Source organism: Mucilaginibacter jinjuensis, assembly GCF_028596025.1.
Lineage (GTDB): Bacteria > Bacteroidota > Bacteroidia > Sphingobacteriales > Sphingobacteriaceae > Mucilaginibacter > Mucilaginibacter jinjuensis.
The window spans coordinates 5,936,651-5,994,321 of sequence record NZ_CP117167.1 but is presented as its reverse complement, the minus strand read 5'-3'; the positions used below and the strand labels follow the sequence as shown (position 1 = coordinate 5,994,321).

Genomic DNA, 57,671 nt, shown 5'->3' with positions numbered 1-57,671 from the left:
AGCACTCATTGGCCTCGAAGCACGTTCGGGCTGATCATTAAACTTACGTGATAATACCCGCATGGAATCGAATGCACCAAAGACGTAAGTATCTACATGCTCTGTGCTACCAACTAACATACGTTTGGCATAGCCGTGTTTAATGTATTCGTAACCCATTAAAATGGCCTGCGTGCCTGTTGCGCATGCTGCCGAATTAGTGATTACCTTATTACCCAAAGCCAAACGGCCTGATATGTATGAAGTTACGCCGCTGTTCATGGCTTGTTCAACCACGCGCGAACCTAACTTTTTTACTTCTTTATTATCAACCCGGCTGATCACGTTTTTCATGGCCTCGGTATCGGCAATACTATTACCGAAAATGCAGCCCGTATCCCAGTCGGTTTCGTCGCTTTCTATCTGGTTTCCGGCATCTGTCCAGGCATCAAGCGCTGCTTGAAGGCCGTAGCCAATTCCACGGGCTTTTAAACCATAAAAACTAACTTCAGAAATGTAATTTCTTAAACCCTCCCAGTCAAAAAGCGGCGTACCGGCTACCTGGCAGCTAAATTTAAGCTCTTCGTAAAGCGGGTTAAAGCGGATGCCCGAAACACCATTTTGAATAGCATTCAGAAAGTCGGGAATACCAACTCCATTAGGAGAAACAACACCTAAGCCGGTAACAACAACGCGCCTGCTCATTTCTTGAAGCCCGTATTTTTAATTATGCCCGAAAACATGCCTTTGGCAATCAGTTCATTATTGGTATCCAACATTTCTACGTAGCACTTGAGCTTACCGAAACGGAAGTATTGCTTTTGCGATTTCACAATAACCCTTTGCCCCGGCAGCACCATTTTATAAAAAGATACATCTGTTGAGGTAAGCAGGGGGAACATTAACTCATCGTCTGTAAAATTAACATCACTTTCGTGTAATATCAAGAAAATTCCTAATACTACTAATCCAATCTGCGCCATAATCTCGGTTACAATTACACCTGGTGTAACCGGGTTACCGGCAAAATGGTCTTCGTAAAAAAAAGCATCCTCTTTTAAGGTGTATTCGCCTACAACGCCGTCCATATCCAACGACGAAATATGATCTACAAACCTAAAAGATGATTTATAAGGTAAAAGGTTTAATATATTTTTATACATAGGTTTAATTAACAGGGAATTAGCGACAATGTTCGCCGCCGTCGACATGAATTATTGTGCCGTTTATCCAGGCAGCTTCATCGGTACAAAGCAGGTAAACAACCCCGGCAACATCGCCCGGCTGGGTAATGCGACCATAAGGGTTACGGGCTGTAGCCATTTCAATCAGTTGATCATGCCCCGGAATTTTCCGCAATGAAAAAGTATCGGTAATCCCCGCCTGTATTACATTAGTGTTGATACCGTATTTGCTGTACTCAACCGCCATATAAGTGCAAAGGCTTTCCAGAGACGCTTTGGCCATTGATACAGCCGCATAACCATCCCAATATTTGTGCGAACCCTCGCTGGTTAAACCAATAATGCGCGCGCCTTTACAAAAAAGATTATTGCTGATAAGCAAGTTTGCCCAATCCAGCAAGCTGTTAGACATGGCGTAAGTGGTGAGCTGAATATCTTCGGCGGTTAAGGTGCCATAAGTTTCGGCTTCGGGGGTATCTGCCGTTAATGGCTTTAAATTGCCGCGGGCAATAGCATGGAGCAGCACTTTTACACACTGTGTTTTGCCAACAGATGCTGTGAATTGTTGTAGAAAATTTTCGCGACCGGCTTCGTTTAAGGCATTGATATTGTAAGCCAATACTTCTACATCATTAGCAGATGCTATCGCACTAAATTTCTCACGAACAAGTTTATCAGCAGTAGCCATTTCGCGGTAAATTACCGCTATGTTCATGCCTTGAGAAGCTAGTTTTTCGGCAGCCGCCAGCCCAAAGCCTCCGGATCCGCCTAAAATTACTGCCCATAAACCTTTAAATTGTAAAGTTTTATTCACCCTGAATGTTTTATACCATGTAGCGAGCTAACCCCTTAATTTTAGTCTGCCGTTGGTTAACAAGTAATTATAAAAAATAATAACCTTCAAAGTAAGTGAAAGTTATTGGATTTCCCTAAGAATAGAATCAAGAATCGAGAGTCAGGAATCAAGATATGCCATAAATTTTGTCATTGCGAGGAGGAACGACGTGGCAATCTCGTCGAAACCCCCTCTAAATCTCCCCCGGTTGGGGAGACTTCTTTTTAGCCCTCCCTTCCAGGGAGGGTTGGGAGGGGTTGCTACTTCAACTTCTCATTATTCTTATGCCTATCCGCATCCCGGATACTTTTCTTAACCAAATTCTTCTCCAATGCTTCAGTTAAATCAATGCCGGTTTGGTTAGCAAGGCAAATTAATACGAATAGTACATCGGCCATTTCATCGGCCAAATTAACTTCAGTATCAGATTTTTTGAAAGATTGCTCGCCGTATTGCCGCGCCATAATGCGGGCAACTTCGCCAACTTCTTCCATTAAAATGGCGGTATTGGTAAGTTCGTTAAAGTAACGGATACCCATGGTGTTGATCCATTTATCGACTAATTCTTGAGCTTCTTTGATTTGCATAGGGCAAAAGTAATAGTAAAAAGCAATTTGTCATTCAGAGCGGTAGCGAAGAATCTTCTTCAATATACTTGTCTACAGCAGAAGATTCCTCGTACCTCGGAATGACAAAAGGGTATGTGGCAGGGATTTAAAAATTCTCTTTATCCTTCGTGTCCATCACAATAGTAACCGGGCCATCATTAATCAGGGCAACCTTCATATCTGCTCCAAAAATTCCGGTAGCTATCTTTTTACCTAACAGCGATTCCAACATTACAATCATTTCTTCATATAAAGGAATGGCAATAGGAGGTTTTGCTGCGCGAATAAATGATGGGCGATTGCCTTTTTTAGTTTGGGCATAGAGCGTGAATTGGGAGATCAAAAGGATGTTACCGTTAACATCAGCAAGCGATTTATTCATCAACCCGTTTTCATCACCAAACACCCGCATGTTTACAATTTTGGTGGCCAGCCATTGCAGGTCGTCGGTATTATCACTTTCTTCAATGCCTAATAATATCATGAATCCAGTTTGTATTTCGCCGGTTATCTGGCCTTCAACCGTGCATGATGCCTGGGTTACTCTTTGTATTACTGCGCGCATGTTCAAAAATAGAATCATGAATCGAGAATCAAGAATCGGGATGGGAATTTGTTCGGTTTGCCTTCACGTAGAGGCACAATATTTTGTGTCTCTTAATTAATGAGAACCTTGTTTGTTGATCTGCATGGCGAGAGACACAACACCTTGTGTCTCTACAAAGGAAAATTGTACGTAGAGACACAATACTTTGTGTCTCTTATAAAAGCGATGAGTGTCTTATCTCTTGCCTCTGAGCTACGCGCGTGTATCATTACCATGATAAATGCTCAAATAACTCTCATACCGCGACGGCTCAATCTCGCCATTTTCAAGCGCAGCCAATACAGCGCAGCCCGGCTCATTAATATGTCGGCAATTGTTAAAACGGCAATCATGCATACGCTCGCGCATTTCGGGGAAGAAATGGCCGAGCTCTTGTTTTTCAATATCGATAATGCCTAACTCACGGATACCTGGCGTATCTATAATAAAACCACCTTCGGGTAGTTCAAACATTTCGGCAAAAGTGGTGGTATGTGTTCCTTTATCGCTCCAATCAGAAACCTGACTGGTACGCAGGCTCAACTCGGGCAATATAGCGTTCATCAGGCTCGATTTACCTACACCCGAGTGACCGGTAAATAATGTAATGCGATCCTTCAATTGAGCTTTTAAATCAAGGATGTTAGTGCCTTCAATGGCAGAAACCTGGAAACAAGGATAGCCTATGCTTTCGTAAACCTGTTTGTATTCGTCTAATATTTCCAGTCCTTCATCACTAAATAAATCCAGTTTATTAAACACTAAACGGGCAGGTATGTCATAAGCTTCGGCAGTAACCAGAAAGCGGTCAATAAAACCTAATGAGGTACGTGGCGAAGCGAGCGTTACCACCAGTATAGCCTGATCTAAATTGGCCGCGATGATTTGCGCTTGTTTAGAGAGGTTGATGGATTTGCGGATGATGTAGTTTTTACGATCATGCAGTTTGGTAATTACACCGGTGGCCTGGTCGGGCTCGGCTTCAAACTCCACACGGTCGCCAACGGCAATAGGGTTGGTGGTGGTAATCCCTTTAATACGGAACTTGCCCTTAATGCGGCAATCAACCACATCACCTTCTGGTGTTTGTACCTGGTACCAGCTTCCGGTTGATTTTGTTACAAGTCCCTGCATCCGGCCAAAATTACAAAACAATGTTGCGCTAAAAAATAAAAACGCTTTGTTCTTGGATATTTAAATATTATACCCTTAATTTACACCCGTCAAACAACGACATAACAACGTGATTACTAACAGCACCATTATTACTTCGATTATTATTACCACATGCAGAAAGCATGGAGGAAGATAACCGTATGGTGTAAATAAATAAAAACCAACAAGGCGCCTTCCTCCAGAAAATGGGGAAGGCGTTTTTGTTTTAAAAGCTTATGAAAGTATTAAAATTCGGAGGTACCTCAGTAGGATCGGCAACAAGTATCAAAACGCTGATCGAGATTTTAAAGCAGGAAAGCAAGGCTGATGATAAGCCGGTTATCGTGCTATCAGCCATGAGTGGCGTAACCAACCTGCTGGCTTCAATGGCAGAGAAAGCGGCTTCGGGCGAAAGTTTTACACCTCAGCTGGCCGAACTGCAAACGCGCCATTTTGATGCAGCTAAAAACCTGGTTGATATCCATAACCAAAACCCGCTACTTACCCGCCTTAAAATTTATTTTAATGAGCTGGAAGATTTGTTGCAAGGTGTTTTAACCCTGCGCGAACTGACCCCGAAAACACGCGACCTTATTTTAAGCTATGGCGAACGTTGCGCCGCTTTAATGGTGAGCCGTATTGCATTGCAATATATCCCCGAAGTTATTTTTGTTGACAGCACCGACCTTATAAAAACCGACAGCACTTTTGGACAGGCCAAGGTAAATACTGAATTAAGTGAAATGCTGATCAGCGGTTTTTATGCTGAGAATAAAGGTAAAGTGCTAGTAGTAACCGGCTTTATAGCCAGTAATGATGCCGGACAGGTAACAACACTTGGTCGCGGTGGCAGCGATTATACAGCTGCTATCTTCGGTTCGGCACTTAATGCATCCGCTATAGAGATATGGACAGATGTTAATGGGATGATGACTGCCGACCCACGCATTGTGAAAAAGGCTTTCTCATTAACAGATCTTACTTATACTGAAGCCATGGAGCTATCATACTTCGGTGCAAAAGTGATTTACCCGCCAACCATGATCCCGGCGTTTTTGAAGAAAATTCCGATTGTGATTAAAAATACTTTCGAGCCTGAGTTTGAAGGTACAGTGATCAGCCATACTTCTAAAGAATCTCATTTGCCAATTAAAGGTATTTCATCTGTAAATGAGATCAGCGTTATTAACCTTACCGGTAGCGGGATGGTGGGTAAAGCGGGCTTTAGCGGCAGGCTGTTCTCTTTATTATCGCGGGAGCAGATCAATGTGATATTGATCACCCAATCATCATCAGAGCATACCATCACTTTTGCTGTTAACCCGGCAGATGCACACCGTGCAAAAGCTTTAATTGAGCAGGAATTTGAACTGGAACTTCTGGCTAAAAAACTGGAAGACCCGATTATCGAAGATAAACTGGCTGTGCTTGCCGTGGTTGGCGAAAACATGAAACAAACACCCGGCATGAGTGGCAAGCTGTTCCATGCACTGGGCCGTAACGGTGTAAATGTAAGGGCAATTGCACAAGGCTCGTCAGAATACAATATCTCGGTAATTATTTCAGCTGTTGATCTGGCTAAAGCGCTAAATGCAGTACATGATGCTTTCTTTACCCAACTTAATAAAACGTTGAATGCATTTTGCTTAGGAACAGGAAACATCGGCCGCACATTGTTTAAACAATTGAACCAACATAACCAGTTTCTGCGCGACAAAAATAAGATCCAGGTTAAAATTGCAGGGATCAGCAATAGCCGTAAAATGCTTTTCAGCAGCGATGGTTTATCTTTAGAAAATTGGGCCGAAGATTTAGAGCGCAATGGCGAGCAGGCCGACCTGGAAGGGTTTGTAGAACGGATGAAAAGCATGAACCTGCCTAATTGTGTGTTTGTAGACAATACCGCAAGCCCGTTGCCAATTGCTTTTTATGAGCAATGCTTTAAAGCTAATATATCAGTAGTTACCTGTAATAAGATCGGTAATTCATCATCTTATGCGCAGTACCGTACTTTTAAAGAAACTGCATTGCAGCATGGAGTTGATTTCTTTTACGAAACCAACGTTGGAGCCGGTTTGCCAATTATCCGTACCCTGCGTGATTTAATGGTGAGCGGCGACCGTGTGCAACGCATGGAAGCTATCCTATCGGGAACTATCTCGTTCATCTTTAATAACTTTAAAGGCGATGCGAGTTTCCACGATGTGGTTAAAATGGCGCAGGAAGCTGGCTATACCGAACCAGACCCACGCGATGATTTACGTGGCACCGACTTTATGCGCAAAGTATTGATCCTTGCCCGCGATGCGGGTTACGCGATGGAGGCATCGGACATTGTGATTGATAATATTTTGCCGCAATCGTGCCTTGACGCGCAAACGGTTGAAGATTTTTACACCGCACTTAAAAACGAAGACGCTTTCTTTAACGACCTGAAAAATAAAGCCGAAGCCGAGAAAAAAGTACTGCGTTACGTAGGTAAACTGGATAATGGTAAAGCTACAATCAGCCTGCAAATGGTTGATGAAAACCATCCGTTCTACATGATGTCGGGCGCTGATAATATCATTGCCTTTACAACAGATCGTTATTACGAGCGCCCTATGGTAGTAAAAGGCCCGGGTGCCGGTGCCGAAGTTACTGCCGCAGGTGTGTTTGCCGATTTAATAAACGTAGGCGCTAACTAGAAACAAGAGATAAGAAACAAGAGTCAAGATATCAATAAGCTGAAAATTACTATCTCAACTATAGAGTAAGTAAAATATAATTCGATGGAAAACGATATACTAATGCCAGAAGATATAAAGAAGGATACCCAATTTAAGCCTTTGGGTACCGATACTATCCGCGTTTTTGCACCGGCGACTGTAGCCAACGTGGTTTGCGGTTTCGATGTGCTCGGCTTCGCTGTAGAGGCACCGGGCGACGAGGTAATTATGCGCCTTACCAATAAACCAGGAATTACCATCAGCAAAATTACCGGTGATGATGGCCGCCTGCCGCTTAACCCGGCAAAAAATACGGTGAGTGTAAGCGTGCAGCATTATTTGAATAGTATCGGCCGTTCAGATATTGGGTTCGATATTGAGTTACATAAAAAAATGCCGATCGGTAGTGGTCTGGGCTCAAGCTCGGCTAGTACGGTAGCTGGTTTATTTGCCGCTAAAACTTTACTAGGCGACGAAAGCCCTGCTAACAAACTATTACCTTTTGCCATGAAAGGCGAAGAAATGGCCTGCGGCCATGGCCATGCTGATAACGTTGCACCGGCATTGATGGGTGGCTTCGTATTGATCCGCAGTTACGAGCCATTGGATGTGATCCGTTTGCCGCACCCTAAAGAGTTGTATTGCGCTATTGTATTCCCTGATGTGGATGTGCCAACTCGTGAAGCCCGCCAGATTATACGTAACAGTGTGTTGCTGAAAGATGCAGTAACCCAATGGGGTAATATTGCCGGTTTGGTAAGCGGCCTTTATACAGGTGACATCGATTTGATTGGCCGTAGCATGAAGGACGTTTTAATTGAACCCGTACGCGCCATGCTGATCCCTGATTTTTACCTAATGCGCGAAATGGCAATGGAAGCCGGAGCAGTTAGCTTTGGCATTTCTGGCTCCGGCCCGTCTGTTTTTGCGTTTACGCGCGATGAACAAACGGCGCATGCTATCACCCAAAAACTGCAGGATCATTTAACTAAAATTAAGATAGGCTCACAGGCCTACGTATCGCCAATTAATGATGCAGGGCCGAGAGTTTTAGATTAGGCAATTACAAATGGAACTCAATATATTTAACATCAATAATATACCCGTTGCAGAGGTGATGGATAGCAAAGTGGTAGTTAACACGGTTCAGGATGCTGTGGAGCTATTAGCCAATTGCAGATATCAGGGTGCCGATAGAATCATCATCAGCAAAGATCAAATCATTCCTGAGTTTTTTGATTTGAAGACCAGAATTGCCGGTGAAATATTGCAGAAGTTTTCTAACTATCAGGTACAGGTTGCTATAGTTGGCGATTATAGCGGCTTTACCAGCAAAAGCTTGAAAGACTTTATTTTCGAAAGTAATAAGGGTAACCTGGTTGGCTTTGTTGGCTCGATAGATGAAGCTAAGAACCGACTTGCTAAAATAAATTAATATAAATCCGAAATCGAACATCCGAATTCCGAAATCAAAATGAATTTTTACAGTACTAACGATACCAACCACCAGGTACAATTTAAAGAGGCAGTTTTTAACAGCATGCCGCAGGATAAAGGTTTATACATGCCAGAGTTTATCCCGCAACTGGATGATAAATTTTTGAAGCATCTGGACGAATATACTCTGCCGGAAATTGCCTTACATGTAGCTACTGCCATGCTGGATGGTGCTATCCCGGCTGATGACCTGAAAGCTATTATCCACGATGCCATTAACTTTTTAGCACCGGTTGTAAAACTGGAAGAAGAAGTATACGTATTGGAATTATTCCACGGGCCGTCGCTTGCATTCAAAGATTTTGGCGCCCGTTTTATGAGCCGGGTAATGAGCTGGTTTTTGGAGAAAGGAGAGAAGCAACTGGATGTACTGGTAGCCACCTCGGGCGATACTGGCGGTGCTGTGGCCTTGGGCTTTTTAGGTGTACCTAATACCCGTGTTACGATCCTGTATCCTAAAGGAAAGGTAAGCGAAATACAAGAGCAGCAATTAACCACCAACGGCCAAAACATCCGCGCCCTGGAAATTGATGGTACTTTTGATGATTGCCAGGCCTTAGTTAAACAAGCCTTTACAGATAAAGAACTGAATGAGAAATTCCGTCTTACTTCGGCCAACTCAATTAATATTGCACGTTTAATTCCGCAGACATTTTATTATTTTAATGCTTATGCACAACTGCTGCGTCAGGGTAAAAGTAAGGTAGTATTCTCGGTACCGAGCGGTAACTTCGGTAATATCGGAGCTGGTTTACTGGCCTGGAAAATGGGTTTGCCGGTAGAGCAATTCATCGCAGCAACCAATGCTAACGATACCGTGCCGGCTTATTTGAAAACAGGCGTATACGAGCCGAAACCATCGGTATCAACCTTGTCAAATGCGATGGATGTTGGTAACCCAAGCAATTGGGCGCGTATCGCCGATCTGTTTAAAGAAGATGCATCAGAGCTGAAAGGCTTAATCACTGGTTTTAGTTATAATGATGAGCAAACTAAAGAAGCCATTCAACAAGTTTTTGACGAATATAAATATGTGGTTTGCCCGCACACTGCTATTGCCTGGAAAGCCTTAAAAGAATGGCAGGCTGAAAACCCTGCTGAAGATGTTACCGGCGTGTTTTTATCAACCGCTCATCCATGCAAATTCCCGGATGCTTTCCCTGCTGATATTGCAGCTGCTATTAAAGTGCCTGAGTCTGTAAAGGAGTTGGAAGGTAAAGCGAAGCAGGCTGTGGAGTTGGGTAAGGATTTTGAAGGATTTAAGGCGTATTTGTTAGAAAATAACTAAATTTTTTTTGTCATCCAGAGCGACAGCGAAGGATCTTCTTCACCTTGCAATTGCAGCTTAAAGGGTGAAGAAGATTCCTCACTACGTTCGGAATGACAAAGGGAAATAAATCCGAAATAAAAATGATCACCACCATTATCTTCGACCTTGGCGCTGTACTGATTGACTGGAACCCTCGTCATCTGTACAAACAATTGTTTACGGATGAAGCTGAGATGGAACACTTTCTCACCAACATCACCACCTCCGATTGGAACGAAGAACAGGATGCCGGGCGAAGTTTACAGGAAGGTACAGAATGGCTGGTACAAAAGCACCCTGAACATGAGGATAATATCCGGGCGTTTTATGGCCGATGGGATGAAATGTTGGGTGATGCGTTCCATGATACAGTTGAGATATTCAGAAAACTAAAAGCAAGCGGGAAATACAAGATTTATGCGCTAACCAATTGGTCGGCCGAAACATTTGGGATTGCTAAAGAACGTTTTGAGTTTCTGAGTTGGTTTGATGGCATTGTGGTTTCGGGCGATGAGAAGATGCGCAAACCACAACCTGAGTTTTATAACATCTTGTTAAGGCGCTACAATGTTAAGGCAGAAGAAAGCCTGTTTATTGACGATAATTATCGCAATATTTTAGCTGCGCGGCAGCTGGGTATAAATAGTATTCACTTTACTTCGGCAGCAGAACTGCAAGAAGAATTACCTCAATACGGAGTAATATTATAAAAAAGCGAGATCTTAAAAGATCTCGCTTGCTATACGTTTAGTGGGCTCGGGGTTGCCCATGGTATAAAAGTGTAGTACCGGGGCTCCAAATTCAACCAGTTCTTTACACTGGTTAATCATCCATTCAATACCCACTTCTTTTACTTCTTTATCGTTTTTACAAGCTTGTACCGCATCGCTCAAATCTTCCGGTATATCAATGTGGAATATCTTCGGCAGATTGATCAATTGCTTAGCTGTGGTTAATGGTTTTAAGCCTGGTATAATCGGCACGTTAATGCCGTTTTCGCGACACTGGGTTACAAACTGTTTGTATTTGCTGTTATCGTAAAACATTTGAGTAACCAGGAAATCGGCCCCGCCATCAACCTTTTGTTTCAGGTATTTAAAGTCGGTTTTAAGGTTGGGCGCTTCAAAATGTTTTTCGGGATAGGCGGCAACACCAATACAGAAGTTAGTTTTAAATGAAGTATCCTGATACTCGTGCAGGTAAATGCCGTTGTTCATATTGGTTACCTGCTCCAGTAAATCTGTTGCATAACAGTGCCCGCCGGGGGTTGGTACAAAACCAGAGTCGCCTTTGCGAGCGTCGCCACGTAAAACCAGTACGTTGTCAATGCCTAAAAATTGCAGATCTATCAGCGCATATTCTGTTTCTTCCTTCGTAAAGCCACCGCAAATTAAATGCGGAACGGTATCAACCTTATACTTATGCATAATAGCCGCACAAACAGCTACCGTACCCGGGCGTTTACGATAAGTTACTTTTTCGAGCAATCCATTAGGTTTTTCTTTGTAAACATGGTCTTCGCGCGAAGATGTTACATCGATAAACGGAGGGTTAAACTCCATCAAAGGATCAATCGAGTTAAATATGCCCTGTATGCTCGATCCTTTAACGGGAGGCAGTAATTCGAAAGAAAAAAGTGTTTTGCCTTTAGCATTGGCAATATGTTCGGTGATTTTCATTTGGGTTTAGTTGCGAGTAATTAGTTACGAGTTGCCGGGACTATCCAGGTAGTTGCGCTTTGTAAAAGTTTATAAAGCCAGCCAATAGTTTTCGAACTAATTCTAATTGTTTAAGTATGTTGTTTAATTGGTTTTCATTAATAAATCCTAAATCACAAGAAAGATAAAGTTGAGCTTCTAATTCGTAAGCAGAACCACGAGCTACATAAAAAAATTGGAGAGAGTCTTTGGTATGATTCCGGCCACATCCTTCAGCTATATTTGATGGTATAGATATTACAGAGCGCTTAATTTGAGATTGCAGACCAAACATTTCTTCCCGAGGAAAAGAAGCTACGTGACTGTAAATGAGTTTCACTAAAATCCTTGCTTCTTTCCAAACCTCCAAATTTGTAAATATCATAATCTAATAAAACTAACTGAGTATTCTACTCGCAACCCGAAACTAAAAAACTCGCACCCGATTTTAATAATTTAAGTTTGGCCCTAACCATCTTTCAACGGTTTCTAACGACATGTTTTTACGTTTCGCATAATCTTCTACCTGGTCTTTGCTGATTTTACCTAACCCGAAATAGCGGGCTTGTGGATGTGCGAAATAAAAACCGCTCACAGAAGCTGCAGGTGTCATGGCCAGACTCTCGGTCAGGTGCATGTGCGCATTGTCTTCGGCTTTGAGCAAATCAAACAATGTAGTTTTCTCCGTATGATCCGGGCAGGCGGGGTATCCCGGTGCCGGGCGAATACCCTGGTATTCTTCCTTAATTAATTGCTCGGTATCCAACAACTCGTCTTTGGCATAGCCCCAATGTTCGCGGCGTACCAGTTCGTGCATTTTCTCGGCAAATGCTTCGGCTAAACGATCAGCAAGTGCTTTGGCTAAAATACTGTTATAATCATCATAATCTGCCTCAAATTTGGCAACCAATTCGTCACAGCCAATACCAGTAGTAACAGCAAAGCCGCCAAAATAATCGGGCACACCGCTATCTTTTGGGGCGATGAAATCAGCCAAAGCATAATAAGGTTCGCCCTTAACTTTTTCTGATTGCTGGCGTAGTGTATGTATTTTAGTTAATAATTGTGTGCGGCTTTCATCGGTATATAATTCGATATCATCGCCCACGCTGTTGGCTGGCCAAAAACCAATTACTCCATTAGCCTGCAGTAGTTTTTCTTTGATAATTTTATCTAATAATACCTGTGCATCGTCATAAAGCTTTTTAGCTTCCTCGCCTACGTATTTATCATTAAAGATCTTTGGATAACTGCCTCTTAACTCCCATGTATGGAAGAAAGGCGTCCAATCAATATATGGTACGAGTTCTTCTAAAGGATAACTTTCAAAAACTTTTGTACCTGTAAATGTTGGTTTAGGAGGAACAGAACCGTTTAGGTTGATCTCGCAATATTGCTTACGTGCTTCTTCAATGCTTACAAAACGTTTGTCGCTTCGTTTATTGAGGTGCGCTTCGCGGGCTTTTTCGTATTCGAGTTTGATGGACTCTACATACGGTGCTTTATTTTCTTCGCTCATCAGGTTACTGCATACTGTTACGCTGCGCGATGCATCCAACACATGTATGGCAGGGCCAGAATAATTTGGTGCGATTTTAACCGCAGCATGGATGCGTGAAGTGGTAGCACCACCCACAATCAGCGGAATGCTTAAACCTTCGCGTTCCATCTCTTTAGCGAAGTGGACCATTTCATCTAATGATGGCGTGATTAATCCGCTTAGCCCGATAATATCAACTTCTTGTTTCTTGGCCTCGTCCAGGATTCGTTGAGCAGGTACCATCACCCCAAGGTCTATCACCTCGAAGTTGTTACAAGCCAGTACTACACCAACTATGTTTTTGCCGATATCATGCACGTCACCTTTAACGGTGGCCATTAAAACTTTCCCAGCGTTTTTGCGCGAAGTGGTATCGGCATTTTTTAGTTTTTCTTCTTCAATAAAAGGTAGCAGATAAGCTACAGCCTTTTTCATTACCCTGGCTGATTTTACCACCTGCGGCAAGAACATTTTACCCGCGCCGAACAAATCACCTACGATGTTCATGCCACTCATTAGCGGGCCTTCAATAACCTCCAGCGGTTTGGCGTATTGTTGACGGCATTCTTCCACATCGGCATCCAGGTATTCGATAATACCTTTTACCAGGGCGTGTGACAGGCGCTCTTCTACTGGGGCATTACGCCAGGCCTCGTCGCGTACCACTTCTTTACCTTTACTCTTTACAGTATCGGCATATTCTACTAAACGTTCTGTAGCTTCGGGATGACGGTTTAAAAGAACATCTTCTACTTTAGTCAACAAGTCAGCAGGGATTTGCTCGTAAACTTCCAGCATACCTGCGTTTACGATGCCCATATCCATGCCCGCCTTAATGGCGTGGTATAAAAAGGCAGAGTGCATTGCCTCGCGCACCACGTTATTACCGCGGAACGAGAACGAAATATTACTTACACCACCACTCACCTTAGCCATCGGCAGATTTTCTTTAATCCATCGGGTGGCGTTAATAAAGTCTACCGCGTAATTGTTGTGTTCCTCTAAGCCGGTAGCAACCGTTAAAATATTAGGATCGAATATGATATCCTGCGGAGGGAAGCCAATTTCGTTAACCAATATATCGTACGATCTTTTACAGATTTCAATACGGCGCTCGTATGAATCGGCCTGGCCTTGTTCGTCAAACGCCATTACAACCGTTGCGGCGCCATAGCTCATAATTTTGCGGGCGTATTCTTTAAACTTTTCTTCGCCTTCTTTGAGGGAGATCGAGTTGACGATACCCTTACCTTGCAAACATTTCAATCCAGCCTCAATAACGGTCCATTTTGATGAATCGACCATGATAGGCAGCTTTGCAATATCGGGCTCAGACGCAACCAGGTTCAGGAATTTTACCATCACCTCTTCCGAGTTGATCATCCCTTCATCCATGTTAATGTCAATCACCTGTGCGCCGCCTTCTACCTGCTGGCGGGCTACTGTTAAGGCCTCCTCATAATTCTCGGCCAAAATCAACTTCGAAAATTTAGGCGAACCTGTAATGTTGGTCCGCTCACCCACGTTAACAAAGTTAGCCTCGGGCGTTATGGTAACAGCCTCCAAGCCGCTCAAACGCATGTGTGGTTCGGGATGCGGGATTGGTCGTGGTGGATATAGCGCAGCACGGTCTGCAATACATTTAATATGTTCTGGCGTAGTACCACAGCAGCCGCCTACAATATTTACAAAACCTGCTTTTAAAAAGTCGTCTACCAAATGCGCTGTTTCGTGCGGCATTTCGTCGTAACCACCAAACTCATTTGGTAAACCGGCGTTAGGATAGGCCGAAATAAATACATCGGCCTTTTGCGAAAGTTCCTCAATGTGCGGACGCATTTCTTTAGCACCAAGTGCACAGTTTAAACCAACAGAAAGTAGGTTGGCGTGACGGATCGAGTTCCAGAAAGCCTCAACCGTTTGCCCTGATAGCGTACGGCCCGAAGCATCGGTTATAGTACCCGAAATCATGATCGGTAATTGCTTGCCACTTTCTTCCGAATAACGTTGTACGGCAAATAATGCCGCCTTTGCATTCAGTGTGTCAAAGATGGTTTCAATCAAAATCACATCACTGCCACCATCAAATAAACCGCGCACCTGTGCATAATAAGCCTCGGCCAAATCATCAAAAGTAACAGCGCGGTAACCAGGATCATTTACATCGGGCGATAATGATGCAGTACGGTTGGTAGGGCCAACGGCACCGGCCACAAAGCGTGGCTTCTCCGGCGTTTTTATATTCCACTCATCAACCGCTTCGCGGGCAATGCGGGCACCTTCGTAACTCATTTCATAATCCAGCTCCTCCATGTGGTAATCGGCCAATGAAATGCGTTGGGTGCTGAAGGTATTGGTTTCAATAATATCGGCACCGGCCTCCAGGTATTCATTATGAATGGCCTTAATCACATCGGGGCGCGTAAGGTTAAGCAGGTCGTTATTACCCTTCAAATCAGAAGGGTGATCTTTAAACCTGTTGCCACGAAAATCTTCTTCGGTTAATTGGTACCGTTGTATCATGGTACCCATTGCGCCGTCAATTATTAATACTCTTTTCTGTAATTCTTCTCTAATACTCATGTTGAGATATGAGATGTGAGATATGAGATTTGAGAAAATACCCAAGCCGCAAAATCACATCATCTATTAAATTTACTTGAGCTATCAGCCTGAAACAGACATGCTAATGCATCTCAGATCTCACATCTAATATCTCACATCTAAATAAAGCTTATTCGAAAAAGTCGGTTATATACCTTCTAAATTCGCTTATCTTTCCCAAACGTGTTTGAGTAGAATGCAGCACCTTGTTGGCACAGGTTGCTAAGATTTCGCAGGGTCTAATCCCTCCATCTTTCTCTATAAGCGCAACAAAATTGCACAATAAAGTGGTAATATGCAAGTGGTTTCGTTAATGTGCAGATGAGGGGAATGTAAGATGACAGTAGGATGTGCAGATGTGCGAATATGAAGATGTGCAGATGATTTGAGAATTTGAAAATGAGTTGAAAATGATTTGAGAAATTAATAGTGATGTGATTTGAGGATGGTTTTCAATGATCGAGAGATATTGATTATTCGATAAACTTTGTCATCCAGTCCGAAGGACTCCTTTGGAGAGCGATAGCGAAGGATCTTCTTCGTAGTGCAATTCTGAAAATGAATGTCAGCATTTCATCGGTACTGTAGCCCCGTGTTACGCTCATACTACGCAGGCCTTAATCGCAAGGCCGGTATCCGCTTCACCCGGGTTTATTGAACTCACGTCATCCCGTCCCGACTATCGTTGGGATCGGGATCCCACAGTACAGGTAGCAGACTGTGTAATTGTAAACTTAGCAAGTGGGGTGCTGAAACAAGTTCAGCATGACGATTGGGCGACATATAAAACAAAAAGAGCCGCCCTCTCAGGCAGCTCTTTCTTTAAATTATGCTTGCTTATTATTTCCTTCTACCGAAAATTCTTAATAATGATAAGAACAGGTTCAGGAAATCAAGATATAAGGTTAAGGCACCCATAATGGCCATTTTTTTGCCAGATGCATCGCCATACTCAATACCTGCACCAATACGTTTTAATTTTTGCACATCATAAGCAGTTAAGCCGGTAAATACGGCAACACCTACATAGCTTAAAATAATGCTTAAACCTTCGCTGTGTAAAAAGAAGTTTACCACGGTTGCGATAACCATACCAATTAGGCCCATGATCATTAATGAACCAAATTTGGTTAAATCCTGGTGAGTAGTGTAACCTGCAATGGCCATAACACCAAATACTGCCGATGCGGTGATGAATACACCAGCTACAGAAGCAGCCGTATAAACTAATAAGATGAAGCTTAAACTAACACCCAGTAGCGCAGCAAAAGCCACAAACAAGATACCCAGTACCGGGAACGACAGACGGTTTAAACCGAATGAAATTGCCATTACAAAGGCAAAAGGTGCAAACATTAAGATAGTACCCAAACCGGTGTTGCGGCCGGTTAACGGATCAATTACTAATGTTAATAAACTTGGTGTGGTTGCAAATAAGAATGCGCAGAAGGCAGAAATACCCAATGCCACAAACATCCACATAAATACGTTAGCTATAAACCTGCGAGATGCTGCAACTTCGTCGTCCAGTTGGATAACGTTATCGTCGTAGGTGTAATTACTTTTAGTTTCCATTTTTTGAATTATAATTAATGATCTAAGTTAGTACAATTTTATGAAGAACAAATTAAGTAAGCCTGCGCATTAACTGTTCTTCAATTTTTTTAAATACCTGTAACGGTTTTAAGGCGCGCCAATTAAAATCGTCCAGTTCGCCGCCAAAGTTAATGTAATAGTCGATGTTATTACGCTTAAACTCTTCGATCACATGCTCGCGGAAGTTAACGCCCGCTATCCAGCCATCCTCCACATCCTGAAACCACTCTTCGTAATAACAGTCATCTGAGGAATGAAAGTTCAGCACGTTTTCGCCAATAAGCACAAACTTGTTAATGCCATTATCAATCATCAGCTCAATCAGCTCGCGCTTCATCAGCATTACATCGTTGTTAATGGCATCGTTCCATTCACCTATCAGCTCAATAATGCTGTAGTTACGTTCGTAATCGGCAAAAAGTACTTTTAAATAAAGTGTGTTTGAGCCAAACGAATCCCATTGCGGGTGCAACAAATAGTTGTATACCTGCTTATCAAACTCAAACTCATTGTATACGGTAGCGTAGAACGGCGAAAATTCGTCTTCGGCAGCTACGTAATCATCCCGCCAGCGGTAATATGGTTCTATCTCGTGCATTAGCCCCTCCAACCTCCCCTAAAGAGGAGACTCTATTTTTGTTCGTTATAAAATTCTACTGCTTTACGTACGCTGCCATATTGCTGTAATAACCCGGCAGCAGTAGCCTCATCGAGGCCGGTTTCATTCATAATCATGCGGGTACCGCGATCAACCAGTTTATGATTAGTTAACTGCATATCCACCATTTTATTACCTTTTACCCGGCCAAGGCGTATCATCACGGTAGTGCTCAGCATGTTTAAAGCAAGTTTTTGCGCTGTACCGGCTTTCATCCTTGTAGAACCGGTTACAAACTCCGGACCAGTCACTATTTCTACCGGATACTGTGCCACTTCGGCCACCGGGCTGCCAGCATTGCATACAATACAACCTGTTGCAACGCCGTTTTTATTGGCAGTATCTAGGCCGCCAATTACATAAGGTGTACGGCCAGAGGCGGCAATGCCTACCACTACATCTTTATCATTTATATTGAATTCCTGCAAATCTTTCCAGGCTTGTTCCGCATCATCTTCGGCAAACTCAACCGCTTTGCGTATAGCGCCGTCGCCACCGGCGATAATACCAACTACCCAATCAAACGGAACACCGTAGGTTGGCGGGCATTCAGAAGCATCAACCACACCTAAACGGCCGCTGGTGCCTGCGCCTATGTAAAATAAGCGTCCGCCATTACTCATTCGGTCTACAACCACGTTTACCAGTGCTTCCAGCTGTGGTAAGGCTTTGGCTACGGCATCGGGCACCGTACGGTCTTGCTCATTGATGTGTTGTAGCAGTTCGGCCACGGGCATCTGGTCGAGATTCTGGTAGTAGGAGTCTTTTTCGGTAGTGTTTTCCATTGATGTAATCGCTCTAGTACAAAATTCAACAAAAAATTAATTAGATGAATTATCAATTAATTAAATAATTATGTTTTGAGTATCAACAACGTAAATTTGCAGGTAACAAAAATGAAACAAACAGCATCTGTAATTTTCAGAACGGTTGTTATACTTCTTGCCGGCATCACAATAGGTTTGCTGATTAATAATCAGGGATTTGTAGCCCGGCAGGTTGCCGGTAACCACAAAATAGATAGCGCATTGCTGATCATCAAACGGCATTATGTGGATACCGTTAATACCGATACGATAGAAACCAAAGCCATCAGCAGTGTGCTGGAAGAGCTCGACCCGCATTCTGTATATCTGCGCAGGCAACAGGCCCAATCTGTTAACGAGCGCCTGGAGGGCCGTTTTAACGGCATTGGCATTGAGTACGTTTTGCTGCGCGATACTATGTTTATATCGCAGGTTTACCCCGGCAGCCCGGCGGGTAAGGCTGGTATAGTTAACGGCGACCGCGTAATTACCATTAACTTCAAAAAAGCATCGGGCGTTAAACTGGGTACTGATAGCATTAATAAATTAATAAGAGGCACGGCGGGGAACAAGGTAGAAATGAGTGTAAAACACTTGTTAAGCGATAAAATACAGCGTTATATGCTGATGCGCGGACATGTGCCTTTAAGTAGCTTAGACGCTGCTTACCCGCTTACCAAACAAGCTGGATATATTAAACTCAGCAAGTTTTCTACTACCACAGATAGTGATTTCAGAGTTTCGCTTACCGAACTGCAGAAAAAGGGTGTAAAAAAACTAATTGTTGATTTGCGAGGTAACCGAGGTGGCTACCTTGATGCCGCAACCGCATTGGCCGATGAATTTTTAATTAAAGATCAGCTGATTGTTTACACGCAGGGCGCGCACGAGCAAAGGGTTAATTATTACTCTAGCAACTCGGGCTTGTTTCAAGAGGGTAAGGTTGCGGTGCTGATTGATGAATACTCAGCATCTGCAAGCGAAATTGTGGCTGGCGCATTGCAGGATCTGGACCGTGCTGTAATTGTAGGCCGCCGCTCGTATGGTAAAGGCTTGGTGCAGCAGCAATTCCCGTTTGCTGATGGCTCTGCGCTTAACTTAACAGTGGCGCGATACTACACACCATCTGGCCGCAGTATCCAAAAATCATACAAAAATGGCATTGATGATTACCGGAAAGATATAAGTAACCGCCAGCAAAAGGGCGAGTTAACATCGGCACAAAGTAATTTAACCGACAGTGCCTTTCGGTCGCATGTATACTATACGCATTCGGGTCGCAAGGTATACGGCGGCGGCGGTATTATGCCCGATGTTTTTGTACCCGAAGATACAATTGCCAACGTGCGATTAATAGGAGAGCTGGCCAACAAGCAACTGTTTACCGCCTATGTGATAGATAGGATGCAGCCCGATTTAGTTAAGCAGACTAACCAGCAGGATTTTATTAATCAATTTAATATAACCGATAACCGTTTGTATGATTTTATCATCTACGCTTCGAGAACGCTGAAAGAAATGGATTCGCAGGAGATAAGGCTGGCGAAGCCGCATCTCAAATTATACATCAAAGCTTTTGCTGCGCGGTTTAAATGGGGCGATAATGCCTACTTTGAAGTGCTGAACCAGGATGAGGATGGGATTAAAAAGGCACTAACGGCCATAAATTAAAGCAAAGAGCATAAAAAAAGCTCCCGAACCGGGGAGCTTTTTTTATTTTCAACTAACTGAAAGACTATCTGTGGTGACCGTGATCATCATGATGATCGTCGTGGCCATGGTTATCATGACCATTTCCGTTATGATTGCCATTATTGTTGTGGTTATCACCTTTCCAATGGTTTTGATAATGTGCATCACGGCTATCGCGAATTACTTGCTGATCGTGACGGCCTTTATAACCTGCAAATTTAGTACGGTATGTAGCAGCATTTCTCCAAGGAGTAGGCTGGTTAATTACCGCTTTGTAACCGTGGTATACATCATAGTTAGCATAACGTGGAGGCAATGATGCTGAACGGGTCCATGTATTGCCATTTAGATATACATACTGGTGATTCGGCACATCATAATAAGTGTCGATATCCGGCATGTAGTAAAACTCGGCGTGGTCGTAACCGGTTGGGCCCCATTCTGGCTGGCTGCCAATATTAAGGCTAAAGCTTATTTGGGCATCGGCTAATTTAGCTGTGAGGCTGCCTACAAGCAGCACTGCAACAAAAAGGATTTTTTTCATTTGGGTAAATTTAAAATTCTGTCGGGAGTGTTTTTTTGATAAGCTCCCGGTGTTTTTCATAGTTGTTTGTAATTCGGATATATGACAATCTTAGAGCTGTAAAGTTTAAGAAATATTTTATGCTGTAGTGTAAATGATTGATTACAAACGGCGTTTTCGCCTTCCTTATATAAGTAAGGGCAATAAACGCTGTTGATAAAAACTTAAGATTTTAAGATCTCAAGGTATTCAGAGCGGTCAATAAGGCGGGCGCCCATTGATGTTAAATGTTCGGTAGGTACCTGGCAGTCTATCAATGTGTAGGGGTTATTTTGACAGAGATAGATAAGCGCTGTTTTAGAGGCATTGCTCACATGGCTAAACATGCTTTCGCCACAAAAAACATGGCCAACGGCTACGCCGTACAAGCCGCCAACTAAAGTATCGTTTTCCCAAACCTCGAAAGAATGTGCGTGGCCGAGGCGGTTTAGATTGATGTAAGCCTCCTGCATTTCATTGGTTATCCATGTGCCATCCTGCCCTTCGCGCGGGGCGGCCGCGCAGGCTTTAATAACAGAAGGGAATGCCTTGTTTACAGTTACCCTGAACCTGCCCGAACGGAGTACCTGCCGCATGCTTTTAGAGATCTTGAGTTCCTGCGGAAAAAGCACGAATCGTTGGTGGGGTGAGTACCAAAGAATGGGTGTATCATCGCTATACCAGGGGAAGATGCCGTTTTGATAAGCAAGCAGAAGGCGATCTGCAGAAAGATCGCCTCCTACGGCTAATAGCCCATCATCTTCTGCAAGTGATGGATCTGGAAATATTAAGCGTTCATCGAGCCCGAAAATCATTGGGCGTAAAATTATAGATTATTACAACAGCACAGGATTAAAATGCATGGTTTCATTAATGTTAATCCAAACACATTCAGTTAAATTTATGTAGTAAATATCAAGGGCTTTAAACCTATTGTAAAAACAAACGTCATATATATTCAATAGCTACCCCTATGAATAATGCAAGGCAAATAAAACATCTGTATTCGAGAGCTGGTTTTGGTATCAGGTTTAAGGAGCTGCATGACCATGAGAGTGCTTCGATTAGAAAGAAAGTTAAAGAGCTTTTCAAAAACTCGGAAGCCGATCAGCATATTACAGTTGTAACCGAAAATATAGACCTCCGCCCCAAGACTAATGATCCTGAAGTAAAGAAGAAAAATCAGGAAGATCGCAACCAACAGGATAAAGACCTTAATGTAGCTTGGCTGAAACAAATGGCCAGTTCAGATGCCCAGCTACGCGAACGGATGACGTTGTTTTGGCATAACCATTTTGCCTGCAACATTAATAATGCCTACCATCAGCAACAGCTTAATAATATAGAGCGCACTTATGCGCTCGGCAATTTCAAAACATTGCTAACGGCGGTTTCACAATCGCCGGCTATGCTTCAATTTTTAAACAACCAGCAAAATGTAAAGGGGCACCCAAATGAGAACTTTGCGCGTGAGTTGATGGAGTTGTTTACCCTGGGCATTGGCCATTATACCGAGCAGGATATTAAAGAATCGGCCCGGTCGTTTACGGGCTGGCACTTTGATGGTAAAACATCACAATACACCTTTGTGCCACGTATCCATGATGATGGCCAGAAAACCTTTATGGGTAAAACAGCCAACTTTTGCGGCGAGGATATTATAGATATTATACTCAGCAATAAACAAACTGCCGTATTTATTTGCACCAAGCTATATCGTTACCTGGTTAATGACGCGCCAGATCAAACGAACATAAACCAGATGGCCGATGTGTTTTACCAGGCCAACTACGAAATAAAACCTTTGCTTGAATATGTTTTTCTTTCCGATTGGTTTTACGACGATAAGAACATTGGTGTAATTATAAAATCGCCTGCACAATTGCTGGTTTCGCTAACGCGACAGTTTTATATCGATTACCATAATCCCGATGTATTACTACAATTTCAACGTACCCTGGGTCAGGTACTATTTAAACCACCCAATGTGGCAGGCTGGCCGGGCGGTAGGGCATGGATTGATAGTTCATCATTAATGTATCGTATTAAAATAGCATCGACTTTGTTAAATGCGGGTGTTATTGACTTTACAGGTAAAGCTACGCCTGAAGATGAAGCCTTTTTAGCCGCTACACATAAACAACAGTTTAACGTAATTAAACGTACCCAGGCCGTGCCCGATTGGGGGCGGTTTTTGCAGGATATTCCGCTGGATATGCCCCGGATACAGGTGGCTGAGTTTATGCTGGAGCCTAAACTTAACCAAGCTGTAATTGATGAGGTAAACCAGGCGCCTGATATTAAATCGATGGTGATACAGATAGCATCTACACCCGAGTACCAACTTTGCTAAATTTTTGTGCCATGAAAAGAAGAGATTTTTTAACCAAAAGTATGCTGGCCTCGGGCGCGTTTATGCTGCCTGCTTTTTTAAAGCCTTTTGAGGCTTTGGCCATAAATGATATTACCGGGCACAAAAACCTGGTGGTGATCCAGCTTTCGGGTGGTAATGATGGGTTGAATACCATTATCCCATACTGCAACGATATTTACTACCAGAAACGTAAAAATATTGGCATTAAGGTGCCCGATGTAATTACGCTGAATGATATGCAGGGACTAAATCCCAACCTGGCTGCCTTAAAAGAGCTTTATGATCAGGGTTGGATGACGATTGTGAACTCGGTAGGCTATCCAAATCCGGATAGGTCACATTTCAGGTCGATGGATATTTGGCAAACAGGAAGTGATTCGAACCAGTTTTTAACTACTGGTTGGATAGGGCGTTACCTTGATGCCAATCGACAAACGTTAAAGAACCCATATACGGCCATGGAGGTTGATGATACCCTTTCACTGGCTATGAAGGGCGAGTACATGAAAGGCATTGCGGTATCAGACCCCAATAAATTATTCCAAACCACACGCGAGCCCTTCTTTAAAGATATTGTGCGCGATCACGAAGCGCAACATTTAAGCGAAGAGAACCTGGGTTATCTGTATAAAACGATGATTGAAACTTACTCATCGGCTAACTATATACAGCAAACTTCTAAAACTTATAATGTAACAGCGCAATATCCGGCTACAGGTATTGGCTACCAGTTAAAGAATGTATCGAAGTTTATTAATTCGGGATTAGAGACGAGGGTTTATTATGTATCGTTGGGAGGGTTTGATACGCATGCCGGCCAGCAAGGGCAGCAGGGCAGGGTATTAAAAACGTATGCCGATGCCGTTGCCGCTTTTGTGAAAGACCTGAAACAAACCGGTAAACTGGACGATACCCTGATTATGACCTTCTCTGAATTTGGCCGCCGCGTAGAAGAAAATGCCAGCGCAGGTACCGACCATGGCACAGCAAGTAATGTATTTTTATTTGGTGGCAAACTGCAAAAGCCTGGCATTTTTAATGATGCGCCCGATTTAGCCGACCTGGAAAATGGCGATTTAAAATACAAGGTAGACTTTCGTGATGTTTACGCCAATGTATTGGATAAATGGCTGGATGTAAATAATAGTGATATTTTGGGGAAACAGTATCAAGGGTTGGGATTGGTGTAGAACCCCTCCCAACCCTCCCCGAAAGGGAGGGCTTTTTATTGCACCGTAGAAACACAATACTTTGTGTCTCTTTTAAGATAGGATGCTTGTATGCAGCGAGACACAAGGTGTTGTGTCTCTACAAAAAAATGTGTTGATTCTTGTCCCTTGATTCTATTTCCCAGAGCAGTACTTCTTAATCAATTCATCAGCCCTGTCGCTACCTATGTTGTGGATAAAATCCCAGTCTTCACAAGCGCCATCTTTATCGCCTTGCTTTAACTTCTTGCTGGCCTGTTCTAAAACATCGGCAATAAAGTCATCATCGTAACCCAATTGTTTTTTAAGGATGATGATCTGGGTTTCTTTGGTAGTATCGGCCTTGCCGATGTATTTGTTTTTGTAATAATTGGTAACGGCGTTTTGTAGTTCCTGACGGGATTGATAGTTGGCTATAGCAGCATTAATACTTGCGTTTGTGGCGTTGGCACAACGAGCGTTATCCGGCACAAAACGGATAGGTAAAACAATATTATTGTTGGTGCTATAATTAGCAGGTAGCTGCCATTTGCCCGACGTCATTTTAATAACGCGAACGGCCTCGTCGTCCAGATCAATGCCCAAGCCATCAATTGCCGAAGCCTCACTCACCTTACCAAGACTATCCAGCCTAAACTTTACTTTGATTGTACCAGGGATGCAGTTTTGACGCGAATATTCGGGATAGACAATATTGTTGCTTAAAAATTGGTCTAATGCTTGTTGCCCGCCCTTAAATTGAGGCTGTGCATTAACCTTAATAAAGGCAGCAAAAATAAGCGCCAATAAAATGAATAATCGTAAACGCATGGCAAAGAGATATATACCAATATAACGCTTTTAGCCGACGATAGTTGCTACAGGAATTTGTAAAATCAGATTCGGATCGGGAATGTTTAAGATCAGGGCTTCTTTCTCGGAGAATTTGCCTACGCCGGGATAGTCGCCGCTTTTGCCCTGCAGGTCGAACATGAGCTGAAAATGCAGGTGAGGTGGCCAATCGCCATTTTCATCGGCATGCCCGAGCTCGGCTATTTTTTGACCTGACTGGATAATGTGGCCAACCTTTAAGCCATTTAAACTTGCCCGGCTCAAATGTCCGTAAAGGCTATAAAGTGTTAAGCCATCAAGATCATGTTCTAAGATGATGGTGGGGCCGTAGTCACCAAAATGATTATTATCCTGGAAGCTGTGAATTTTACCTGCCAGTGGTGCATAAACGTGAGTGCCGGCAGGCCCCCAAATATCTACCCCCAGATGCAGGGTACGTGGCTCCTCATAGTCATCAAACAAAACACTGCGCTGGTAAATGGTGCGGTGTTCCATATAGCCACCAATACCCAGGCGGCAATTATGATGCTCTAATTCCGAGTTGATATACTTGCTGAACTTTTCGGTATTAGCAACATCAGCACCGCTCAATTCGGTGTTAGTTTCGGTAAAGTTGAAGTGAAAAAAATGATCGACCACCGGGTTAAACGCTACAACTTTACTGATAGCATCGGGGTGCTTGGTAATGTAGTTGTTTAACTGCCAATGTTTGTCCATGAAATTTATTCGCTGTCGGTATCCGGTTGGCGGTCTTCTTTGCTTATTTTGTCGAAGATCTTGTCCATACGCTCCACATACTCGTTGGTATCATCAATAAAGAATTCGAGTTGAGGGACTATCCTTGCGTGGTCTTTAATGCGTGCACCCAGTTTATAGCGAATTTCTGATGCGTGTTGTTTAACCGTAGCAAGCGATGTTTGCGCATTGGCGTTGTTAAAAAAACTCAGGAACACACGTGCAATTGCCAGATCGGGCGTAACGCGTACCTTGGTTATGGTAACCAGGGTGTTAGGTAAATAATTCATACCCTCGCGCTGAAATATAGCGGCCAGATCTTCCTGTATAATTCCGGCAAATTTTTGTTGACGTTTTGATTCCATAGGGTTTATATAATTAGGCAAGTAGTGATAGGTTAAAAGTTAAAGGTGAAAAGTAAAAAGTTTACCCAGTGAGATCCTTGGTCCTTTTATCTTTCGTCCTTCAGCCTCTTAATTGCACATATCCTGCGGTATTTCTTTGGTTATTTTTATTAATTTCTTTACAACAATGGTGCTGTCAAATTCGGCACCCATGCCTTCTTTTCCCGATTTTACCTTCTCACCCTCTATTTCTACATAAACAGGTACATAAGGTTTCTCAATATTCATTTGTGAATATTGCAGCTCCAATTTAGCCGATTCGTCGGTAACCCAGTACTCGCGTCCGCCGTTATCACAATCTTTAAATGATTTAGCATCGGGCCCAAAGCTATAAAGGCCTTTGTACACCGTACTGTCGCCGCTGCCAGATTTCCGGCCGCACGAGCACAGAAAAACAACAAAGAGGAGCGTAAAATATTTGATCAGCCTTAACTGCATGCAGCAAATTTATAAATCCTGTTTAAATTCATTTAGTCCTTTAACACTTAATCGGGCACTAATGCCCGATGCTATTACGGCGATGCCTGTTACGGTTAAAAAAACCAATATAAAATCAGTTATTTTAAAATTAACAGGGTAGGCATTTACAACGGTTAAACCACCACCCATGCTTATGAAGCCATATTTTTGCTGTAATAGCCCGAAAATTAATCCGGCCAGCATACCGCCTATACAGCCCACCAGGGAAATCATCATCCCTTCGTAAAAAAATATTCCCTGGATTAAACGGGGCTTTGCGCCCAGGCTGTTTAGTATGGCAATATCCTTTTTCTTATCAATAACCAGCATGGTTAATGAGCCAATTATATTAAAGATAGCAATAACCAACACAAAACTGAGTATTAAAAAAACTGCCCACTTTTCTGAATGTAACAATTTATACAATAACGTATTTTGTTCGTAGCGGTTTTTAACGGTGTACTTATCTGTACCAATCCTGTCTTTAACGTCTTTTTCTATGGCATTGATATCTGTGCCGGGTTTAAAATTTAGCTCCACTGCCGATACTTGCGTAGGCTGATCGAGCAGGTTGCGCATAAAGCCGAGGGGAACAATCACCATGTCATCAAAATCCTGCTGAACAGAGAATATCCCGGCTGGGTAAACGTAGCGCACAGTAAACTCGTCGGCTGGGTTTATGCTACTAACCGAAGCCTTGCGACTTGGCGAGTACACCTGTATCGGACTTAATATATCGCTTACATTTACACCTAAACTACCCTGTATGGTTGCACCGATAACCGCAGTAGGCTGCCCTCGGAAATCGAGCATAAATGAACCTTTAATAATGGTACTGTCTAATCGCGGGTTTTTAAGAAAATCATTGCTTACACCTTTCATGGTGGCAATTACCTGGCGGTCACCATAGCGCAGCAGGGCGCGTTCCTGCAATACTTCGGTGTAGGATAATACTTTGGAGTTATTACGCAGATCGTTAAATATAGAACCCTCGGCCTCAAATGTTTTGCCCAGTTTGGGTTCAATCTTTAGCTCGGGCGTAAAGTTGTTATAGAGCGAAAGGATCACCCGTTCTAACCCATTGAACACCGACAAAATAAGGATAAGCGCAGCACTGCCAATAAATACCCCGAGCATGGATATGCCCGAAATAATATTAATGGCATGCATCTTTTTAACAGAAAAGAGGTACCGCTTCGCTATATAAACAGATGTATTCAAGCGGAGCCCCCCAACCCCCTAAAGGGGGAGCAAAAGTTTCCAAGCCTCCCCTTTAGGGGGCGGGGGGGGCTAAAAGAACGGATTAGTTTCTTTCTCATAACCAATAGTTGTTTCGGGGCCGTGGCCTGGATATACGGTACAATCATCGGGCAGGGTAAAAAGTTTTTCCTCGATGTTTTTTATCAGTTGCTGATGGTTGCCGCCCGGCAAATCTGTACGGCCAATGCTATTGCGAAATAGCACATCGCCACCGATTACAATTTTATCCGCTTTATCGTAAAAACATAAATGCGCAGGGGAGTGGCCGGGGGCGAATATTAACTCTAAAGTTGTATTGCCAAATTTAACTTCGCCGCTTTCTGGCAGATAGGTATCCGGTATTGGTGAAAGATCATATCTGATCCCTGACTCTTGCGCCCAGTTAACCATGGCATCCATCACAAATTGTTCGCCTTCGTGAAATTGTGGTTTAAGGCCATATTGTTCGAACACGAATTTATTGCCTAAAATATGATCGATATGGCAATGTGTATTTAACAGCAATACCGGTTTCAGGTTATTATTCTTGATGAAGTTTACCACCACATTTTGCTCTGCACCGGTTTCCATACCCGGATCAATGATGGCGCATTCGCCGGTTTCATCGTAGAGCAGATAGGTGTTTTCCTGGTATGGGTTGTTGGTAAATGATTTTACTGTAGACATGGTGTTTCTCTAATTTGTCATTGCGAGCGCCAGCGTGGCAATCTCGTCGTAGTCTATGCGAAATTAAAGTCAGTGCTATGTAGGTCGGGGATTGCTTCGTCGTACCTCCTCGCAATGACGTGCGTTGTTGTTCTTACTTCCCTTTCCACTTAAAACTCTTAATCATCACATCCACATCTTTCTTCACAAAATCTAAAACGGGTTGTATAGAATCCAAGCGTGGTTCTGAGTTGAAGTAGAGCGCACCGCGCAGATAATTCTTCGTACTATCGGTTAAATAAAATTGGGCCGATGATGCCGCGTTGCCATCAATGGTGTAATAAATGCCGTATACCTTACGGTCGGGGTAGTGGATAACGCCTTCATCTATAGATGTGGCTTTAACCGTGTGCTTAAAGGCAAAAGTGCGGGCATCCTCAACCAGCTCATTAAATACTTTTTTAGAAGTAACGGGCTGGTAGCTTAAATGCAGCGTGCCATGAAATTCGGGGAACTGCATATTTAACCAGCATGGTTTTGCACCGCGCGACAAATCGGGCTCCAGCTTTGCATATTTTGGATAGGTAAAGCTAATGGGGCAACCACCTGTGTACTCCTGGTATTCTTTTTTAGGAAATTTAATGCGATAAAAACCACGCGGCTTGGGCGAATAATCGTGATTATTTCCGCAGCCAGCTATAAACAGTACAGCAATGCAAAGTAATTTAATGCCTACGGATGCAGTGCTTTTGAATTCCATATTTCCCATGATTTTTCTGCCTGCAATACTAACATTTCATATCCATTTTTTATGGCTGCTCCCTGGTCTATTCCGTTTTTTAGAAATTTAGTGACTGCCGGATTGTAAATCAGGTCGTATAGTAAATGGCTTTGGCCAATGTATTGGTAAGGTATCGGTGGACAAGCATCTACATCTGGGCTGGTGCCAACAGGTGTTGTATTAATAATGAGTTTATGCTCCTCAATTAACTCTGCTGTTAAATCTTCATACAATACACAACCAGGGGTTGGTTTGCGTACAACAGTTGTAAAAGGGATGTTCAGTTTGCGCAATACAAATTTTACAGCCTTGGCTGCACCGCCGTCGCCTAATATTAAGGCTTTATCATGAGCCGATGTAAGCAGTGGTTTTAATGAGGCTTCGAAACCATAAGCATCGGTATTAAATCCTTCGAGCATAAAGTTTTTACCTTCAATGCCAAGTTCGCCGGTTAGGGCTGCGGTTACAGGGCTTTCTTTGGCTATGCGGATGCAGTTTACTGCGCCAATTTCTTTGGCTTCTACACTAACCCAGTCTAAATATTTCATTACCTCAACCTTGTGGGGTATGGTAACGTTTAAACCGCATAGGGTAGAATGCTTGTTCAGTAGTTCGTCAAAATCGCCCAATGATTCGAGCGGGTGAACATCATATCTAACACCCTCAATTTTCTCCAGCTCAAACTTGTCTGTAAAAAACTTCTGCGAGAACGAATGCGAAAGCGGGTAGCCAATAATCCCGTATGTTTTCATATAATTGATACTTTTAAGCCTAAAGCTATAGCGGTAAAGATAAAGATTACCCACTAATGTTCACGGATTAGAACGAATTACACGAATGACATAACACGAATTAATTACGATAACACGAATTATTTCGATTAAAACGAATTACACAAATTTTATAGTACGCAAATCAATTCGTGTAATTCGTTTTAATTAGTGAGAATCTGTGTTACAAATTAATAAAATGATCGAAAGTATCGCTTCTAATCCCTAAACGTAATGTCTCCAATGGGATAACATCATTGGTGGCAATATTACCCAGGTTTACATTAGCGCCTAACAATTTAATAAACCATACCTGCTGTGCCTTTTGCGGGGCTTCCCAGATAATGGTATCCTGCGGTATCTTAGTTAGGATCTCATCAACCAAGCCCTGACGTACTTCGCCTGAGTCGCGGTAAATGCCTACGTTGCCGCTTTCGCGTGCTTCGGCAATTACTTTCCATGAACCGGCCTGCAGTTCGGCCTCCATTAACTGGATCCATTTATATGGTGCGAAGATCTTGGTAACGTCCTTAGATCCTACTTCAGATATTACAGTTACCTGTTTAGCCAGTTTGCTGATGTATTCACATTTTTCATCATGCGGAATGGTGATTGAGCCATCAGAAACCTCGCAATGCTCCATTTTATAACGATCGAGCGTACGGCAAAAATCGTCATACTGGCCGCGGATAATAAATGCTTCGAACAAAGTACCGCCGAAATAAACCGGGATGCCTGCATCGCGGTATAGCTTTAACTTTTCGTCCAGGTTAGGGGTAACAAATGATGTTGCCCAGCCCAGTTTAACAATGTCGGTATAGGCACCGCTTACTTCAATAAAATCTTCAACCTGGCGTAAGCTAAGCCCTTTATCCATCATCATGGTCATTCCGCTTTCTCTTGGTTTCGCTGTGCGTTCGGGTAAGTTATTTAAATGGTAATTCATCGTTAAATTAATGTAGTTATAAGCTATAACAAAAAGTACTATCGGCGCAAAGGTCATAAAAAAAACCAAACCTTAAAACAGGTTTGGTTTTTTAATATATTGATGACAATTAATTCATATAGCGGGCAATAATGTCCACTATGATCTTATTCTTTTGCAGCTGAGGCAAATAATCGAACAAAATATAGTGTTTCTCCGGATCTGTACTTAAAGCAGTTTCTAGTTGAGATAAAGCTTCGTTATACTCGCCTTTGGCAAACAGGTAAGCTACCATGCGGTAGTAAAGCTCTGCTGCTTCGGGATTGTTCTTAATGGCCTGCGACATTACCTCGATGGCATCAACCAAACGCTCTTGCTCATACAGGATAGACGAATAATCCAGCCATGCATCAACATCAAGCGGGTTCATTTCAACTACTTTTTCGTAAGCTTCTTCTGCCTTGTCGAGGTGGCCAAGCTTATATTCGGCATCGGCAATGGCAAACCAGTAGTCGGGGTTAAGGGCATCAATATCCAGCGCTTTTTTGTAAAAGTGCAGGGCTTCGAAATAGCGTTCTTCAAAATCGAGCGTTACACCAATACCAAACCAGGCATCAGCCAGTTTAGGGTCAAGCCTAACCGATTTTTTGTAGAAAGAACGGGCCTCGTCCATTTGCTCCAGTTTTTCGTAGCACTCGCCAATGGCGCAATAAGTATCGCCGTTGGGTTGTTCGTACTCAAAAGTCTGTCGGTAAACCTCAATAGCCTCTGCAAATTTTTCGAGGTTAACCAAAGCATTACCTTTATTAAAGTAGGCCGATGCAAAGCTGTCCTTAATTAATATAGCATAATCGTAAGCATCAATCGCTTTTTCAAACAAACCAAGCTTGGTGTAGGCATTACCTAGGTTATACCAGGCCGCATAGCTATATGGTTCGTTATCGATATACTGCATGTAAAACTGCACGCTCTCCTGCTGGTTGTCCATTACATCATAACAGAAAGCCAGTTCATAAAGGGCATCCTGGTTTTCCATGTTATGCTCTAAACAACGTTTAAGGTAAGAGATAGCGCTCTCATAGTCGCCCATGTTTTGGTAAACGTAGGCAATGTGCAACAGTATGTCATCTTTCTCTTCGGCCATATCAAGGGCCTTTTCATAGTTCTCGAGCGCTTCGGCAAAGCGCTCCATATTTTCATACAGGTTACCCCTGATGATGTAAATATCAGCTTCTGATGCTTCCAGCATTTCGGCTTTATCCAACGCGCTAAATGCTTCGCTCATGCGGTTGGTTACTACCAACAGCTGTGCTTGTTTAATTAAAAAGATAGCTGCGAAGGGGTGCTGGTTGCGGGCGTATTCTACTACCTGTAAAGCCTTTGCCGGATCGTTCTTCTCTATATAATAATCAATAATGTTTTCAAAGGCCTGTGCATCGAAAAAGTACTGATCTTGGTTGCGGATCATTTCCTCGTATCTCTCAACGGAAAACTTAGGATCCTCGGTAAAACCGAATTCAAATTCTTCTTCCATCCGATAGGTTTTAATACTAAGACTGGCAATATCACGAAAAGTGACATCTGATTTCACTTTTCAGCAATTAAATTACAATTATAAGACCCTAACCAAACAATTAAGTTTTCAACATATAAACGTTTTCAACACGAAGTTTTATAAGTGATTGATATTAAGACCCTATTTATTGCGTTAATAACTTTAAAAATTAACTAACATATAGGATGCCTGTGGCAGATGTTTACCTTTGAAGAAAATTATTGTTATGGTTGATATCGCAGCAGTTCTTAGTCATTTTAATATTAATATAAACGAAGCAAACCCTGCTTTTAGTACAGGTGCTACCTGGGGCAGCAGTGAGGTTACTTTTATAAAGGATATTATTTCGCCGGTTGATGGTAAAAAAATAGCAGCCGTTACCATGGCTACCTCTGCCGATTATAACAAAGTTGCCGATAAAGCAACAGATGCCTTTAAACAATGGCGCACCCTGCCAGCCCCTAAACGCGGCGAAATTGTACGCCAGATTGGTGAAGCGCTGCGCGAAAATAAAGACCAGTTAGGCAAGCTCGTATCCTACGAAATGGGCAAAAGCTTACAAGAGGGCTGGGGCGAAGTACAGGAGATGATTGATATCTGCGATTTTGCCGTTGGTTTAAGCCGCCAGTTGTATGGTAACACCATGGCTTCTGAAAGGGCTAACCACCGCATGTACGATCAATATCATCCGCTGGGTGTGGTAGGGATTATCTCGGCATTTAATTTCCCGGTTGCGGTTTGGAGCTGGAATGCCATGCTGGCCTGGATCTGCGGTAACGTATGCATCTGGAAACCATCAGAAAAAACGCCACTAACAGCAATTGCTTGTCAACATATAGTTCAACAAGTGTTTGCAGCGAATAATATAGCCGAGGGCGTATCATGCCTTGTAATCGGTGATCGCGTTATCGGTGAGCAAATGGCTGCTGATGCCCGCGTGGCTTTGGTTTCTGCAACAGGATCAACCCGCATGGGTAAGGCTGTAGCAGTTACCGTGGCGCAGCGTTTGGGTAAATATCTGTTAGAACTTGGTGGCAATAATGCAGTTATTATTAGCGAGGATGCTAACATGGAAATTGCCCTGGTAGGTGCTGTGTTTGGCGCGGTGGGTACCGCCGGTCAGCGTTGTACTACAACGCGCAGGCTGATTATCCATCAAAGTATTTACGAAGCCTTTAAACAAAAGTTAGTAAGTGCTTATGCGCAGGTGAGGATTGGTAACCCATTGGATGAACATAACCACATGGGGCCGCTGATTGACCACGATGCTGTAAATGCCTACTTAGCTTCGATAGAAGCCTGTAAAGCGCAAGGAGGTAAGTTTATTGTAGAAGGTGGTGTGCTAACGGGAGATGCCTACGCCTCTGGCTGCTATGTAAAACCTTGCATTGCCGAAGTGGAAAACTACTTCGAGATTGTGCAGCACGAAACCTTTGCGCCGATACTATATTTAATAAAATACGATACTATTGATGAAGCCATTGAACTGCAAAATGCAGTACCACAAGGGCTGTCGTCATCCATTATAACCAATAATTTGCGTGAGGCTGAACAATTTTTATCCTTCGCGGGTTCTGACTGTGGTATAGCTAATGTGAACATCGGTACATCGGGTGCCGAAATTGGCGGGGCTTTTGGTGGTGAAAAGGAAACGGGCGGAGGCCGCGAGTCGGGCTCTGATGCCTGGAAAGCTTATATGCGCCGCCAAACCAATACCATAAATTACTCTGCCGATTTGCCACTGGCTCAGGGAATAAAATTTGATCTGTAGACCTATATATTATAATTATTTAATGAAGTTCTTTTCTAAAAGTGTTACCGGAATTGTTATTTGCTCGAGTTTATTAGCGTGGTTTTCTGCCGGTGCACAAAGCCGGGTTGCCGATACCCCGGTGCCTCCCAACTGGTTTGCCCTTGATGCCAAAGCCGATGGTTATTACGGTATAAGTCTTAACCAGGCCTATCAGTTTTTAAAAGGCAAAAAAAGTAAAACGGTAGTGGTAACTACTATTGATAGCGGTATTGATACCGCTCAAAAAGATCTTCAACCTGTACTTTGGACTAATATCAAAGAGAAAAAGGGCAACGGCAAAGACGACGATAAAAACGGTTTTATTGACGACATACATGGCTGGAACTTTATAGGTGGCCCCGATGGTAAATGCGACTGTAAAGAAACATCGGAAGAAGTGCGCGAATATGAGCGACTGAAACCTAAATACTTTACGGCTACGGCATCAACCGCTACAGATAAAAAAGAATATACTTACTGGCTGCATGTAAAGCACTTGCGCGATTCGACGGTGAACAAAGCGGATACCGAGTTAAAACAATTGACCCCAATTATGAGCGCCCTGGTTGAAACCAGTGCTATGGTGAAACGGGCACTCAATTTAAAAGGCGACCAAAGCTTCACCCTGGCAGATCTTAACCGTATTAAAGCCACCAATGATACCCTGCGCGATATTAAATATATGTGGACAACCACGCTATCTGCCGCAGGTGATAATGCCAACAATGTTAAGATTTTAAAAGATTACACCGATTACGTAACCAAATTGACCAATGATGTAAACCCCGATTTGGATATGCGCAAGCATACCGTAGGCGATAACCCGGATATACTGAACGATAAGCCTTACGGCAACAACCAGCTTAAAATGGACCAATCTTTCCACGGTACAATGGTGGCAGGGTTTATTGGCGCAGTTCGTGGTAACGGTTATGGTATTGATGGTGTGGCTGATAATGTGCGCATTATGTCGGTAGTGGCTTCGCCGGATGGGGATGAATATGATAAGGATGTGGCTAACGCGATTTATTATGCAGTGAATAACGGTGCTAAAATCATCAACATGAGCTTCGGTAAAAAACTATCGCCGCATAAGGATTGGGTTGATGCTGCTTTTAAATATGCTGCTGCACATGATGTACTGCTGGTGCTGGCATCGGGCAACGATAGCCAGAATGTTGACGATAACCAGGATTTCCCGAATGATACTTTCCTGGATGGATCGGCTACTGATGCAGATAATGTGATTAACGTAGGCGCATCAGGCATGAAAGCCGACGAGGCTTTAGCAGCTGATTTTAGCAACTACGGTAAAAAAAATGTAGATGTATTTGCACCCGGTGTACAGGTGACCTCGGTAACCGTTAATGCCGAGACTGAGACAGAGGATGGTACCAGTTTTTCATCGCCTATAACCGCAGGTGTAGCCGCATTGGTATTAGAGTACTTCCCAGATCTGAGTGCCCGCCAATTGAAACAGGTAATTATGCAATCGGCACATCCTCTAAACGGCGTTATGGTTAACAAGCCAGGCACTAAAGACCGTGTTGATTTTACCACATTAAGCAAAAGCGGCGGTATTGTAAATGCTTACGAAGCGGTACAGATTGCCTCAAAAATGAAGGGTGAACGAAAGTAAGATCGTTCGATAAAAAAATATTCTACTGTAGAGGCACAATACTTTGTGTCTCTTTTTTTATGCCTTGTGTTTGCCATTGCGGCAAACTATTATTGTATTAGTAAACCGAGGGCTTCATTAATGAAAACAATATAACTTTTTAAATAAATTTCCGTAAAAATGCTTTGGATAACAACCTGAAATATAAAGAGACAATTCGCTGGGTGAAGATGGGTGTGATTGCGTATTGGAAAAACGGCTATAAATAAAAAGCCCCCCAGTCTTGCACCGGGGGACTTTCAACCTAAACCTTATCACAATTAAACCGGCAAGTTTGCCAGTTCGTATAAGGTAATACAATTACTGTACCAAAGTTATTGTGTCAGCACAACACGTCATATTAATAGCAAACGCCCCCTAAATTTGTCAGGAGGCGTTACTGTGTAATTTCGTTACAATGTGATGGTAGAATTTTCTACACAAACTGTTTACAAAGTTGTACACTGGTGTATACATTTCTCTAACATTGGCTTAAAGTTGGCGTGCCGCGCGTTGTTTGCGCAAGTAGGCATCCAGGAAAAATAAGCCAAATACCACATCAAAAAATATAAATGCTTTTAATACCGGGGTGCTGCTTAAAATATTTTTGTTGGGCAGGCTTACCGGTAGTTTTACGTCGGGTACGCTAAAGCTGGCTGCATGTGTGCTGCCTGCGCTCCAGTTAATAGTAAACAAAGCGTATATAAAAACCGACGCAATAATAAAGGTAAACACGCCAAATAGTCCCCTGATGATGTTTTTATTGATGGATGCTTTAAGCGGCACACTGGCTTCTTCGGTGCGTATGGCTTCCATTACACGGTAGGTAAAGGCCATAGGTGGTTCTTCAAGCTCTATGTTTTCAAATTCGGCGTTAAGTAAACGCAGCTCCTCGTACTGGCGGCGGTAATTCTCGTCGGTTTCAATTAATATACTAATAGCCTGCTGCTCATCGGGTGTGCAGGTGCCATCAATATAGTTCCAAAGTTTTTCTTCTATGCTGTTCATATCAGTTCTTTAGCTTCGTGTTTTAACAGCTTCTCTAATTTCTCTTTCAAACGCTGCCTGGCCCTAAATAGTTTAACTTTAACGGTATTGGCCTCCATACCTAAAGTTTCGGCAATTTCTTCGAGCGACTGTTCGCCTGTATAAAACAACGTAATTATAGTTGCATCATCGGGCAGCAGCTGCGATATAGCCTGGTTAACATAAAACGACCTCGACTTTTTTTCGGCGAGGTTATTTTCAAAACTGCCATGCTCTTCAACCTGAAGGTATACATTCTCATCGTCTATAGAGGTAGTATCTACCCGTTTTTTACGCAAAAATGTCATGGCGGTGGTATATACAATACTGTAAAGCCAAGTACTGAATTTTGACTGCTGCTGAAAGCTCGAGAGCGACTTGTATGCTTTTACAAAGCAATCCTGTGCTATCTCTTCGGCATCTTCGCGGCTTTTGGCAAAACGCATAGCCAACGTAAATACAAAACGTTGATGGCGTTTTATAAGATCGGCATAAGCTGCCTGGTTTCCACCAAGAGTCTGTTCAATCAATTCTATATCCGAGAGCTTACTTTGCATTGTATATGGTCTCTGACGACAGCTTTTATATTGAGGTTACAGGTAGTGCGAATTATTTATAGATAGTAGTTCATAGTTGATGGTTCATAGATCATAGCCGAAATATACAGGTGTCTACGATCATTTGTCTGATATCCTAATAGTGCTACTGCAACTTGCCACTGCTACTATTATTATATATGGTCTCGATTTCTTGTCGTGAACCAGAATTTTTCGTTTTCAATTTGTTTTAAATTGGTCCTCAAGAGTGCTTCGCTGTTTTCGGAATTTTAGAATTAATAGAATGTTTTGAGTTCATGTTTTTCTATTCACTCATTCACAATTCACTCCTTCACTTATAGCTTGGGCGTTCCCGCCTATCGGCGGGCCGGGCTATCCGTTGCAAGTCCTCGCTACGCTCCGGGCTTTCCACTGCTATCCCTAACGCGGGCTGTCGCCAATGATCTTGTTTCCTGTTTCTTGGCTCTTGCCTCTATCTTCAAAAATAAAATAAAAAAAGTGTAATTAGGTGTAACCTGTTTAAAAACGGTGTGGTCATAGACTACAAATACGCCAATAGCGGTGTGTGAGAAACAAACAAAAAATTAATAAATTTAAAAAATATAAACGTCATGGAAGGTCCAGAAATATTAATCCCGATAGTAGTACCAACAGTAATGTTTTTAACAATATTTGGTATAGTTTATTTGTACAAACGTGAGCGCATGGCCATGATAGAGCGGGGGATGGATCCACGCCGGTATAAAGCGCAATCAGCTCCTTTTCAAAACCTTAAGTGGGGGTTGTTGCTAATTGGCGCAGGTTTGGGCTTATTTATAGCTTACTTGTTAGACCGCACTGCTTTTGCCAACGATAGTGATAACGAGGCTATTTACTTTGGTTTGATAGCCGTGTTTGGTGGCTTGGGCTTATTTGCCTCATACCTGATTGAAAAGAAAGAAACCATGCCCCGTAAGGACGATTACAAAATAGAAGAATAAGCGTTTTTAATATTGTAGTGTTAAAGAGCCTCCCGAGTTATCCGGGAGGCTTTTTTTGTTGGAGAGGCGTTGCAAACGCCGGGAAATTTTAAGCACGCGTTGTAAACGCGCGCAAGAAGAAATATAATAGAAAAGCACCGTCCCGTTCAACCTAAACCCGGGTGAAGCGGATACCGGCCAGTGATTAAGGCCTGTGCAGTATGAGCGAAACACGGGGCTGTTGCGACCGATGGGCAATAGCTTTCGTTTACAAAGCCATATACTTTGTTTTGCGTGCTTTATAAGGCCTGCCCTTATCCTTCGACGGAGCTCAGGATGACAGCGCCCCTTTTTTCTTCGTTATTGCTAACAATGGCTTCATCGCCGTTGTTGGTGTTGTTACCAACAACCATTACGAGCAAAACAGACCGTTGAATATTTAAATCATTTCACTCCCCAAAATGCAATGCCGCAGAAGATATTTCGCTATCGCTCAATATGACAAAGTCTACTTGTGATAAAGGTAGTCCATCGTCCTTAATCCATCTTCCTTCCTCCCTCTTTTATTCCTCATTTCTCTGCCAAAAACGCCCGTAAAAACTATTAGTAAAAAACGTTTTAGGTTTATTGAAAAAATCCCTACATTTGCGGGCTAATTATCGCTCATTGAAATCGTTAAAAACATATTCGATTCCTTTTACAGGCCTTAAGCTTGGGAAGCATCTTTTTGAGTATGCTATAACAGATGCTTTTTTCGAAGAGCTCGATTATTCGCTGGTAAAAAAAGCCGACCTTGCGTGCAAGGTTGAGTTGGATAAGCAGGAAACTATGCTGATCCTTACTTTTGATATTGCGGGTACCATTGGGCTTACCTGTGATAAGTGTTTATCGCAGTACCCGCAGCAAGTGAATATTCACGAGCAGCAGATTGCCAAATTTGGCGAAGAAGAAATAGACGAGGATGAGGAGATCATCACCTTGCGTAAAAACGATTTTGAAATAAACGTTGCAGGGTTAATATATGAATATGTAACCGTTGCTGTGCCGTTTTTTGCGCGGTGCAACGACGAGGGGAATACCCCATATTGTGATAAAGAAATGCTCGAGCGGTTGAATAAACTTGCATCGGGTGAAAGTGAAACAAACAACGAGCAGCATGACCCACGGTGGGATGCACTCAAAAAATTTAAATGATCATAAAATAGAAAGTTATGCCAAATCCAAAACGGAAATTTTCGAAATCAAGAAGAGATAAGCGCAGAACGCATTACAAAGCTGAGGCTCCTGGTTTAACAACATGTCAAACTACCGGCGCAGTGCACTTACCACACAGAGCTTATACTGTTGATGGTAACATTTACTACAACGGTAAAATCCTTGTTGAAAAAACTGCTGTAGCTTAAGTTAATTTTCCGGAATGAAGATTGGCTTGGATATTATGGGCGGTGATTACGCTCCCAAAGCAACTGTTTTAGGGGCAATTGAAGCTTGTAAAGTATTATCAGCAGATCATCAGCTTGTGCTCATTGGGGACAAGCCTACCGCTTTAGCACTGCTCGAAGAGCAGGGTTTTAGCGCTGATAATTTTGAGTTTGTGCATACCACAGAAGTGATTGGTATGGGCGAACACCCAACAAAAGCCATTGTACAAAAACCAGATTCGAGCATTAGCGTAGGCTTTAAGATGCTTAAAGAAGGTTTGATCGACACGTTTTCATCCGCTGGAAACACAGGCGCCATGCTTGTGGGTTCTGTATTTAGCGTAAAAAGTATTCCGGGCGTTATTCGCCCTGCCATGGCATCCATTGTACCCAAACTGAAAGGCGGTTTGGGTATTTTGTTGGATGTAGGTGCCAATGCCGATTGTAAGCCAGAAACTCTGGTGCAGTTTGGTGTATTGGGCAGCATTTATGCAGAACTTATTTATAACGTTGAGTCTCCCCGCGTTGCCCTTGTAAATATTGGCGAAGAGGAAGAGAAGGGCAACATGCTTGCCCTGGCCACTTATCCTTTAATGAAGGAAACCAAGCTGTTTAATTTTGTGGGTAATGTGGAAGGCCGTGATATTTTTGGCGATCAGGCAGATGTAATCGTTACTGATGGCTTTACGGGCAATGTGATATTGAAAATGGCTGAGTCCTTTTACGTGATTACCATGAAAAAAGGGCTGAGGGATGAGTTTTTCGATCGCTTTAACTATGAGCAATATGGTGGTAGCCCAATTTTGGGTGTTAATGCGCCGGTTGTAGTTGGGCACGGTATCTCAAACCCTAAGGCTATTAAAAACATGGTACTTTTATCAAGAGATATGGTGGAGAGCGGTTTGATTGAAAAAATAAAACAGGCTTTTCAGTAACAAGATATTTTAATATAAAATGCAAAAAATATACGCTGCTATTACAGCTGTGAATGGTTACGTGCCCGAATACGTACTTACTAACCAAGAGCTGGAAGCAATGGTTGATACTAACGACGAGTGGATTACCAGCCGTACAGGTATCAAAGAACGCCGTATTTTAAAAGGCGAAGGCCTTGCCACTTCTGATTTGGCCGTACCGGCCGTAAAGGGCCTGCTCGAAAAACGGGGCATCGGCGCCGAAGAAATTGAACTCATTATTTTTTGTACCACCACACCCGATATGCCTTTCCCGGCTACGGCAAATATTTTAGCAGATAAAGTAGGCGCCAAAAATGCATGGGGATATGATTTACAGGCAGCTTGTTCGGGCTTTGTGTTTGGTTTGGCTACCGGCGCGGCATTTATAGAAAGCGGTCGTTATACTAAGGTGTTGGTAGTAGGTGGCGATAAAATGTCGTCGATCGTAAACTACCAGGACCGTGCTACCTGTATTATTTTTGGCGATGGTTGCGGCTGTGCCCTGCTTGAGCCTAATACAGAAGGTTATGGTATTATAGATTCGGTTCTGAAAAGCGATGGCTCGGGCCGCGAATTCCTGAACATGAAAGCAGGTGGTTCATTAAAACCGGCTACACATGCCACTGTTGATGCGCATGAACATTATGCCTACCAGGAAGGTAAAACCGTATTTAAGTTTGCCGTTACCAACATGGCCGATGTTGCTGCCGAGGTAATGGAACGCAACAAACTTGAATCAGACGATGTAGCCTGGTTAGTGCCGCATCAGGCAAATAAACGTATTATAGATGCTACTGCTAACCGTATGGGTGTAAACTCAGACAAGGTTATTATTAACATAGAGCGTTATGGCAATACCACCAACGGTACTATACCGCTTTGTTTGTGGGAATGGGAAAACAAGTTTAAAAAAGGCGATAACCTGGTTTTAGCTGCTTTTGGCGGCGGGTTTACATGGGGTTCTATGTATATCAAATGGGCTTATTAACCTTCGGCCAACTTTTTTCGTTTAAATTGTTATAACTTAGATATTTAATCTTTATCCAAAACCAATTTTCCTTAAACATGGATATTAAACAAATTCAGGATTTGATTCGCTTTGTTGCCAAAGCAGGTGTAAGCGAAGTCTCGATTGAGCAAGAAGAATTTAAGATCACGATAAAAACACAACAGGCCCCAACCTATGTTAATGCCACTATCCCGGCATTACCTACGGCTGCACCTGCTGCCGCACCGGTAGCAACTGTTGTTGAGCATACTGCTGCCCCGGCCGAAGCGCCTGCTGCAGCTGATACTTCAAAATACATCACCATTAAATCGCCAATGATCGGTACTTTCTACCGCTCATCAACGCCAGAAAAACCATCGTTTGTAAACGTGGGCGATGAAATTAAAACCGGTACTGTATTGTGTATCATCGAAGCCATGAAACTATTTAATGAAATAGAATCAGAAGTTTCGGGCCGTATCGTAAAAGTATTGGTTGATAATGCATCACCAGTTGAGTACGACCAGCCTTTGTATTTAGTAGAACCAATGTAATTAATTTGTTAATGAGGTAATTTGGGAATTTGTCAATGAGCCTTGTTAAACAGATACCTAATAATTGACAGATTAATAAAAATGATTATTTGTCAAGCAATTAGTTAATTTGCCCCTCTTGTTGATGATCACTATTGAGCGATGATTACAATTAACAAATTAGCTAATTGACAAATCAACAAATTAAAAGCATGTTTAAAAAAATATTAATAGCTAACCGAGGTGAAATTGCCCTGCGCGTTATACGCACCTGCAAGGAAATGGGCATCAAAACCGTAGCTGTATATTCAACCGCCGACCGTGACAGCCTTCATGTGCGTTTTGCAGATGAAGCCGTATGTATCGGCCCGCCGGCCAGCCGCGATTCTTACTTAAATATCCCCAATATTATTTCTGCTGCAGAGTTAACCAATGCCGATGCTATCCATCCAGGTTATGGTTTCTTGTCAGAGAATGCTAAATTCTCAGCTATCTGCGCCGAGTACGGTATCAAATTTATCGGTGCAACTGCCGATCAGATTAATGCCATGGGCGATAAGGCTTCTGCCAAAGCAACCATGAAAAAGGCTGGTGTACCAACCATACCAGGTTCAGAAGGTTTATTAACCAGCGTTAAAGAAGGTATTACCATTGCCAATAAAATAGGTTATCCTATTATATTGAAAGCTACTGCCGGTGGTGGTGGCCGTGGTATGCGCATTGTTTGGAAAGACGAAGAGTTTGAAAACGCATGGGATTCTGCCCGTGCTGAGTCTGGCGCAGCTTTCGGTAACGATGGTTTATACCTGGAGAAATTTGTAGAAGATCCGCGCCACATCGAAATACAGGTAGTAGGCGATCAGTTTGGCAAAGTTTGCCACCTGTCTGAGCGCGATTGCTCAATCCAACGCCGTCACCAGAAACTGGTTGAGGAAGCACCTTCACCATTCATGACCGAAAAACTGCGTAAAAAAATGGGTGAAGCTGCTGTTAAAGGCGCTAAAGCTGTTAAATACGAAGGAGCCGGTACTATTGAATTTTTGGTTGATAAACACCGTAACTTCTACTTTATGGAGATGAACACCCGTATCCAGGTAGAGCACCCGGTTACCGAAGAGGTGATCAACTTCGACTTAATTAAAGAACAAATTAAGGTTGCCGCAGGTATCCCTATCTCAGGTAAAAACTACGAGCCAACCATGCACGCTATCGAGTGCCGTATAAATGCCGAAGACCCTGCTAATAATTTCCGCCCTTCACCGGGTAAAATTACCAACTTCCACTCACCGGGTGGCCATGGTGTAAGGGTTGATACGCATGTTTACACAGGCTACGTAATCCCGCCGAACTATGATTCGATGATTGCCAAGCTGATCTGTGTTGCACAAACACGCGAAGAAGCATTAAACACAATGGAACGCGCGCTTTCTGAATTTGTGATTGAAGGGGTAAAAACAACTATACCTTTTCACCTGCAATTACTGCAAGACCCTAATTTCAGGGCAGGTAATTTCACCACAAAATTTATGGAAACATTTGAGTACGCTGAGTAACGTTTTTTCGTATATAGATTTATATTACAAATACCATTCTAAATTTAAATAGAATGGTATTTTTGTTTACCCACACATGAGCGACAATAGAATAGTAAAGGCCATCAAGCAAAAAAGTAAGTCTATGGAGGCCGAGATGTCATTTTTTGACCACATAGAAGAGTTACGCTGGCACCTGGTAAGGTCATCCATTGCAATTGTAATTATTACCATAGGTGTATTCATCTACTACGATAAGATTTTTGATGTGGTTATTATGGGCCCCAGCAAGCCTACCTTCTGGACCTACCGCATGATGTGTAAGATTGGTGACATGTTACATAGCTCGGGCTGGTGCTTCGACAAAATCCATGTAGACCTGATCAATACGGAAATGGCCGGTCAGTTTACTTTACAGATCAACTCATCCCTGCTTATAGGCCTAACTTTGGGTTTCCCCTATTTACTGTGGGAATTATGGCGCTTTATCAGACCGGCATTGCACGAAAAGGAGCGTAAAGCAGCCAGCGGATTTGTATTTTACGCCAGCTTCCTGTTTGCTTTAGGTGTGCTTTTTGGCTACTATGTAATTTCGCCAATGTCTATTAACTTCCTTTCAAGTTATACAGTTAGCGATAAGATCAAAAACTTGTTTGATATTGATTCTTACATCTCATCGGTGGCCACGCTAACACTGGCTACAGGTGCGGTATTCGAGTTGCCAATCTTAATTTATATTCTGGCTAACCTGGGTGTGCTTACGGCTAAAATTATGCGCTCAACACGTCGTTATGCCATCGTAATTATTTTGATTATTGCCGCCGTTGTAACACCAACGCCCGATATGTTAACCATGACCGTGGTAAGTATCCCGTTGTTTGTATTATATGAAGTGGGTATAGTTGTAGCGGCTATTGTAGAGAAAAGGAAATTAGCAAGAGCGAAAGAGTTAGACTTATAAGATGAATACTGATTTAAAAATCGCGATTGGCTCAGACCACGCCGGTTTTGAATATAAACAAGCTTTAGCTGCCTTTATTAAGGCAGCTGAGCTTAAAGATTTTGGTACATACAGTGCCACTTCTGTTGATTATCCTGATTTTGCGCATCCCGTTGCCAGTGCTGTTGAAAACGGCGAATATGATTTCGGTATCCTGATATGTGGAAGTGCCAATGGTGTAGCCATTACAGCCAATAAACATCAGGGCATCCGTGCAGGTTTGTGCTGGAATGCCGAAGTTGCTGCATTGGTTCGTCAGCACAACAATGCCAACGTATTATGTATCCCGGCACGGTTTATTTCGGTAGAAGAAGCCAAACAAATTGTAGAAATTTTCCTCACCACCGGGTTTGAAGGTGGCCGCCATGCTGATAGGGTTAATAAAATAAGCTGCTAAGTATTATTCTCCTTTTGTAACGGTATTGCAACATATTACGCAAGCCGGTATAAAAAATACATATTTGTTATTTAGATAAATAACCCTTGTATGAGAAAAATTTACTTAGGCGCTTTTGCCTTGCTTACTGCAAATTGCACCTTCGCGCAGAAAGACCCTGTTGCCGAAAAATTTGCTAAGTATATCACCGTAGAAGATGCACATAAACATCTTTCTATTATTGCTTCTGATGATTTTGAAGGCCGCGAAACCGGTCAGCCCGGAGCAGACAAAGCAGCGAATTACCTTTCGGGAGAGTTTAAAAAGCTTGGATTGCAGGGCGCTAATAATGGCTTATATTTTCTAGATGTTCCGCTTACGGCTATATCAGCAAAAGTAAGTGCGCTCGATATTAATGGTTCTCAGCCTGTTTATGGTAAGGATTACACCGCTGCCGGTATTTCTGCAAACGGCAATGTAAAAGCCAGCGAAATTGTATTTATAAGTAATGCTACCGATGCCGATCTTAGTGCTGTTGACATTGCCGGAAAAGTAGTATTGGTTTCTAACGAAGCTAAACCAGGCGCTAATGAAGGTGTAAGACAGGTAATGGCGCGCTTTCAGCAAGTGTTAAAAAATATCCAGGCTAAAAAGCCGGCTTTAATTTTTGTAGCAAGTACCAACTCACGCATCCGCGGTATTAACGGAGCAGAACGTATCGGGCTGAAGAAAGAAAATGCTACCACAGCTACCACAATACCATATTTTAATATTAATGTGGCTACAGCAGACCAATTGTTGAAAAACAGCGGTAAAACTTACGCACAATTGATTGCGGCCCCGCAAGTACAAACGCTTAAAACTGAGCTCGCTGTTAGTTATGAATATATTACCAAAGATGCCAAAGCGGTTGACGTAGTAGGTTTCTTACCAGGCTCTGATCCGAAACTTAAAGACGAGGTTTTAGTATTTTCTGCACACTACGATCACATCGGCCTTAACCCTAATGGCCCCGATAAAGTCAATAACGGTGCCGATGATGATGGCTCTGGTACAACCGGTATCCTCGAAATTGCTACTGCCTTTACGCAGGCTAAAAAGCAAGGACATGGCCCGCGCCGCAGTATCTTATTTTTAGGTAACGTGGGCGAAGAAAAAGGCTTGTTGGGTTCTGAGTATTATACAGATCATCCGGTTATTCCATTGGAGCGTACCATTGCCGATTTAAACATCGATATGATTGGCCGTACAGGTTATGAGCACCAGGGTAAAGCAGATTCGTCTAACTATGTTTATGTAATTGGTTCGGCCATGCTGAGCACTACTTTACACAAAGTAAACGAGGACGCTAATACCAACTACACAAACCTGGTACTGGATTATAAATATGACGACCCTAATGATCCTAACCGTTTTTACTACCGATCTGATCATTACAATTTCGCTAAACATGGTGTGCCCATCATTTTTTATTTTGATGGCGAACATCAGGACTACCACAAACCTGGCGATGAGGTAAGTAAAATCAACTTCCCGATGTTGGTTAAGCGTGCCCAACTGGTGTTTTACACAGGCTGGGATTTAGCTAACCGCGATAAACGCCCGGTTGTTGATGTAGAGGCGAAGTAAGTCGAAGATACCGTAAGTCAGGAAGTCCGAAAGAGAAGAATCTAAGCTATCGCTTTTTCTTTCGGACTTGCCGACTCACGGACTTTCGGACTCCAATAAAAGAAAAAAGCGGCCAAGAGCCGCTTTTTTCTTTTATTGGCTGCAAATATTTTAATTTTACCGATATGCCTACCATTGCCGAAGATTTCCTGACAGCCGCTGAGAATAAGGCCTTTGATCTTGATCACAGGCGTATTATCAATTATAATATTGGTAAGTATGATGCGGCGGTAACAAAAGGACTAGCCAGATTAATCAACCTTGATTACGCTAAACGTAAATCGCATGTGATTAAATGGCGTGTAATGGAGAACCTCGATAAGTTTTTACCCGAGTTTGAAGCTAATTTTCAACGCAGGGGAGGCAAGGTAATTTGGGCTAATGATGCCGAAGAAGCTAACCGCGAAATTCTGAATATCATCCAGCGGGCTAATGCCAAAACGGTAGTGAAATCCAAGTCAATGACTACAGAAGAACTCGAACTGAATGAGTTTTTGGAAAGCCATCATATCGAATCGTTAGAAACAGACCTGGGCGAATATATAGTACAACTGCTCGGCCAGAAGCCGTATCATATCGTAACGCCTGCCATGCATCTTTCTAAAGAAAACATTGCAGAGTTATTTAACGAACGTTTCGGTACACCGATAGATGCCACACCCGAACAACTAACCCTGAAAGCCCGCGAATTATTGAGAGAAAAATACGTGCAGGCAGATGTGGGTATTACCGGCGCTAACTTTTTAATTGCAGATACCGGCAGCATTGCCATTAGCGAGAACGAAGGCAACGCACGCTTAAGCACAACTTTCCCTAAAATACATATTGCCATTGCAGGTATCGAGAAGATCATTCCTGCATTAACGGATCTGAACCTGTTTTGGCCGATGCTTTCAACACACGGCACCGGTCAGAATTTAACAGTTTACAACAGCATTTTAAGCGGCCCCCGCCAACCAGGTGAAAGCGATGGGCCGGAAGAAATGTATGTGATTTTGCTGGATAATGGCCGCACCGATCTGCTGGCACAAAAAGAGCAGCGCCAGGGTTTATATTGTATCCGCTGCGGGGCTTGTTTAAATGCCTGCCCGGTTTATAAAAATATTGGAGGCCATAGCTATAATACTACCTATAGCGGGCCAATAGGCTCTGTAATTACCCCGCACGAGCAGGGCATGCAAGACTTTAAGCACCTCAGCTACGCATCAACCCTTTGCGGCCGTTGTACCGAGGTTTGCCCGGTTAAGATAGATATACACAAAATGCTGCTGCTTAACCGCCGTGATGCGGTTAAAGAGCAATTGGTAGATAAAAAGGAGCAATGGGGCTGGAGCGGATTTACCAAAATGATGCTTAACCGTAAGTGGATGGATTTTTTTAAAGGAAGAACCAAAAACTTTATGCTCAAAACTTTCTTTAAAAAGAGCTTCGGCCCGCACCGCGAATTACCCAAAGTGGCCGAACAATCTTTTACCGAGCTTTGGAAAAAAGGCCATAACGAAAACTCATAATGCGTAAAGTAATATTAAACCTGGCTGTAAGCCTCGATGGTTTTATTGAAGGACCTAATGGTGAATACGATTGGTGCCTGATGGATCAGGATTACGGCCTAACAGAGTTTTGGGATAGTATTGACACCTTATTTGTGGGCCGAAAAAGCTACGAACTGTTGACCAATACAGGCGAGATAAGTCATTTCAGTTCTGCTAAAATGTATGTGTTTTCGGATACGCTTGCCGAAGTACAACACGATAATGTAGAGATAATTTCGGGCGCAAACCTGGTTGAAGATGTAAACGCGATTAAAAACCAGGAGGGTAAAAGCATTTGGTTTTTTGGAGGGGCATCTTTATTAAGCAGTTTTATGGCAAATGGCTTGGTTGATGAGTTTTTGCTTTCTATCCACCCGATACTATTGGGTGGGGGCAAAGCATTGTTTCAATCAATTACCGAACGTACCGACCTGCAACTGGTTGAAACAATACCTTATTCGAGCGGGTTGGTACAACTGAGGTACCAATTACTCCCCAAATTCGATCTTAATAATATAGCCGGGGCCGATTATTAGTGTACGTTACCCATGCCAAACTCTTTGTAAGTGTTAGGTTGGGTATTGGTACTGCTAAATGCAAAGGTGAATGAGGTTTGCCATGCATCAAAATCAGCTGCTTGCTGATCTTTAGCAGCTTCGATATGGATAGACTGTAACATATACGTGCCCTCACGGCTTAATTTGATAAATACAGAACCCGTTTCGTCGGTAGCTAAAAGCTGAGGAAACTCAGTCCCCTTAGGTGTGCGCACTATTAATGTTACCTTTTCGCCTTTAATGGGCTGGCCTTTAAAAAGCAATACCGCGGTAATATCATCGCCATAACTGCCTTTGTAGGGGTTTTGCTTTAAAATCAGCTCATAGTCTTCTTTCAAAGGTTTCTCTTGTACACTACCACCGTTTTTTTCAACGGCTACCAATGTTTTGGCAGTACAGATAGTTTTTTGCCTGAAACTTTGCTGAAACTGTTTCAAGCCGTCGGCAATTTTATCGAGGCCGTTATCAGTTAAATAATTAACATATTTTTTTCGGCTGATGTCTGCAATTTGCTGTTCAACCACGGTTAAAAGAACCATACCTGTGTTTGATAGCTTACTGGTTAAAACGGGCACATTCTTTTGTTTGAATAAAGCACTAAGATCTGTTGGCTTCCCGCCATCAAACAACATCGCTTTCATTGTATTTTGTGCATCAAATTGTTGCTCAGATCCACTACTAAAAGCATTTCCGCTTAATAAGTGAAGGTTTAAGTCTTCGCCTTTTTGCGGGTAGAAGTTTTCGGGCAATAAAAAATAGCCGGTTTGGCTAAAGGCAGAGCCGATAGTACAGGTTAAAAACAGCAGTATAAGTAAAGGTTTTTTCATTTCAGTAGTAATAATTGCTCAAACATACAAAGTTTTAAAATTTCCATTAGTTTAGCTCTATGAATTTCGACCGTAAAGATCTTAGTCATGACACTTTGCTGAACTTTTACAAGGCAATTGTGTGGCCAAGGCTTATAGAAGAAAAAATGCTGGTGCTTTTACGCCAGGGTCGCATTGGTAAGTGGTTTTCGGGCATTGGTCAGGAAGCCATTGCTGTTGGCAGTACGCTTGCCATGCAGCCGGATGAATTCATATTACCCATGCACCGTAACCTGGGGGTATTTACCACGCGCAATATACCTTTATTTAATTTGATGGCGCAATGGCAGGGTAAAGCTGCAGGTTTTACCAAAGGGCGAGACCGCTCGTTCCATTTCGGTACACAGCATTATAAAATTGTAGGGATGATCTCGCACCTCGGCCCGCAAATGGCGGTAGCCACCGGTATTGCCCTTGCCGATGTTTTAGCTGGTCGGAAGAAAGCCACATTGGTTTTTACCGGCGAGGGTGCTACCAGTGAAGGCGACTTTCACGAGGCTATTAACGTGGCTGCTGTATGGAACCTGCCGGTGATATTTCTGATAGAAAATAATGGTTATGCACTATCAACCACAACTGCCGAGCAATATAAATGCGAGAACCTGATTGATAAGGCTAAAGGTTATGGAATAGAAGGTAGGCAGATTGATGGGAATAACCTGCTTGAGGTTTACCATACTATTAATGAAATTGCAACGGAGATCAGAGAAAATCCTCGTCCGGTATTGATTGAGTGTATGACTTTCCGTCGACGCGGTCATGAAGAAGCTTCTGGCGTAAAATATGTACCGCCGCATTTGTTCGAGATCTGGAAGGCCAAAGACCCGGTAACTTGTTTCGAACAATTTTTGCTTGATGAAAAAATATTACAGCCCAGTTGGGTGAGCTATACCTTCAACGAATTTGTGCCGAAGATAGAAGCCGAAATAGAAAAGGCTTTAAACGAACCGGCGATTATTCCTGATATACAAACGGAACTGGATGATATGTACATGCCGCATAAGCCAGTTGTGGAAAATAGCGATAACGCAAGTATTCCTAAACGTTACATGGATGCCGTTAGCGATGCCATGCGCCTATCAATGCGGAAATATCCCAACCTGGTATTAATGGGGCAGGATATTGCAGACTATGGCGGTGTGTTTAAAATTACAGACGGTTTTATGAACGAGTTTGGTAAAGCCCGTGTACGTAATACTCCTTTGTGCGAATCGGCTATAATAGGAGCTGGATTGGGCTTATCTATCAACGGATATAAATCGGTTATAGAAATGCAGTTTGCCGATTTTGTAAGTGTTGGCTTTAACCAGATTGTAAATAACCTGGCGAAATCACACTACCGCTGGGGGCAAAACGCCGACGTAGTAATTCGTATGCCAGCCGGTGCGGGGACTGGGGCGGGGCCATTCCATTCGCAAAGTAATGAAGCATGGTTTACCAAGACTCCCGGATTAAAAGTAGTTTATCCATCAACTCCGGCAGATGCTAAGGGCTTGTTGATGTCGGCCATTGATGACCCGAATCCGGTAATCTATTTCGAACATAAATACCTGTATCGTACTTTAACGGACGAGGTACCTGAAGGCGATTACTACGTAGAAATAGGCAAAGCCAAAACAGTGCGGGAAGGTACAGATGTAACTATTATAACCTACGGCCTCGGTGTACATTGGGCTTTAGAGTATGCCAATAAGTATCCGGATATTTCCATCGATCTCATCGATCTGCGCAGCCTTCAACCCTGGGATAAAGAAACGGCAATGGCCAGTGTTAAAAAAACGGGGCGTGCACTGATTCTCCATGAAGATACCCTTACCTGTGGTTTCGGCGCAGAAATTTCGGCCACGCTAACAGAGCATTGCTTTAACTACTTAGATGCCCCTATTATGCGTTGTGCAGGTTTAGATACTGCCATACCAATGGATGCCGGTTTAGAAAAACAGTTTCTGGCTAATTCGAGGTTAGAGGAAGTGATGGAGAGGTTATTGAGGTATTAAATTTGTAACTGGCTTTTAAATTGCACGTCATTGCGAGGTACGAAGCAATCTCAGTCCTATGAAAAACTAACTTAAATAAAGCACAAACACGCAAATGCAAAGAGGCGGCTGCATTTACATCATGACAAACAAACGCCAGAGTGTTTTATATACAGGTGTAACATCAGATATAATTTAAAGAATCTGGGAACATAAAAATCATATTCACTCTAACAGCTTTACTTCAAAATACAATTGTGATAGATTGGTATATTATTGTTTCTACCCGCATATTGAAGAAGCGATTGCTACAGAAAAATTAATAAAGGGCGGTAATAGGAAAAATAAAGAGCAACTTATTAATTCAATTAATCCCGAATGGAAGGATTTATATGATGAGTTGTTAGTGTAATGAATTATGAATGTTTTGTACATTGTGGGTATGAGATTGCTTCGTACCTCGCAATGACGGTAATATGAGCATTCAGTTTCCCTATCCTAATACCTACCTCTCTAACACCTCTACCTCCGCCACCGGACTAAACAAATAAACCCTCTTTGTACTTACTTCTACACATTTAAACCGCTTACGCAATTGTTCGCCTTTGCGGAAAACACGGCCGTCTTTGATTTTGAATACGGCGTTGGCAGGTAGTTTCTCTACCGTCAACATCGATTCTTTAGGGGCGTCGTATTGGCGCAGGGAACGGTATAGATTTAAGTCGGAGCAGCTGGATGCGGCGGGGTTATTCAGGTAATTGGTAATGGCCTGTTTAACATCCGGCGGAAAAACATTTTGGTCGAAGAAGGGCTGCATCATTTTCTTGAAATTCTGCTTCCATTCTGTGCCGTGTGGTTTGGCCTTATGCTTGTGCTCGTTCCAGGTGTGCAGGTGTGCAAACTCGTGTACGGTAGTTACCAGGAAAGCGTAGGGATTAAGGTCGAAATTAACCGATATACGGTGACCTTTGCCTGCGTGTGGCGGGCGGTAATCGCCAAACTTGGTGTTGCGGTTGCGCGAAATTTTAAACTCGCACTTAAAGTAATCAATCCAACGGCCTATCAGCGGGGCTGCGGCAGGTGGCATATATCTTTCTAAAACTTTTATTTTCTCCAAAGGGGACCTCTATACAAAGATAAGGAAAAGAAAAAGAGCCTACTATAATCTTAATTTAATTTACTCTGGATTAAAGTTTTATGTAATTGCATTTGGATGAAGTATCTTATGTATATATTTATATAGTTGACTATCAACAAAAACCTAAATCTAATAAAATGGAAACTCCAAACTTAAATGATGATTCGATCAATCTAAATGAAAATGCAGAACCAGAAGAATTAAATGAAAAGCAACTGGCGAAACTGCAAAAGATCGAGGAAGAAAAAAAAGATTTATTAAATCGTGTGCTGAGTGGACAGATTGAGAATATTAAAGACAGGGTGGCTTTTGTTTTGAATAATTCAAATGATGCAAGAAATTCTGATGTAGAATTAGCTTGGTCATATTGGTATTTATTTGAGACCGAAATTTTAAATGGAGTATCAGTTACGAAGGAACAGTTAAAAGGTCTTACCAAAATAAGTTCTCTTTCTCGTATGAGGGCAAAAATACAAAACGAATACAAGCTGTTTCAAGCTGACGAGAAAGTTAGAAAGTTTAGGGGGGTATTACAAGAAAAAAACCGACAGGCGGCTATCGCAGACAAACCATCTGGATTAGGAACATACACAGTTTATATTGATGAAACTGGAAAAACGCAAGACTATCTTTCGGTTGGTTCTATGTGGGTTCTAAAATCCTTTAAAATTGATTCTCGGCGTCAATTATTGAAATGGAAAGAAGACAGAGAGATAAATTATGAATTTCATTTTAATGAAATCACAAAAAATAAAGCGTCTGAGTATAAAGAATTTTTTACAAAATTCTTATCCATACATCCAGAAGTGGGATTCAAGGTAATAGTGGTAAATAACAAAGGATTGTCAAACAAAAATGCTGCGATTACAGATTTGACATCTCATTTACTTATAAAAGGAGTTCTTCATGAAAATGAAACAGGTAGAGCCCCTTTGCCAAGAATTTTATCAGCTTGGATTGACGAAGAAGAGGCTGGAAGTGATCAATTAAAAATTGAAAACATTAAAGAACGAATATCACAGCAAAAAATTAAGGGGCTTTACGCTGAGGATTTCCAAGCAATTTCTTCGAAGAGTAACTTTTATATTCAAGTCGTAGACCTTTTTACAGGTGCTATAAATCGAAAGCTTAATACTCCGCAGGGAAATCATCCAAAGGATGAAGTTGCAGATTTTATTCTGGATATGGTGAAATTTGATTTGAATAGTATAGATAAAAACAACAGTGATGTGGATCAATCTACAGTATTTAATTTACTTGAAAACTCTCAATAAAAAAAATACTACTTCAGCAACTGGTAGGTTATAAAACTTATCACATAAGCCAGCACAGTCATATAAGCAAACTGTGCTGCCGGCCAGCGCCAATCTTTAGTTTCGCGGTACACCGTAGCTACGGTACTGGCGCATTGCATAGCAAAGGCGTAAAACATCATTAAAGAAAATGCCACAGCAACGGTAAATACAGGCTGCCCGGTCTGCGGGTTTTTAGCGCTACCCATTTTCTGTTGAACAGATTGTATATTATCAGCATCGCCATCCACACTGTAAATGGTGGCCATGGTGCCTACAAATACTTCGCGAGCAGCGAAAGAGGTGATTAGTGCAATACCAATCTTCCAGTCGAAACCCAGCGGACGGATAGCCGGTTCCATCGCATGGCCCAGAACACCGGCATAAGAGTTTTCCAGTTTTTCGGAAGCTATAATGTGTTTCAAATCCGCAGCCGGAACGGTTTTGGTGTATTCAGGTTTACTATATTTTTGATCAATTCTTTCAAAGCGATTGCCCGGGCCGTAAGACGCCAGTACCCAAAGTATTACCGATACGGCAATGATAACCTTACCGGCCTGCACTACGAAGGCCTTAGAACGGTCGTACATCGTCAACAACACGTTGTTCCAGCGGGGCATGCGGTAAACCGGGAGTTCCATAATAAAGTAGCCACGTTCTCGACCTTTCAATATCAGTTTCATTACAAAAGCTACAACCACAGCCGATACTAAACTGAGCACGTACATGGCAGTTAAAGCCAACCCCTGCCAGTTAAAGATCCACCATACATTTTTATTGGGCACTACCAGGGCTATCATTAAAGTATAGATAGGTAACCGTGCCGAACAGGTAACCAGTGGCGTAACCATAATGGTGATCATCCTGTCTTTCCAATTCTCGATGGTACGGGTACTCATGATAGATGGCACCGCACAGGCGAAGCCGCCGATCAACGGAACTACTGATTTGCCGTTTAAGCCAACTTTGCGCATCAGCTTATCCATCATAAAGGTAACACGGGCCATGTAGCCGGTATCTTCCAGTATGGAGATAAAGGCAAACAGGATAGCAATTTGCGGGATAAATACCATTACACCGCTTAACCCGGACAGTACACCGTCTGATAGTAAATTAGTAAGCGGACCGGCCGGTAGATGGTCGTGAACCAATCCCTCAACCCATACAAACAGGTCTTCAATCAAACCCATCGGGTATGCTGACCAGGCAAATATGGCCTGGAACATGAACATCAGGATAGCGAAGAAAATGATAAAACCGAATACCTTATGGGTTAAAACTTTATCAATACGGTTGCTTACCGTTTCGCTGTCGGCACTTTCTGCTTTGTGCACGGTATCATAAAGCAGATCGTTAATATAATTATAACGGGCTATGGTTTCTGTAGCCTGCGCTTTTTGCGAGTGGAAGAAGTGGATGTGCTCCAGCTCTTCAATACGGTCGCTCTCGGTTCCGGAAAGGAAAGTTAAGTGCTCGTGCTGATGTGCCAGTTGCAAAGCGAAGTACGGATTCTCGATCTGCATTTCTTCGCCTATCTGCGCAATCAGTTGCGGGGCAATGGTGCTTACATCAATCGTGTTTTCCTGCAAAGCCAGTTTGCTGGCATAAGAGATAGCTTCTTTTAGCTTATCAATCCCTTCGAGCTTTCGGGCTGCAATAGGTACTACATGTACACCCAGCTTTTTGGCAAATGCATTAACATCAATGGTAATCCCGCCGCTTTTGGCAAGGTCCATCATGTTGAGGGCTACAATTACAGGGATCTTTAAATCGGCAACCTGGGTGTAAAGTAATAGGTTGCGTTTAAGGTTTGATGCATCAAGGATCACAACAACCAGATCGGGCGTGTGGGTGCTTTTTCGATCAGCGAGTACAGAAAATACAATGGATTCGTCGCGGCTTTTGGGGTAGAGGCTGTAGGTGCCGGGTAAGTCTACAATTTCGGCTTGCCGGCCATCAGGCAGCGAACAATAGCCTGTTTTTTTATCGACAGTAACCCCCGGAAAATTGCCGATCTTTTGGTTTAAACCGGTCAGCGCATTAAAAAGTGTTGATTTACCGGTATTGGGATTCCCTACAAGTGCAACTCTGATATCTGCTTTCAACGCCCAACTACAGTAATATGATGGTTGAAGCTTCGCGCATGCGTAAACTCAACTGGTAACCGGCAACGTTAATGGCAATTGGATCGCCCATTGGGGCAATGCGTTCTACCTTAATTTCTTCGCCGGGCAGGCAGCCCATTTCCATCAACTTAATTGACATTTCAAGATCTGTAAACTCCTTTACTATTCCTTTACTACCTACTTTAAGTTGCGAAAGCTTCATCTATTTCTTTTGATAACCCGACAAATGTATATCTTATTTAAATTAAATCCAAATAGCAAAGTTCCATTTGTCGGGTATCTGAAAAGATTACCTCATGATCACAATTCCGCTATTACCGGGCTTGTCTGAGCCCGAACCCATTTTGCTAATCTTATAGATAATTTTCAGGAAAAAATACTGCCCGATGGTATTGGTTTGGGTGCTGGTAATTTGCCCTGTGGTTGAAAGCGTGCGCTGTATGCCAGAGTTTTGATTGAGCAGATCGAAACCGGTTAAGGCAACCGTTAAGTTTTGCGATTTCATGAAATAGCGCTCGATACCTGCGTTGAGCAAATAAACCGAAGTGTTTGCACTGCTTGGCATCCCGCGATACAGGCTTTGATTTAACTCGCTATATATGCGCCACGATTTGGCGGGTTTAACGCCAATTGTAGCGCTATTATTAAAGTTGTAATAATGGTTATCGGCCTCGTGCTGGAAAGAGTTTGTAGCGTTATTATAGCTGGTATAAGTATGCAATTCGAACTGAAATTTATCAACATCATAATTACCAC

General features: G+C 42.7%; 55 protein-coding genes and 1 riboswitch (2 of these 56 running past the window's edge). Of the genes, 24 read left to right on the top strand and 31 right to left on the bottom strand.

The genetic code is table 11. From position 1 onward, the window contains the following. From PQO05_RS25955 to rsgA, 6 genes are all read right to left on the bottom strand, one after another. Positions 1 to 684 carry the 5' portion of a beta-ketoacyl-[acyl-carrier-protein] synthase family protein gene (locus tag PQO05_RS25955; RefSeq protein WP_273630421.1) on the bottom strand. It extends 588 nt beyond the left edge of the window, so only the first 684 of its 1,272 coding nucleotides appear in the window; its start codon is at positions 682 to 684; its stop codon lies off the left edge, out of view. Then, positions 681 to 1,142, bottom strand: coding sequence for a 3-hydroxyacyl-ACP dehydratase FabZ family protein (locus tag PQO05_RS25950; protein ID WP_273630419.1), 462 nt, complete (start codon positions 1,140 to 1,142; stop codon positions 681 to 683). Before PQO05_RS25950 ends, PQO05_RS25955 begins: the two co-directional genes overlap by 4 nt. 19 nt (positions 1,143 to 1,161) lie before the next feature. Continuing rightward, positions 1,162 to 1,977 carry an SDR family oxidoreductase gene (locus PQO05_RS25945; RefSeq protein WP_273630418.1) on the bottom strand — a complete coding sequence of 272 codons (816 nt, stop codon included), beginning with the start codon at positions 1,975 to 1,977 and terminating at the stop codon, positions 1,162 to 1,164. A 281-nt stretch (positions 1,978 to 2,258) separates the two neighbouring features. Then, positions 2,259 to 2,585 (bottom strand): nucleotide pyrophosphohydrolase, encoded by a 327-nt coding sequence (locus tag PQO05_RS25940; RefSeq protein WP_166585231.1) that lies wholly within the window; start codon positions 2,583 to 2,585, stop codon positions 2,259 to 2,261. Between the two features lie 127 nt (positions 2,586 to 2,712). Further along, positions 2,713 to 3,171 carry a D-aminoacyl-tRNA deacylase gene (gene dtd, locus PQO05_RS25935; RefSeq protein WP_273630417.1) on the bottom strand — a complete coding sequence of 153 codons (459 nt, stop codon included), beginning with the start codon at positions 3,169 to 3,171 and terminating at the stop codon, positions 2,713 to 2,715. A gap of 234 nt (positions 3,172 to 3,405) precedes the next feature. After that, positions 3,406 to 4,326, bottom strand: a complete 921-nt coding sequence (gene rsgA, locus PQO05_RS25930) for a ribosome small subunit-dependent GTPase A (RefSeq protein ID WP_273630416.1) — start codon at positions 4,324 to 4,326, stop codon at positions 3,406 to 3,408. Between the two features lie 257 nt (positions 4,327 to 4,583). On the opposite strand from rsgA, the gene thrA reads away from it, so the two are divergent. The 5 genes from thrA to PQO05_RS25905 all read left to right on the top strand — a co-directional run bounded on the left by thrA (position 4,584) and on the right by PQO05_RS25905 (position 10,571). Beyond that, on the top strand, positions 4,584 to 7,034 hold the full coding sequence (gene thrA / locus PQO05_RS25925) for a bifunctional aspartate kinase/homoserine dehydrogenase I (protein WP_273630415.1): 2,451 nt from the start codon (positions 4,584 to 4,586) through the stop codon (positions 7,032 to 7,034). 102 nt (positions 7,035 to 7,136) lie between these two features. Continuing rightward, entirely contained in the window at positions 7,137 to 8,114 is a 978-nt protein-coding gene (locus PQO05_RS25920) for a homoserine kinase (RefSeq protein ID WP_273633557.1), read from the top strand. 10 nt (positions 8,115 to 8,124) lie between these two features. After that, positions 8,125 to 8,490, top strand: coding sequence for a DUF4180 domain-containing protein (locus tag PQO05_RS25915; protein WP_273630414.1), 366 nt, complete (start codon positions 8,125 to 8,127; stop codon positions 8,488 to 8,490). 39 nt (positions 8,491 to 8,529) lie between these two features. Further along, entirely contained in the window at positions 8,530 to 9,840 is a 1,311-nt protein-coding gene (gene thrC, locus PQO05_RS25910; RefSeq protein ID WP_273630413.1) for a threonine synthase, read from the top strand. 122 nt (positions 9,841 to 9,962) lie between these two features. Continuing rightward, entirely contained in the window at positions 9,963 to 10,571 is a 609-nt protein-coding gene (locus PQO05_RS25905; protein WP_273630412.1) for an HAD family hydrolase, read from the top strand. Positions 10,572 to 10,583: 12 nt separating this feature from the next. Here the strand turns inward: PQO05_RS25905 and metF are convergent, their stop codons facing one another. The 6 genes from metF to murQ form a co-directional block, all read right to left on the bottom strand. After that, positions 10,584 to 11,540, bottom strand: coding sequence for a methylenetetrahydrofolate reductase [NAD(P)H] (gene metF, locus PQO05_RS25900; protein WP_273630411.1), 957 nt, complete (start codon positions 11,538 to 11,540; stop codon positions 10,584 to 10,586). A 40-nt stretch (positions 11,541 to 11,580) separates the two neighbouring features. After that, the gene (locus PQO05_RS25895; RefSeq protein WP_273630410.1) at positions 11,581 to 11,943 is read right to left on the bottom strand and encodes a four helix bundle protein; all 363 of its coding nucleotides are present in this window, start codon (positions 11,941 to 11,943) and stop codon (positions 11,581 to 11,583) included. A 63-nt stretch (positions 11,944 to 12,006) separates the two neighbouring features. Continuing rightward, positions 12,007 to 15,681: a methionine synthase gene (gene metH / locus PQO05_RS25890; RefSeq protein ID WP_273630408.1), complete on the bottom strand. Its 3,675-nt coding sequence runs from the start codon at positions 15,679 to 15,681 to the stop codon at positions 12,007 to 12,009. A 186-nt stretch (positions 15,682 to 15,867) separates the two neighbouring features. Beyond that, positions 15,868 to 15,969: riboswitch (SAM riboswitch) on the bottom strand. A 573-nt stretch (positions 15,970 to 16,542) separates the two neighbouring features. Then, the gene (locus PQO05_RS25885) at positions 16,543 to 17,277 is read right to left on the bottom strand and encodes a Bax inhibitor-1/YccA family protein (RefSeq protein WP_273630407.1); all 735 of its coding nucleotides are present in this window, start codon (positions 17,275 to 17,277) and stop codon (positions 16,543 to 16,545) included. Between the two features lie 52 nt (positions 17,278 to 17,329). Beyond that, positions 17,330 to 17,896, bottom strand: a complete 567-nt coding sequence (locus tag PQO05_RS25880) for a hypothetical protein (protein ID WP_273630406.1) — start codon at positions 17,894 to 17,896, stop codon at positions 17,330 to 17,332. Positions 17,897 to 17,928: 32 nt separating this feature from the next. Then, a complete protein-coding gene (gene murQ / locus PQO05_RS25875) occupies positions 17,929 to 18,741 on the bottom strand; it encodes an N-acetylmuramic acid 6-phosphate etherase (RefSeq protein WP_273630405.1) in 813 nt (270 codons plus the stop codon). A 111-nt stretch (positions 18,742 to 18,852) separates the two neighbouring features. Here murQ and PQO05_RS25870 point away from each other — a divergent pair, with 111 nt between their 5' ends. Then, positions 18,853 to 20,433 (top strand): S41 family peptidase, encoded by a 1,581-nt coding sequence (locus PQO05_RS25870; protein ID WP_273630403.1) that lies wholly within the window; start codon positions 18,853 to 18,855, stop codon positions 20,431 to 20,433. A 64-nt stretch (positions 20,434 to 20,497) separates the two neighbouring features. On the opposite strand, the gene PQO05_RS25865 is transcribed toward PQO05_RS25870, so the two are convergent. Both PQO05_RS25865 and aat read right to left on the bottom strand, forming a co-directional pair. After that, positions 20,498 to 20,998 carry a hypothetical protein gene (locus PQO05_RS25865; protein ID WP_273630402.1) on the bottom strand — a complete coding sequence of 167 codons (501 nt, stop codon included), beginning with the start codon at positions 20,996 to 20,998 and terminating at the stop codon, positions 20,498 to 20,500. Positions 20,999 to 21,201: 203 nt separating this feature from the next. After that, a complete protein-coding gene (gene aat / locus PQO05_RS25860) occupies positions 21,202 to 21,831 on the bottom strand; it encodes a leucyl/phenylalanyl-tRNA--protein transferase (RefSeq protein ID WP_273630401.1) in 630 nt (209 codons plus the stop codon). A gap of 158 nt (positions 21,832 to 21,989) precedes the next feature. On the opposite strand from aat, the gene PQO05_RS25855 reads away from it, so the two are divergent. Continuing rightward, on the top strand, positions 21,990 to 23,369 hold the full coding sequence (locus tag PQO05_RS25855; RefSeq protein ID WP_273630400.1) for a DUF1800 domain-containing protein: 1,380 nt from the start codon (positions 21,990 to 21,992) through the stop codon (positions 23,367 to 23,369). 11 nt (positions 23,370 to 23,380) lie between these two features. Continuing rightward, complete coding sequence (locus PQO05_RS25850) at positions 23,381 to 24,580, top strand: DUF1501 domain-containing protein (RefSeq protein ID WP_273630399.1); 1,200 nt, start codon at positions 23,381 to 23,383, stop codon at positions 24,578 to 24,580. A 153-nt stretch (positions 24,581 to 24,733) separates the two neighbouring features. Here PQO05_RS25850 and PQO05_RS25845 read toward each other — a convergent pair whose 3' ends face one another. From PQO05_RS25845 to PQO05_RS25800, 10 genes are all read right to left on the bottom strand, one after another. After that, positions 24,734 to 25,408, bottom strand: a complete 675-nt coding sequence (locus tag PQO05_RS25845) for a TonB family protein (protein ID WP_273630398.1) — start codon at positions 25,406 to 25,408, stop codon at positions 24,734 to 24,736. 30 nt (positions 25,409 to 25,438) lie between these two features. Next, on the bottom strand, positions 25,439 to 26,146 hold the full coding sequence (locus PQO05_RS25840) for a peptidoglycan DD-metalloendopeptidase family protein (protein WP_273630397.1): 708 nt from the start codon (positions 26,144 to 26,146) through the stop codon (positions 25,439 to 25,441). A 5-nt stretch (positions 26,147 to 26,151) separates the two neighbouring features. After that, entirely contained in the window at positions 26,152 to 26,529 is a 378-nt protein-coding gene (gene rbfA / locus PQO05_RS25835) for a 30S ribosome-binding factor RbfA (protein WP_273630396.1), read from the bottom strand. Between the two features lie 108 nt (positions 26,530 to 26,637). After that, positions 26,638 to 27,006: a hypothetical protein gene (locus tag PQO05_RS25830; RefSeq protein ID WP_273630395.1), complete on the bottom strand. Its 369-nt coding sequence runs from the start codon at positions 27,004 to 27,006 to the stop codon at positions 26,638 to 26,640. A gap of 9 nt (positions 27,007 to 27,015) precedes the next feature. Then, entirely contained in the window at positions 27,016 to 28,197 is a 1,182-nt protein-coding gene (locus PQO05_RS25825) for an ABC transporter permease (RefSeq protein ID WP_273630394.1), read from the bottom strand. A gap of 120 nt (positions 28,198 to 28,317) precedes the next feature. Then, positions 28,318 to 28,953: an MBL fold metallo-hydrolase gene (locus tag PQO05_RS25820; RefSeq protein ID WP_273630393.1), complete on the bottom strand. Its 636-nt coding sequence runs from the start codon at positions 28,951 to 28,953 to the stop codon at positions 28,318 to 28,320. A gap of 133 nt (positions 28,954 to 29,086) precedes the next feature. Continuing rightward, positions 29,087 to 29,692 carry a gliding motility lipoprotein GldD gene (gene gldD, locus PQO05_RS25815; protein ID WP_273630392.1) on the bottom strand — a complete coding sequence of 202 codons (606 nt, stop codon included), beginning with the start codon at positions 29,690 to 29,692 and terminating at the stop codon, positions 29,087 to 29,089. Beyond that, on the bottom strand, positions 29,665 to 30,465 hold the full coding sequence (locus PQO05_RS25810) for a shikimate dehydrogenase family protein (protein WP_273630391.1): 801 nt from the start codon (positions 30,463 to 30,465) through the stop codon (positions 29,665 to 29,667). Before PQO05_RS25810 ends, gldD begins: the two co-directional genes overlap by 28 nt. Positions 30,466 to 30,667: 202 nt before the next feature. Further along, positions 30,668 to 31,429, bottom strand: coding sequence for a phosphosulfolactate synthase (locus PQO05_RS25805; RefSeq protein ID WP_273630388.1), 762 nt, complete (start codon positions 31,427 to 31,429; stop codon positions 30,668 to 30,670). A gap of 109 nt (positions 31,430 to 31,538) precedes the next feature. Continuing rightward, on the bottom strand, positions 31,539 to 32,942 hold the full coding sequence (locus tag PQO05_RS25800) for a tetratricopeptide repeat protein (protein ID WP_273633556.1): 1,404 nt from the start codon (positions 32,940 to 32,942) through the stop codon (positions 31,539 to 31,541). 247 nt (positions 32,943 to 33,189) lie between these two features. On the opposite strand from PQO05_RS25800, the gene amaB reads away from it, so the two are divergent. Both amaB and PQO05_RS25790 read left to right on the top strand, forming a co-directional pair. Continuing rightward, positions 33,190 to 34,734: an L-piperidine-6-carboxylate dehydrogenase gene (amaB, locus tag PQO05_RS25795; protein ID WP_273633555.1), complete on the top strand. Its 1,545-nt coding sequence runs from the start codon at positions 33,190 to 33,192 to the stop codon at positions 34,732 to 34,734. 22 nt (positions 34,735 to 34,756) lie between these two features. Further along, the gene (locus PQO05_RS25790) at positions 34,757 to 36,394 is read left to right on the top strand and encodes a S8 family serine peptidase (RefSeq protein WP_273630387.1); all 1,638 of its coding nucleotides are present in this window, start codon (positions 34,757 to 34,759) and stop codon (positions 36,392 to 36,394) included. A 510-nt stretch (positions 36,395 to 36,904) separates the two neighbouring features. On the opposite strand, the gene PQO05_RS25785 is transcribed toward PQO05_RS25790, so the two are convergent. Both PQO05_RS25785 and PQO05_RS25780 read right to left on the bottom strand, forming a co-directional pair. Next, complete coding sequence (locus PQO05_RS25785) at positions 36,905 to 37,420, bottom strand: anti-sigma factor family protein (RefSeq protein WP_273630386.1); 516 nt, start codon at positions 37,418 to 37,420, stop codon at positions 36,905 to 36,907. After that, positions 37,417 to 37,995, bottom strand: a complete 579-nt coding sequence (locus tag PQO05_RS25780; RefSeq protein WP_273630385.1) for an RNA polymerase sigma factor — start codon at positions 37,993 to 37,995, stop codon at positions 37,417 to 37,419. Before PQO05_RS25780 ends, PQO05_RS25785 begins: the two co-directional genes overlap by 4 nt. A gap of 611 nt (positions 37,996 to 38,606) precedes the next feature. Here PQO05_RS25780 and PQO05_RS25775 point away from each other — a divergent pair. From PQO05_RS25775 to PQO05_RS25720, 12 genes are all read left to right on the top strand, one after another. Beyond that, positions 38,607 to 38,975: a DUF6249 domain-containing protein gene (locus PQO05_RS25775; protein WP_273630384.1), complete on the top strand. Its 369-nt coding sequence runs from the start codon at positions 38,607 to 38,609 to the stop codon at positions 38,973 to 38,975. A gap of 606 nt (positions 38,976 to 39,581) precedes the next feature. Continuing rightward, positions 39,582 to 40,148, top strand: coding sequence for a YceD family protein (locus tag PQO05_RS25770; RefSeq protein ID WP_273630383.1), 567 nt, complete (start codon positions 39,582 to 39,584; stop codon positions 40,146 to 40,148). Positions 40,149 to 40,165: 17 nt separating this feature from the next. After that, on the top strand, positions 40,166 to 40,357 hold the full coding sequence (gene rpmF, locus PQO05_RS25765) for a 50S ribosomal protein L32 (protein ID WP_273630382.1): 192 nt from the start codon (positions 40,166 to 40,168) through the stop codon (positions 40,355 to 40,357). Positions 40,358 to 40,371: 14 nt separating this feature from the next. Continuing rightward, a complete protein-coding gene (gene plsX, locus PQO05_RS25760; RefSeq protein WP_273630381.1) occupies positions 40,372 to 41,310 on the top strand; it encodes a phosphate acyltransferase PlsX in 939 nt (312 codons plus the stop codon). A gap of 19 nt (positions 41,311 to 41,329) precedes the next feature. Next, positions 41,330 to 42,319 carry a beta-ketoacyl-ACP synthase III gene (locus tag PQO05_RS25755; RefSeq protein ID WP_273630380.1) on the top strand — a complete coding sequence of 330 codons (990 nt, stop codon included), beginning with the start codon at positions 41,330 to 41,332 and terminating at the stop codon, positions 42,317 to 42,319. Positions 42,320 to 42,396: 77 nt separating this feature from the next. Continuing rightward, positions 42,397 to 42,873, top strand: coding sequence for an acetyl-CoA carboxylase biotin carboxyl carrier protein (gene accB, locus PQO05_RS25750; protein ID WP_273630379.1), 477 nt, complete (start codon positions 42,397 to 42,399; stop codon positions 42,871 to 42,873). 191 nt (positions 42,874 to 43,064) lie between these two features. Next, positions 43,065 to 44,405 carry an acetyl-CoA carboxylase biotin carboxylase subunit gene (gene accC / locus PQO05_RS25745; protein WP_273630378.1) on the top strand — a complete coding sequence of 447 codons (1,341 nt, stop codon included), beginning with the start codon at positions 43,065 to 43,067 and terminating at the stop codon, positions 44,403 to 44,405. Positions 44,406 to 44,481: 76 nt separating this feature from the next. Continuing rightward, a complete protein-coding gene (gene tatC / locus PQO05_RS25740) occupies positions 44,482 to 45,345 on the top strand; it encodes a twin-arginine translocase subunit TatC (protein WP_273630377.1) in 864 nt (287 codons plus the stop codon). A 1-nt stretch (position 45,346) separates the two neighbouring features. Next, positions 45,347 to 45,781, top strand: a complete 435-nt coding sequence (gene rpiB, locus PQO05_RS25735) for a ribose 5-phosphate isomerase B (protein ID WP_273630376.1) — start codon at positions 45,347 to 45,349, stop codon at positions 45,779 to 45,781. A 90-nt stretch (positions 45,782 to 45,871) separates the two neighbouring features. Next, positions 45,872 to 47,389: a M28 family peptidase gene (locus tag PQO05_RS25730; protein ID WP_273630375.1), complete on the top strand. Its 1,518-nt coding sequence runs from the start codon at positions 45,872 to 45,874 to the stop codon at positions 47,387 to 47,389. A 164-nt stretch (positions 47,390 to 47,553) separates the two neighbouring features. After that, on the top strand, positions 47,554 to 48,939 hold the full coding sequence (locus PQO05_RS25725) for a LutB/LldF family L-lactate oxidation iron-sulfur protein (protein ID WP_273630374.1): 1,386 nt from the start codon (positions 47,554 to 47,556) through the stop codon (positions 48,937 to 48,939). Further along, entirely contained in the window at positions 48,939 to 49,496 is a 558-nt protein-coding gene (locus tag PQO05_RS25720) for a dihydrofolate reductase family protein (protein ID WP_273630373.1), read from the top strand. Before PQO05_RS25725 ends, PQO05_RS25720 begins: the two co-directional genes overlap by 1 nt. Here the strand turns inward: PQO05_RS25720 and PQO05_RS25715 are convergent. Next, positions 49,493 to 50,344: a DUF4198 domain-containing protein gene (locus PQO05_RS25715; RefSeq protein ID WP_273630372.1), complete on the bottom strand. Its 852-nt coding sequence runs from the start codon at positions 50,342 to 50,344 to the stop codon at positions 49,493 to 49,495. The two genes, PQO05_RS25720 and PQO05_RS25715, sit on opposite strands and share 4 nt — an antisense overlap. Before the next feature lie 59 nt (positions 50,345 to 50,403). Between PQO05_RS25715 and PQO05_RS25710 the strand changes: the two genes are divergently transcribed. After that, positions 50,404 to 52,380 (top strand): alpha-ketoacid dehydrogenase subunit alpha/beta, encoded by a 1,977-nt coding sequence (locus PQO05_RS25710; protein WP_273630371.1) that lies wholly within the window; start codon positions 50,404 to 50,406, stop codon positions 52,378 to 52,380. A 484-nt stretch (positions 52,381 to 52,864) separates the two neighbouring features. Here the strand turns inward: PQO05_RS25710 and PQO05_RS25705 are convergent, their stop codons facing one another. Beyond that, positions 52,865 to 53,476 (bottom strand): SprT-like domain-containing protein, encoded by a 612-nt coding sequence (locus tag PQO05_RS25705; protein ID WP_273630370.1) that lies wholly within the window; start codon positions 53,474 to 53,476, stop codon positions 52,865 to 52,867. Positions 53,477 to 53,634: 158 nt separating this feature from the next. Here PQO05_RS25705 and PQO05_RS25700 point away from each other — a divergent pair, with 158 nt between their 5' ends. After that, entirely contained in the window at positions 53,635 to 54,771 is a 1,137-nt protein-coding gene (locus PQO05_RS25700) for a DUF3800 domain-containing protein (RefSeq protein ID WP_273630369.1), read from the top strand. Positions 54,772 to 54,779: 8 nt separating this feature from the next. Here PQO05_RS25700 and feoB read toward each other — a convergent pair whose 3' ends face one another. The 3 genes from feoB to PQO05_RS25685 form a co-directional block, all read right to left on the bottom strand. Next, entirely contained in the window at positions 54,780 to 56,894 is a 2,115-nt protein-coding gene (gene feoB / locus PQO05_RS25695; RefSeq protein WP_273630368.1) for a ferrous iron transport protein B, read from the bottom strand. A gap of 7 nt (positions 56,895 to 56,901) precedes the next feature. Further along, positions 56,902 to 57,117, bottom strand: a complete 216-nt coding sequence (locus PQO05_RS25690) for a FeoA family protein (protein WP_273630367.1) — start codon at positions 57,115 to 57,117, stop codon at positions 56,902 to 56,904. Between the two features lie 87 nt (positions 57,118 to 57,204). After that, positions 57,205 to 57,671 carry the 3' portion of a TonB-dependent receptor gene (locus PQO05_RS25685; RefSeq protein WP_273630366.1) on the bottom strand. It continues 2,359 nt past the right edge of the window, so 467 of the gene's 2,826 nt are visible here — the last part of the coding sequence; its start codon lies off the right edge, out of view — the gene reads right to left on this strand; it ends in the stop codon at positions 57,205 to 57,207.

What these genes read in the sequence shown, in the direction of transcription:
- tatC (WP_273630377.1), top strand. Translation starts at nt 44,482, where the DNA reads ATGAGCGACAATAGAATAGTAAAGGCCATCAAGCAAAAAAGTAAGTCT.
- PQO05_RS25790 (WP_273630387.1), top strand. Translation starts at nt 34,757, where the DNA reads ATGAAGTTCTTTTCTAAAAGTGTTACCGGAATTGTTATTTGCTCGAGT.
- PQO05_RS25830 (WP_273630395.1), bottom strand. Translation starts at nt 27,006, where the DNA reads ATGCAGTTAAGGCTGATCAAATATTTTACGCTCCTCTTTGTTGTTTTT.
- PQO05_RS25950 (WP_273630419.1), bottom strand. Translation starts at nt 1,142, where the DNA reads ATGTATAAAAATATATTAAACCTTTTACCTTATAAATCATCTTTTAGG.
- accC (WP_273630378.1), top strand. Translation starts at nt 43,065, where the DNA reads ATGTTTAAAAAAATATTAATAGCTAACCGAGGTGAAATTGCCCTGCGC.
- PQO05_RS25870 (WP_273630403.1), top strand. Translation starts at nt 18,853, where the DNA reads ATGAAACAAACAGCATCTGTAATTTTCAGAACGGTTGTTATACTTCTT.
- PQO05_RS25880 (WP_273630406.1), bottom strand. Translation starts at nt 17,896, where the DNA reads ATGCACGAGATAGAACCATATTACCGCTGGCGGGATGATTACGTAGCT.
- plsX (WP_273630381.1), top strand. Translation starts at nt 40,372, where the DNA reads ATGAAGATTGGCTTGGATATTATGGGCGGTGATTACGCTCCCAAAGCA.
- gldD (WP_273630392.1), bottom strand. Translation starts at nt 29,692, where the DNA reads ATGGAATTCAAAAGCACTGCATCCGTAGGCATTAAATTACTTTGCATT.
- PQO05_RS25920 (WP_273633557.1), top strand. Translation starts at nt 7,137, where the DNA reads ATGCCAGAAGATATAAAGAAGGATACCCAATTTAAGCCTTTGGGTACC.
- murQ (WP_273630405.1), bottom strand. Translation starts at nt 18,741, where the DNA reads ATGGAAAACACTACCGAAAAAGACTCCTACTACCAGAATCTCGACCAG.
- PQO05_RS25710 (WP_273630371.1), top strand. Translation starts at nt 50,404, where the DNA reads ATGAATTTCGACCGTAAAGATCTTAGTCATGACACTTTGCTGAACTTT.
- PQO05_RS25725 (WP_273630374.1), top strand. Translation starts at nt 47,554, where the DNA reads ATGCCTACCATTGCCGAAGATTTCCTGACAGCCGCTGAGAATAAGGCC.
- amaB (WP_273633555.1), top strand. Translation starts at nt 33,190, where the DNA reads ATGGTTGATATCGCAGCAGTTCTTAGTCATTTTAATATTAATATAAAC.
- PQO05_RS25855 (WP_273630400.1), top strand. Translation starts at nt 21,990, where the DNA reads ATGAATAATGCAAGGCAAATAAAACATCTGTATTCGAGAGCTGGTTTT.
- PQO05_RS25755 (WP_273630380.1), top strand. Translation starts at nt 41,330, where the DNA reads ATGCAAAAAATATACGCTGCTATTACAGCTGTGAATGGTTACGTGCCC.
- PQO05_RS25885 (WP_273630407.1), bottom strand. Translation starts at nt 17,277, where the DNA reads ATGGAAACTAAAAGTAATTACACCTACGACGATAACGTTATCCAACTG.
- metF (WP_273630411.1), bottom strand. Translation starts at nt 11,540, where the DNA reads ATGAAAATCACCGAACATATTGCCAATGCTAAAGGCAAAACACTTTTT.
- thrC (WP_273630413.1), top strand. Translation starts at nt 8,530, where the DNA reads ATGAATTTTTACAGTACTAACGATACCAACCACCAGGTACAATTTAAA.
- rpiB (WP_273630376.1), top strand. Translation starts at nt 45,347, where the DNA reads ATGAATACTGATTTAAAAATCGCGATTGGCTCAGACCACGCCGGTTTT.
- PQO05_RS25720 (WP_273630373.1), top strand. Translation starts at nt 48,939, where the DNA reads ATGCGTAAAGTAATATTAAACCTGGCTGTAAGCCTCGATGGTTTTATT.
- PQO05_RS25690 (WP_273630367.1), bottom strand. Translation starts at nt 57,117, where the DNA reads ATGAAGCTTTCGCAACTTAAAGTAGGTAGTAAAGGAATAGTAAAGGAG.
- PQO05_RS25820 (WP_273630393.1), bottom strand. Translation starts at nt 28,953, where the DNA reads ATGTCTACAGTAAAATCATTTACCAACAACCCATACCAGGAAAACACC.
- PQO05_RS25850 (WP_273630399.1), top strand. Translation starts at nt 23,381, where the DNA reads ATGAAAAGAAGAGATTTTTTAACCAAAAGTATGCTGGCCTCGGGCGCG.
- PQO05_RS25825 (WP_273630394.1), bottom strand. Translation starts at nt 28,197, where the DNA reads ATGCATGCCATTAATATTATTTCGGGCATATCCATGCTCGGGGTATTT.
- PQO05_RS25915 (WP_273630414.1), top strand. Translation starts at nt 8,125, where the DNA reads ATGGAACTCAATATATTTAACATCAATAATATACCCGTTGCAGAGGTG.
- PQO05_RS25715 (WP_273630372.1), bottom strand. Translation starts at nt 50,344, where the DNA reads ATGAAAAAACCTTTACTTATACTGCTGTTTTTAACCTGTACTATCGGC.
- PQO05_RS25700 (WP_273630369.1), top strand. Translation starts at nt 53,635, where the DNA reads ATGGAAACTCCAAACTTAAATGATGATTCGATCAATCTAAATGAAAAT.
- PQO05_RS25800 (WP_273633556.1), bottom strand. Translation starts at nt 32,942, where the DNA reads ATGGAAGAAGAATTTGAATTCGGTTTTACCGAGGATCCTAAGTTTTCC.
- PQO05_RS25775 (WP_273630384.1), top strand. Translation starts at nt 38,607, where the DNA reads ATGGAAGGTCCAGAAATATTAATCCCGATAGTAGTACCAACAGTAATG.
- rbfA (WP_273630396.1), bottom strand. Translation starts at nt 26,529, where the DNA reads ATGGAATCAAAACGTCAACAAAAATTTGCCGGAATTATACAGGAAGAT.
- rpmF (WP_273630382.1), top strand. Translation starts at nt 40,166, where the DNA reads ATGCCAAATCCAAAACGGAAATTTTCGAAATCAAGAAGAGATAAGCGC.
- thrA (WP_273630415.1), top strand. Translation starts at nt 4,584, where the DNA reads ATGAAAGTATTAAAATTCGGAGGTACCTCAGTAGGATCGGCAACAAGT.
- accB (WP_273630379.1), top strand. Translation starts at nt 42,397, where the DNA reads ATGGATATTAAACAAATTCAGGATTTGATTCGCTTTGTTGCCAAAGCA.
- PQO05_RS25780 (WP_273630385.1), bottom strand. Translation starts at nt 37,995, where the DNA reads ATGCAAAGTAAGCTCTCGGATATAGAATTGATTGAACAGACTCTTGGT.
- PQO05_RS25840 (WP_273630397.1), bottom strand. Translation starts at nt 26,146, where the DNA reads ATGGACAAACATTGGCAGTTAAACAACTACATTACCAAGCACCCCGAT.
- PQO05_RS25865 (WP_273630402.1), bottom strand. Translation starts at nt 20,998, where the DNA reads ATGAAAAAAATCCTTTTTGTTGCAGTGCTGCTTGTAGGCAGCCTCACA.
- PQO05_RS25805 (WP_273630388.1), bottom strand. Translation starts at nt 31,429, where the DNA reads ATGAATTACCATTTAAATAACTTACCCGAACGCACAGCGAAACCAAGA.
- aat (WP_273630401.1), bottom strand. Translation starts at nt 21,831, where the DNA reads ATGATTTTCGGGCTCGATGAACGCTTAATATTTCCAGATCCATCACTT.
- PQO05_RS25895 (WP_273630410.1), bottom strand. Translation starts at nt 11,943, where the DNA reads ATGATATTTACAAATTTGGAGGTTTGGAAAGAAGCAAGGATTTTAGTG.
- PQO05_RS25785 (WP_273630386.1), bottom strand. Translation starts at nt 37,420, where the DNA reads ATGAACAGCATAGAAGAAAAACTTTGGAACTATATTGATGGCACCTGC.
- PQO05_RS25905 (WP_273630412.1), top strand. Translation starts at nt 9,963, where the DNA reads ATGATCACCACCATTATCTTCGACCTTGGCGCTGTACTGATTGACTGG.
- dtd (WP_273630417.1), bottom strand. Translation starts at nt 3,171, where the DNA reads ATGCGCGCAGTAATACAAAGAGTAACCCAGGCATCATGCACGGTTGAA.
- PQO05_RS25845 (WP_273630398.1), bottom strand. Translation starts at nt 25,408, where the DNA reads ATGCGTTTACGATTATTCATTTTATTGGCGCTTATTTTTGCTGCCTTT.
- PQO05_RS25810 (WP_273630391.1), bottom strand. Translation starts at nt 30,465, where the DNA reads ATGAAAACATACGGGATTATTGGCTACCCGCTTTCGCATTCGTTCTCG.
- metH (WP_273630408.1), bottom strand. Translation starts at nt 15,681, where the DNA reads ATGAGTATTAGAGAAGAATTACAGAAAAGAGTATTAATAATTGACGGC.
- rsgA (WP_273630416.1), bottom strand. Translation starts at nt 4,326, where the DNA reads ATGCAGGGACTTGTAACAAAATCAACCGGAAGCTGGTACCAGGTACAA.
- PQO05_RS25730 (WP_273630375.1), top strand. Translation starts at nt 45,872, where the DNA reads ATGAGAAAAATTTACTTAGGCGCTTTTGCCTTGCTTACTGCAAATTGC.
- PQO05_RS25940 (WP_166585231.1), bottom strand. Translation starts at nt 2,585, where the DNA reads ATGCAAATCAAAGAAGCTCAAGAATTAGTCGATAAATGGATCAACACC.